Origin of the sequence: Mesorhizobium sp. B2-7-1 (assembly GCF_006440735.1) — a bacterium.
GTDB lineage: Bacteria > Pseudomonadota > Alphaproteobacteria > Rhizobiales > Rhizobiaceae > Mesorhizobium.
In genome coordinates, this window is sequence record NZ_VFUA01000001.1 from 167,869 (window position 1) to 225,539 (window position 57,671).

Consider the following 57,671-nt stretch of genomic DNA (forward strand, 5'->3'; position numbering starts at 1 on the left):
GGCTGGAGGACGATGGCTATATCAAGGGTTACCGCGCCGTGCTCGACCGCGACCGTCTGGGCTTTTCGCTGGTCAACGTCATCTCGGTGACCCTGGCGACACACAACCGGGACAACGCCCGCCGCTTCAGCGAACTGGTGGCGCAGCTACCGGAGGTACAGGAGGCGCACGCGCTGACCGGCGAGATGGACTACATCCTGAAGGTGGTGACGCCCGATCTCAAGTCGCTGTCGGAGTTCGTCAACGGCGTGCTCCTGCCGCACGAATCCGTGCAGCATGTAAAGACGGCGATCGTGCTGGAGACGTTGAAGGAAACCGGCTCTCTGCCTATTTAGCCGCGCTGCTGCTGGATCAGCCCATAAAGATTGGTGCAGCGCGCGCCTGACCGGCAATAGGCGAAGACCGGCCCTTCGAGCTCGTCCAGCGCGGCGGCCTGGTCCTCGACATTGTCCATGGTGATCTGGCCGCTGATGACCGGGATGTAGCGGAAGGAAAGCCCTGCCGCCTCTGCCGCGGCCTGGACGCTCTCGGCCGAAGGCTGGCCGGGTTGCTCATCGTTCGGCCGGTTGCAAATCACGCTTTTGAAGCCGGCGTCCTTGATGGCGGCGATGTCCTGCGGCTGGATCTGGCCGGAGACCGAATAGTCGTCGCTGATCTGGCGGTATTCCATGGTGTCGTCCTCGCGATCTCTTTGGCGCAGTCTTGCCACTCCGGGTGAGGGGCGGCAATCCGCATTGAAGGAATTCTCTGCCAAATAGACATCGCGCGCAGAAAATTCCAACCGGGCCGCTTCGTGCCCGGTTGGATACTCGACCGATCAGCTTCCCAGGATCGCGCCTTTGATCTGCGTGATGTTGTTGTGCATCATGTCGATATAGGTCGAGGCGGGGCCGTCGGGCCCAGACAGCGCGTCCGAATAGAGCGTGCCGCCGACCTTGATGCCGGATTCGCTTGAGATCTGCTCGATGAGCCGCGGATTGGTGATGTTCTCGATGAAGATGGCGGTAGCCTTGTCCTGCTTGACCTGTTTGACGAGCTTTGCGACGTCTGCGGCCGAAGGCTCGGAGTCGGTCGAGACGCCTTGCGGGGCCAGGAAGGTCAGGCCGTATTCGTGCTCGAAATAGCCGAAGGCGTCATGCGAAGTGATGACGACCCGCTTTTCTTCAGGGATCGACTGGATCGCCGCCTTCACTTCGGTCTCCAGCGCATCGAGCTTGGTGGTGTAGGCGGCGGCGTTGGCCTTGTAGCTGTCGCAGCCCTCGCTGTCGGCCGTGCAGAACGCCTCGGCGATGTTCTTCACATAGATCTTGGCGTTGGCGATCGACTGGAAGGCGTGCGGGTCGGTGACAGTCTTGCCGCCGCCAGTGCCAGCGCCTTCGGCGGCATCCGCATCGGCGAATTCCGGTTTGAAGTCGATCGGGGTCACGCCTTTGGTCAGCGTCACGATCGCAGCCTTTGTGGCGCTGGCGTCGACCAGGCGCTGCAGGAAACCTTCGAAATGCAGGCCGTTGACCAGCACCACGTCGGCGCCGGCCATCGCCACGGCGTCGGCCGGGCTCGGCTCATAGACATGCGCGTCGCCATCCGGACCGACGATGGTGGTGATGTTGACCCGGTCGCCGCCGACATTTTTCGCGAAGTCCGCAATCACCGTGAAGCTCGCCACCACTTTCAGCGGTGCCGCGAAGGCCGAAGACGTCGCAAAGGCGCTTAATGTTATAACGCTCAGGGCCAAAGCGGCACGGAAGGATTTCAGCATTGGAGTCTCCTTGCTTGGGTATTGGGATCAGGCGGTGCGGTGTCGGTGATGCATGATGCGGGCGCGCAACACACCACGCGTGCCGAACAGGATCGAGCAGAAATAGACGACGCCGGCCGAGAGGATGATCGCCGGGCCAGAGGGCAGCGAGGCGTGGTAGGACAGAAGCAGTCCTGAAATGCAGGAGGCAAATCCGATCAGCACGGCCAGCACGCACATCGGTTCGACGCGCGCCGTCCAGAAGCGGGCGGCCGCCGCCGGCAGCATCATCAGCCCGACCGAGAGCAGCGTGCCCAGCGCCTGAAAACCGCCGACGAGGTTGAGCACGACCAGGCCGAGGAAGATGAAATGCACCGGGCTTCCCATGCGGCTCACCGAGCGCAGGAACAGAGGATCGAGGCATTCGGCGACCAGCGCGCGCCAGAAGAGGGCGAGGCAGGCGAGCGTCGCCACGACGATGCCACCAATCAGGATCAGCGCCTCATTGTTGAGCGCCAGCACGGTACCGAACAGCACATGCATCAGGTCGACGCTGGAACCGCGGATCGACACCATCAGCACGCCGACGGCGAGCGAGATGAGATAAAAAGCCGCCATCGAGGCGTCCTCGCGCTGGATGGTGAAGCGCGAGACGGCACCCGCGCCGAGCGCCACGATGATGCCGGCGACCAGCCCGCCGATCGTCATCGGCAGGATTTCCAGGCCATAGAGCAGGAAGCCTGCGGCCGCGCCCGGCAGGATGGCATGCGCCATGGCGTCGCCCGACAGGCTCATGCGCCGCAGCATCAGGAAGACGCCGACCGGGCAGGCGCCGAGCGACAGCATCAGCGAGCCGAACAGCGCCCGCTGCATGAAGGCGAAATCGGCAAAGGGCGCGATGAACAGGCCATGGAGAAAATCCATCACGCCGCCCTCGGTCCGGAGCCATGCCGGTGGTCGTGGGTATGATCATGATGGTCGTGGTCATGGCCGTGATCATGGTCATGATCATCCTCGCTCGGCTCGCACCAAGGCGCGTTCTCTTCCCACCCCTCGTGGAAGCGCCTTGCCTTGAGCAGGTTTTCCGGCCTGAGCGTCTCCTTTGTGTCGCCCCAGGCCACCGGCTGGCGCGCGAGCAGCAGCGTCTCCGGGAAATTCTGCCGCACCAGATCGAGATCGTGCACCACGACCATGATCGTGCGCTCCTCGCCATGCCAGCGTTTGATGAGCTGGATCAGGTCGCCGACGGTCTTGGCGTCGACCGCGTTGAACGGCTCGTCGAGTAGAATGAGGTCGGCGTCCTGCAGAAGCACGCGGGCAAACAGCGTGCGCTGCAGCTGGCCGCCGGAGAGCGTGTCGATCGGCCTTTTCTCGAAGCCGCCGAGCCCGACCGCCATCAGCGCTTTGCTGACCGACTCGCGGTCTTCCCTGGTGTAGCGGCCGAGCATGCCCCGCTTCGGCCACAGCCCGAGCGAGACTAGGTCGACGACGCGCGCCGGAAAGGAGCGATCGAGCTCCGACTGCTGCGGCAGATAGGCGGTGCGCACGCCGGGCATGCGGACCACCGCGCCTTCCATCGGCTTCAGCACGCCGACGATGCCCTTCATTAGCGTCGACTTGCCAGAACCATTGGCGCCCACGACGGCCGTCAATGAGCCTTTGCGGACAATGCCGTCGAGATGATGAATGGCGGGGTGGCTGCCATAGCCAAGCGTCAGGTCGCGGAAGGTCAGGCAGGCGGTGGTCATCAAACAGCGGTCCGGGAAATCGGGTAGGTTGTCGATATGTGATGTTATTACATTAGTCAACACGCCAGCCCGGCGGAATTATGTCGCGACCGGTCAACTCGCCGTGTAGGCGGTCCGCTCGGGACCCGGACAATTGGCTCAATTGGTTTCGCGCCCGCCGGCCTTGCCCCGCGCCGGCTCGGACTCTAAAGAGCAGCGACTCCCACAACGAAGGAACCTCCAATGAGCATTCGTCGCATCGATGTCGGCCCGCGCATGAGCCAGATCGTTATTCACGGCAACACCGTCTATCTCGCCGGCCAGGTCGGCGAGCCCGGCGGCAACGTCGCTTCGCAGACCCGTGACATCCTGAAGGCCATCGATGAATTGCTGGCCAAGGCCGGCACCGACAAGACCAAGATCGTGCAGACGATCATCTGGCTGGCGGACATGAGCACCTTCGCCGAGATGAATTCGGAATGGGACAAGTGGGTGCCGCAGGGCCACACCCCAGCGCGCGCCACCGGCGAAGCCAAGCTCGCCGGCCCGGAATATCTGGTCGAGATCATTGTGACGGCGGCGCTCTGAGCCGCCACTCCCCCCATCCGGCCGCTTCGCGGCCACCTTCTCCCCGGTGGGGAGAAGAGATTGCGCCGGCGCTGACTGACTCCTCTCCCCTCGGGGAGAGTCAGCCGAGCGAAGCGGAGGCTGGGTGAGGGGGAGTCACCCCTGCGAAGGCGTGAACCTCGCCACCAGCGTGTGGCTCTCCGCCGGATAGATGAACCGCACATGCGTCACCGGATGCTCGGCGCTCCAGGTGCGGCGCTCGACCACCAGGCAGGGCGCGCCGGGGTCGATGTCGAGCGCATCGGCGATTGTCTCGTCTGCCGCCATGGCGCGGATGCGGTGCTCGGCTTCGCTCCATGGCACGCGGCCGATCAGCCAGGGGCCGGGAGCGATATCGATAAACTGTTCCTCGTCGGCCTCGGCCACAGCTGAGAGATTGATCAGCCGCTGCTCGAGCGCGAACGGCCGTTCGCCGGCAAAATGCAGGCCCTCCAGGGCAAGCACCGGACCCGGCGCGGAAAGCCCGAGCAGCGCGCGATCCTCGGCGCCGCTGCGCCGCTTTAGGCGTTCCAGCCGCTCGTAGCGGTAGGGAAGGCCGAGCGCCTCGACCTCGATCCTGATGTCATGCAGTTCCAGTACAGCGGCCTGCGACTGCGGCTGGCGCACGAAACTGCCGGAGCGGCGGCGGCGCTCGATCAGCCCGGCCTTGGCGAGCTGCGACAGCGCCTTGTTCACCGTCATGCGCGAGCAATTGTATTGAGCCGTCAGCTCGTGCTCAAAGGGGATGCGATGTCCTGGCGCCCAGGCGCCCGACAGGATCTTGTCGCGGATGTCCGACAGGATGCGCTGATGCAGCGAGAGGATCTCGCCGCCCTCGACATCGTCTGTCTCGACAAGGCTCATCGGGTGATCCTGTTCAGCCTTGCGACAATGCGGTCATGACGTCGCGGAACCGCGCGGCGACCGCCTCGCGCTTCGCATGCCTGCCGCCGCTGACCTGCTTCCTGCCATGCACCCAAACGCAATCGACCTTGCTGCCATTGGCAAAGATCCAGGCGTCGAGGACCGCGTCGCCCGCCTTGCCAGCCAGTGATGGATGGTTTTGGTCGAGCGAGACGAGATCGGCAGGACAGCCCGCGGCAATCCGCGAAGGCCCGGCGCCGAGCGCCTGACTGCCCCCATCGAGCGAAGCGTCGAACAGCGCGCGCCCCGTCGATCCGCCTGCGCGGGCCAGCACGTTGCGGGCGCGATGGGCGAGGCGCTGCGAATATTCGAGCTGCCTCAGCTCATCGGGCAGGCCGATCAGCACATTGGAGTCGGAGCCGACGCCGAAACGGCCGCCGTGCTCGATGAACAGCGGTGCCGCAAACGTGCCGTCGCCGAGATTGGCCTCGGTGATCGGACAGAGCCCGGCGATCGCGCCACACTTCGCCATGGCGATCGTTTCGGCCTCGGTCATATGGGTGGCGTGGATGAGGCACCAGCGATTGTCCACCTCAGCATTGGCGAGCAGGAATTCGACCGGACGCTTGCCCGACCAGGCGACGCAATCCTCTACTTCCTTCACCTGTTCCGCGACATGGATATGGATCGGCCCATCCAGCGCCAAGGCTGCGACGGCATTGAGCTCGTCCGGCGTTGCGGCGCGCAAGCTATGCGGCGCGACACCGACGACGGCCTGTTCCAACGGGCGAACGCCCTCGCGGGCTTTCTCAAGCAGACGCCCGAAACGATCGACATCATTGATGAATCGCCGCTGGCCTTCGTTCGGCGCGGCGCCGCCGAAGGCGGAATGGGCATAGAAGACAGGCAACAGCGTCAGGCCTATGCCGGTGTCGGCCGCGGCGGCGGCGATCCGCTGCGCCATCTCGGCGATATTGGCGTAAGGCTGCCCGTCGCGGTCGTGATGCAGATAGTGGAATTCGCCGACGCGCGAAAAACCGGCCTCCAGCATCTCGACATAAAGCTGCGCCGCCACCGCCTCGACCTGGTCTGGCGTCATCGACAGCGCGAAGCGGTACATCACCTCGCGCCAGCTCCAGAAACTGTCGGCCGAAGGACCGCGCAGTTCGGCCAATCCCGCCATGCCGCGCTGGAAGGCGTGGCTGTGCAGATTGGGCATGCCGGGTACGACGATGGCATGGCGCTCGTCGCCTGCCCGAGCGGAAGCGCTGGTCTCGACCGTGGAGATGCGGCCACCGTCGAAGGCGATCCGCACATTGCCCTGCCAACCGCCGGGCAGAAGCGCCTGTTCCGCAAAGATCGCCGTCACGTCCATCTCCAAATCTGAATGCCCAAGCGACATTATCACTTGCGTCGCGTTCCAATATGTATATACATAATCGCCATCCAAGCAACGGAAAAGATGATGGGTGGAGCAAACCGGAAGAGCGGCCATCGGGTCTGGCGCAATGCGCGCCTGGCGACCCTGGCCGATGGCGCGGCCGGTCTCGGCATCGTCGAGAAAGGCGCGGTCGCTGCGCGCGATGGGCTTATTGTCTATGCCGGCCCTGAGGCCGATATGCCGGCTGCGGCCGGGGAGGGCGCCGAGACCGTCGATTGCGCTGGACGCTGGATCACGCCGGGCCTGATCGATTGCCACACGCATCTCGTCTATGCGGGCAACCGGGCCAACGAGTTCGAGATGCGGCTGGCCGGCGCCACTTATGAAGAAGTGGCGCGCGCCGGCGGCGGCATCGTCTCCTCGGTCAAATCGCTGCGCATTGCCAGCGAGGACGAGCTGGTAGCCCAGACGCTGCCGCGCCTCGACGCGTTGATGGCCGAGGGCGTCACCACCGTCGAAGTGAAGTCCGGTTATGGCCTCGATGCCGACAACGAGAAGAAGTCGCTGCGTGCGGCCCGCCGTCTGGGCAAAGAGCGCCCCGTCACCGTCCGCACGACTTGTCTTGCCGCGCATGCCCTGCCGCCGGAAGCCAAGGGCGACAAGGACGCTTTCATCGATCTGGTCGCCGGGACGATCCTGCCGCAAGTCGCCGCCGAAAAGCTCGCCGACGCCGTCGACGGCTTTTGCGAGGGTATCGCCTTCTCGCCGGAGCAGATGGCGCGCGTCTTCGACAAGGCCAAGGCGCTCGGCCTGCCGGTGAAGCTGCATGCCGACCAGCTTTCCAACCTGCATGGTGCAGCGCTTGCCGCCCGCTATGACGCGTTGTCGGCCGACCATCTCGAATATACGGACGAGGAGGGCGCCGCGGCGATGGCCAAGGCCGGCACCGTGGCGGGTATCCTGCCAGGCGCCTACTACTTCATCCGCGAGACCAAGAAGCCGCCGGTCGAACTGTTCCGCCGACGCGGCGTGAAAATGGCTGTCGCCACCGATTCCAATCCCGGCACCTCGCCGCTCACCTCGCTGCTGCTCACCATGAACATGGCCGCGACGCTGTTCGGCATGACTGTCGACGAATGCCTCGCCGGCGTCACCCGCGAAGCCGCGCGCGCCCTTGGCCTGCTTGGCCAGACCGGCACTTTGGAAGCCGGCAAATCGGCCGATCTCGCCATCTGGGACATCGAGCGCCCGGCCGAACTCGTCTACCGCATGGGCTTCAACCCGCTCCATGCCCGTATCTGGAGAGGACAATGACCGAACTGACCCTGACGCCCGGCAACGCGACGCTTGCCGACTGGCGCGCCATCTATCGTGGCGCCGTGCCGAAGCTCGACGCCGCCTGCCGGCCGAAGATCCGGGACAGCGCCGAAGCGGTCGCCCGCATCGTCGCCAAGGGCGAGCCGGTCTATGGTATCAACACCGGCTTCGGCAAGCTCGCCAGCGTCCGCATCCCGGCTGACGATCTCGAAACGCTGCAGCGCAACATCGTGCTCTCGCACGCCGCAGGTGTCGGCGAGCCGATGCCCGTCGCTGTGGTTCGGCTGATGATGGCGCTGAAGCTCGCCAGCTTGGCCCAGGGCGCATCCGGCGTGCGGCCTCAGACCATAGAATTGCTGGAAGCCATGCTCGCCAACGACGTCATTCCGGTGGTGCCGGCGCAAGGCTCGGTCGGCGCCTCGGGCGACCTCGCGCCGCTGTCCCACATGACGGCCGTGATGATCGGCGTCGGCGAATGTTTCACCCCGCACGGCCGCTTCCCGGCCAAGGTCGCCTTCGTTTCGCATGGGTTGGAGCCGGTGACGCTCGGCGCCAAGGAGGGGCTCGCGCTGCTCAACGGCACGCAGTTTTCGACAGCTTTTGCGCTCGCCGGCCTGTTCGAAGCCGAGACGCTTTACCAGTCGGCGCTGGTCGCTGGCGCGCTGTCGACTGACGCGGCACGAGGCTCCGACGCCCCCTTCGACCCGCGCATCCATCTCTTGAGAAAGCATCGCGGCCAGATCGAAACGGCGGATGCGCTGCGCAATCTCATGGCCGGCAGCGCCATCCGTGAATCGCACCGGGTCGGCGACGAGCGCGTTCAGGATCCGTATTGCCTGCGCTGCCAGCCGCAGGTGATGGGCGCCGCGCTCGACGTGCTGCGCAAGGCCGCCGACACGCTTCAGACCGAGGCCAATGGCGTCACCGACAATCCGCTGATCTTCGCCGAGGACGACACCGCGCTTTCAGGCGGCAATTTCCACGCCGAGCCGGTGGCTTTCGCCGCCGACATGATCGCTTTAGCCGTCTGCGAGATCGGCTCGCTGTCGGAGCGGCGCATCGCCATGCTGGTCGATCCGGCGCTTTCCGGCATGCCGGCCTTCCTGACGCCGAAGCCCGGCCTGAATTCCGGCTTCATGATCCCGCAGGTGACGGCCGCGGCGCTCGTTTCGGAAAACAAGCAGAAGGCCTATCCGGCGAGCGTCGATTCCATCCCGACCTCGGCCAACCAGGAAGACCATGTTTCCATGGCCGCGCACGGCGCGCGCCGGCTGCTCGGCATGATCGAGAACGCGACCGCCGTCATCGGCATCGAGTTGCTGGCCGCAGCGCAAGGCTGCGACTTCCACCAGCCGCTTGCGTCCAGCGCGGCGCTGGAAGCGGTGCGCAAGCTGGTCCGGGCCGAAGTCCCGCATCTCGACAACGACCGCCATTTCCACCCCGACATGGAAAAGGCGATCGCCATGGTGCGCAGCGGCGCCACCGTGAAGGCGGCGAGCGCAGTGGCGCTGCCGTCGATCGCCGGAGCGGCGTGATGGCCACGCCATCCTGGCTCACCGTCACCCAGGGCACCGCGCCGCTGCTGGTCTCGATCCCGCATACCGGGATCGACCTTGCCGGCCTCGACTCGCGGCTGGTCTCGACCTGGCTGGGCCGCCGCGACTGCGACTGGTGGATCGACAATCTCTACGATTTCGCCAGGGACCTTGGCGCGACGGTCGTGCACACCGCAATTTCGCGCACGGTCATCGACGTCAACCGCGATCCGTCCGGCGTCTCGCTCTATCCCGGACAGGCGACGACAACCCTTTGCCCGACAGATACCTTTGACGGCGATCCGCTCTACCGCATGGGCGAGGAGCCGACGCCGGCCGAGATCGACCAGCGCCGCGAGACCTATTTCAAGCCTTATCACGCTGCACTGCAGGCCGAGATCGACCGGTTGCGCGGCATGCACGACAAGATCGTGCTCTACGATTGCCATTCGATCCGCTCGGCGCTGCCGCGCCTGTTCGAAGGCACGCTGCCAGTGTTCAACTTAGGCACCAATGAGGGCAAAAGCACCGATCCGGTGCTGCAGGAAAGGGTAGCCGCCATCCTGGCCGCGACCGGCGAGACCTGGGTGGTCAACGGCCGCTTCAAGGGTGGCTGGATCACGCGTAGCTTCGGCCAGCCCCAAAACGGCGTCCACGCGCTGCAGATGGAGCTGTCCAATCGCGGCTATATGCGCGAGCCGTCGCAGAAGGGTTCGCCCGAGAACTGGCCGGTGCCTTACGACGCGACTTACGCCGCGCCGATCCGCGCCACGCTGAAGACCATCCTCGAAACCGCCATTGACTGGGCCGGGCGCTGACGCGCCGCCTTACTCGAAAGGGACAAAGATGAACGATCCCCGCCACAACATCCGCGAAGTGCGCAGCCCCCGCGGCGACAAGCTCAACGCCCGCTATTGGACGACCGAGGCGCCGCTGCGCATGCTGATGAACAATCTCGACCCGGAGGTCGCCGAGAACCCGAATGAGCTCGTGGTCTATGGCGGCATCGGCAGGGCGGCACGCACCTGGAACGACTTCGATCGCATCGTCGCTTCGCTGAAGACGCTTGGCGAGGACGAGACGCTGCTGGTGCAGTCCGGCAAGCCGGTCGGCGTCTTCAAGACCCACGCCAACGCCCCGCGCGTGCTCATCGCCAATTCCAACATCGTGCCGCATTGGGCGAATTGGGAAAAGTTCAACGAGCTCGATAAGAAGGGCCTGATGATGTACGGCCAGATGACGGCCGGCTCCTGGATCTATATCGGCACGCAGGGCATCGTGCAGGGCACCTACGAGACCTTCGTCGAGGCCGGCCGCCAGCACTACAATGGCAACCTCAAGGGCAAGTGGATCCTGACCGGCGGTCTCGGCGGCATGGGCGGTGCCCAGCCTCTGGCCGCGGTCATGGCCGGCGCGTCCTGCCTTGCCATCGAATGCAATCCGGACTCGATCGATTTCCGCCTGCGCACCCGCTATCTCGACGAAAAGGCCGAGACGCTCGACGAAGCGATGGAAATGATCGATCGCTGGACCAAGGCCGGCGAGGCGAAATCGGTCGGCCTGCTCGGCAACGCGGCCGAGATCGTGCCGGAGATGTTCAGGCGCGGCATTCGCCCCGACATGGTCACCGACCAGACCTCGGCGCACGACCCGATCAACGGCTATCTGCCGAAGGGCTGGACGATGGCGCAGTGGCGCGAGAAGCGTACGTCCGATCCCAAGGCCGTCGAGAAGGCGGCGCGTGCGTCGATGCGCGAGCATGTCGAGGCGATGGTGGCGTTCTGGAACGCTGGCGTGCCGACGCTCGACTACGGCAACAACATCCGCCAGGTCGCCAAGGACGAAGGTTTCGAGAACGCCTTCGCCTTCCCGGGCTTCGTGCCGGCCTATATCCGGCCGCTGTTTTGCCGCGGCATCGGCCCGTTCCGCTGGGCAGCGCTCTCGGGCGATCCGGAGGATATCTACAAGACCGACGCCAAGGTGCGCGAGCTCACTCCCGGCAACACGCATCTGCACAACTGGCTCGACATGGCGCGCGAGCGCATCGCGTTCCAGGGCCTGCCGGCGCGCATCTGCTGGGTCGGCCTCGGCGACCGCCACCGGCTTGGCCTCGCCTTCAACGAGATGGTGGCCAAGGGCGAGCTCAAGGCGCCCGTCGTCATCGGTCGCGACCACCTCGATTCCGGTTCGGTCGCCTCGCCCAACCGCGAGACCGAAGCGATGAAGGACGGCTCGGATGCCGTTTCCGACTGGCCGCTGCTCAACGCGCTGCTCAACACCGCGTCGGGCGCTACTTGGGTATCGCTGCACCATGGCGGCGGCGTCGGCATGGGCTTCTCGCAGCACGCCGGCATGGTGATCGTCGCCGACGGCACGCCTGAAGCGGCAAAGCGCCTGGAACGCGTGCTGTGGAACGATCCGGCGACCGGCGTCATGCGCCATGCCGATGCCGGCTACGACATCGCCATCGAGTGCGCCAAGGAGCACCAGCTCAACCTGCCGGGCATCCTGGGCTAGAGCATGATGCCGAAAAGTGTGAAACGGTTTTCGGACAACATCATGCTCCATACCAAGAAGACAGAGGCGGATGATTTCAGGTCGAATCGACTTGAAATCATCCGGCTCTAGGCCATGCGCATCCTTCGTGCCGCCGACTACCGCGTCATGCCGTGGAAGAATGGCGGCGGCACGACGACCGAGATCGCGGTTTCGCCAGACGGCGCCGGGCTCGACGATTTCGACTGGCGCATCTCGATGGCCCGCGTCGAAACCAGCGGGCCGTTCTCGAGTTTCGCCGGCATCGACCGGACGCTGTCGGTGCTGGAAGGCGATGGCGTTGTCCTTGACATCGCCGGCCAGCCGCCGGCGCGGCTGACCACGGCCTCAGCGCCGCTCGCCTTTCCGGGCGACGTGCCGACCAGCGCGGCGCTGATCGGCGGTCCGATCACCGATCTCAACGTCATGACTCGCCGTGGCCGCATGGCGCATAAGGTCGAGCGCCGGCCGTTCGCCGGTGAGAATCGCATCGCGCCGCGCGCCGACACGACGTTGGTTCTAGCCGTCGGCGGAAGCTTCGCGCTCTTCACGAACGAAGCGCCGGACCTCGGCCCGCTCGACACGCTGGTCCTCGACCGCGGCAGTCCTGAATTGCGGCTTCGGCCCAAGGGGCAGGGCCTGCTTTTCGTGATCGAACTCGACCGCCTCGCCGCCAACCATTAACGGCTGTTGCCAAACATGATCGCGGCCCGGGCGAATTATCGCCCGGGCCCTTGCATGTATCACGAAAAAGCCTGAATCCTTGCCCTGATCCAACCGGGGCGGAGAGCGAGGGGCGTTCGCCCACGAGCTGTCGAAAGGGCACGCCCCCTGTCGTGGTGCGCAAAACAAACTTTCGGCCAACCAGTCATGCAACCAATTGCAATTGAACCGGTTTTAGGGGCATTGCCGTGGCGGTGACGCCGCATTGCGCCCCGCCTTACGGAATTTTCAATGAACATTCAGACGAATCCGAACAAGATCGAACAGACAAGCGCCGGCTTCCCGGCGGTGACGGAAGCGCCGATACGCTCCAATTTCCTGCCTGAGGACCGGCTGCGCGCCTTGGGCGTCGCGCTCGCCAAGGGCGAGGTCAAGGAATTGTTCGGCCTCGCTCCGTTCGAGTTCCAGGCCCGCATCCGCGACAGCGCCAAGAAGATCCTCGAAGTCTACCGCTCGACCAACGCCGCCCAGGCCAAGGGCGAGACCATCACGCCGGCCGCGCAATGGCTGCTCGACAACAATTACCTGGTCGAGGAGACCATCTTCCAGGTCAAGCGCGACCTGCCGCGCCGCTTCTATCGGCAGTTGCCGACGCTGACACTCGGCGGCGGCACGGTGCTGCCGCGCGCCTTCGTCGTTGCCTGGAGCTATGTCGAGCATTCCGACAGCTCCGTCTCGGCCACCATGTTCAAGGCGATCGTCGAGGGCTTCCAGTCGATCGAGCCGATGAAGATCGGCGAGCTCTGGGCGCTGCCCTCGCTGCTGCGCTTCGTGCTGATCGAGAACCTGCGCCGCATCGCCGTGCGCGTCGATCGCACCAGGCAGATGCGCCACATCGCCAACGAGGTCGCCGACCGCGTTCTGGCGACCGATGACAATGCCGACCGCACCAGGATCCTGTCCAACTACAGCGCCCATGCGCAGGACACTACTTTCGCCACCCAGTTGCTCTACCGCCTGCGCGACGGGTCGCAGAACGCCGGCCGCGCGCTGGAATGGCTGGAAGGCGAGCTCGAAAAGACCGGCTCCGACGCCGAGGAGATCATCATCTCCGAGCATCAGACGCTCTCCAGCGGCAACGTCACCACCGGCAACATCATTCGCGGCCTGCGCCTCATCAACGACGTCGACTGGACGGTCTGGTTCGAGGGCGTCAGCCGCATCGACACGCTGCTGCGTGAAAAGACCGATTTCGCCGACCTCGATTTCTTCTCGCGCGACCAGTACCGCACCGCGATCGAGCAGTTGGCACGCCGCTCGGACCTCTCCGAATACCGCGTCGCCGAAAAGGCGATCGAGCTTGCCGGCCACACGCCCGGCGTCACCGACGCATCCGGCGTGCCCGAAACCGCCGACCCCGCCGTGCACACCGATGTCGGCTTCTTCCTGGTCGGCCCACGCCGGCAGGAACTGGAAAAGGCGATCGGCTACCGGCCGCCTTTCTATGTGACGTTCAAGCGCGGCTTTGCCGGCGCCGGCTGGCTGGGCATCGTCGTGCCCGTCTTCCTGTTGACGGCGCTGCTCTTGGTGCTGTCGGGCAGGGCGCTCGCCAATCTCGGCCTGTCGGTGGAATCGATCACGCTGATGCTGGCGCTGTTCGCCGTGCCGGCCAGCGAAGGCGCGCTGGCCTTCTTCAACACCGTGGTGGCGCTGTTCCTGAAGCCGACTAGGCTTGTGGGCTATGACTACAACAAGCACGGCATCCCGGCCACGGCGCGCACGCTGGTCGTGGTGCCCTCGCTGATCGGCTCGCGCGACGACGTCGAGGAAAACATCCGCAACATCGAGGTCCATCACCTCGCCAACACGGCGGAGGAGATCCATTTCGCGCTGTTGTCCGATTGGCCGGATTCCAAGACCGAGATCGACGCCGCCGACATCGAGATCCTGCAATATGCCCGCGACGAGATCGCCAGGCTCAATGCCCGCTATCCGTCGGAAGGCTCGCCGCGCTTCTATCTCCTGCATCGCCGCCGGCTCTACAACCAGGCGCAGGGCTGCTGGATGGGCTGGGAGCGCAAGCGCGGCAAGCTGCATGAGCTGAACCTTCTCTTGCGCGGCGACAGCGACACCACCTTCCTGCCGCTCGACGTGCCGCTGCCGGAAAAGGTCGTTTATGTGATGACGCTCGACGCCGACACGCGCACCACACGCGATGCTGTTTCGAGCCTGGTCGGCAAGCTCGCCCATCCGCTCAACCGCCCGCATTTCGATCCGGTGAAGCGCGTCGTCAGCGCCGGCTACACCATCCTGCAGCCGCGCATCACCGCTTCGCTCACCAGCGGCGACGACGCCTCCTTCTTCCAGCGCGTCTTCTCGGCCAATCGTGGCCTCGACCCCTATGTCTTCGCCGTATCCGACGTCTACCAGGACGTCTTCGGCGACGGGTCCTTCACCGGCAAGGGCCTCTACCATGTCGACGCCTTCGAGGCGGCGCTGAAGAACCGCATCGACGAAAACACCATCCTCAGCCACGATCTGCTCGAAGGCGCGCTGGCGCGCGCCGCGCTGGTCACCGACGTCGAGCTGGTCGAGGACTATCCGACCCGCTACTCGGTCGACGCCTCGCGCCACCACCGCTGGGCCCGCGGCGATTGGCAGCTGCTCGGCTACATCTTCGACCCGCGCTCCGGCGTGCCTGCGCTGTCGCGCTGGAAGATGGTCGACAATCTGCGCCGCTCGGTCACGCCGATCTTCTGGGTCATGGCCTGCGTCGCCGGCTGGACGCTGCTGCCCTTCACCCAGGCGGCGCAGTGGCAGGCGCTTCTGATCCTCAGCCTGTTCATGGCGCCGACCTTCGACATTGTGAACGGCATCCTGCCCAAGAGCGGCGACCAGACCCCGCGCGGCCATTTCTCCGCCCTGGCGCGCGACACCGTGTTCGGCACAGCGCTTGTGGCGCTCAAGGTCCTCTTGATGGCGCATCTCGCCTGGATGATGGGCGATGCCATCATCCGCACTATCTATCGGCTCTTCGTCAGCCGCCAGAACCTGCTCGAATGGCGCACCGCCTCGCAGGCCGCCAAGAACAGCGGCAGCGATCTCGGCGCCTATTACGGCATGATGTATGGCGCGGTGATCATCGGCGTCGTCGGTCTGGCGATTCCGGTGCTGGCCGATTCCACCGGCGCCTTCGTCGCCTTCTTCTTCGCCATTTTCTGGATCGCTTCGCCGGCCGTCGCCTGCTGGATCAGCCGCTCGGCCGAGACCGAGGACAGGCTGCGCATCTCGAGCGCCGACATCCACGCGCTGCGCACCTTCGCGCGCCGCACCTGGCACTATTTCGAGACCTTCGTCACGCCCGAGCAGCATCATCTGCCGCCGGACAATTTCCAGGAAAGCCCGGCGCCAGTTGTGGCGCCGCGCACCTCGCCGACCAATATCGGCGTCTATCTGCTCTCGGTGGTGTCGGCGCGCGATTTCGGCTGGATCAGCCTGTCGGACGCCATCACCCGCATCGACGCCACGATGACGACCATCGAGAACATGCCGCGCGATCGCGGCCATCTCTACAACTGGTATGACACGACGACGCTGAAGCCGCTCTATCCGCTCTATATCTCCGCGGTCGACAGCGGCAATCTCGCCGGGCATCTGGTCGCGGTGGCGGCGTCCTGCGCCGAATGGGCCGAAGCGCCGTCCGTGCACCTGCAGGGCGATTTCGAAGGCATTATCGACACCGTCACCATCCTCGACGAAAGCCTGGACGAGCTGCCGGACGACCGCCGGCAGCTGCGGCCGCTGCGCCAGCGTCTCGCCGACCGTCTCGACGGCATGCGCCGTGCGGTTGCGACCATCAAGGCGCAGCCCGAGATGGCATCGATCCGTACCATCAACCTTGCCGTGCTGGCGGGCGAGATCCGCAAGCTTGCAACCGCCGTTCACACCGAGGCGGCGTCGCCGAAGAGCGATGTCATTGCCGACTGGGCGGAGCGGCTGGAGGCGACCTGCGAGGCGCATGTGCATGACTCGCACAATGACGAAAGCGCTGTCGCCGCCTTGCGCGCCAAGCTGCTCGCGTTGCGCGAGCGCTGTCGCCGCTATGCCTTCGAGATGGATTTCTCCTTCCTGATGCGGCAGGAGCGCAAGCTTCTGTCGATCGGCTACCGGGTCGAGGACCGCCAGCTCGACGAGAGCTGCTACGACCTTCTCGCCTCCGAGGCGCGGCTCACCAGCCTGTTCGCCATCGCCAAGGGTGACCTGCCGACCGAGCACTGGTTCCGTCTCGGACGGCCGATCGTCGAGATCGGCTTCCAGGGCGCGCTGATGTCCTGGTCGGGCTCGATGTTCGAGTATCTGATGCCGCCGCTGGTCATGAAGGAGCCGCAGGGCTCGATCCTGAACCAGACCAGCAAGCTTATCATCAAGCGCCAGATCCAGTATGCGCGTTCCAAGAACGTGCCCTGGGGCATTTCGGAAGCGGCCTACAACGCCCGCGACCGCGAGCTCACCTACCAGTACACCAATTTCGGCGTGCCCGGCCTCGGCCTGAAGCGCGGCCTTGGTCAGAACACCGTGATCGCGCCCTATGCGACGATCCTGGCCGCGCAGTTCAGCCCGCGCGAGGCGGTGCAGAACCTGCAGCGGCTGCGCTCGATCGGCGCGCTTGGCCGCCACGGCTTCTACGACGCGGTCGATTTCACGCCGCAGCGCGTGCCGGAGGGCACCGACCACGCCGTGGTGCAGAACTACATGGCGCACCATTCCGGCATGTCGATCGCCGCTGTCGCCGACGCCATCTTCGAGGGCCGGCTGCGCGAGCGGTTCCACAGCGATCCGGTGATCGAGTCGGCCGAGCTTCTGTTGCAGGAGAAGGCGCCGCGCGACATTCCGACCGCAACCGTCAGGACGGAAGCCGACGAGCGCTCCAAGGACGAGACCGAGACGGAGAGCCCGGACAGCCGCGTCATCCTCGATCCCATCAAGGCGCTGCGGGCAACCAACGTCATGTCCAACGGCCGCTATTCGGTCATGGTCAGCGCGACCGGCTCCGGCTACAGCCGCTTCGGCGAGCTTGCCGTCACCCGCTGGCAGCCGGATCCGAGCGAGGATCGCCTCGGCTCCTATATCTTCCTGCGCGACACCGCGACCGGCGACTGGTGGTCCGCTACCGCCGAGCCGAAGCGCGCCGAGGGCGAACGCGTCCAGACGCTGTTCGGCGACGACAAGGCGAGCTTCACCAAGACCGTGGGATCGTTGCGTTCGGAAGTCGAATGCATGGTCATCTCCGAGGGCAATGGCGAAGGTCGCCGCATCACGCTCTACAATGACGGCGCCACCGACCGGCATATCGAGGTGACCTCCTTCGCCGAGCTGGTGCTCGGCAACGAGGCCTCCGACAACGCCCATCCGGCGTTCTCCAAGATGTTCGTCGAGACCGAGATCGCGCCGAACAACGGCGCGATCTTTGCCACGCGGCGCAAGCGAGACAAGAACGACCCCGACCTCACGATGGTGCATTTCGTCACCGACCCGTCGGGTCCGTCGCGCGATGCCGAGGCCGAGACCGACCGGCGCGCCTTCATCGGTCGCGGCCGCACCATCGCCGATGCCGTCGCCTTCGATCCCGGCGTCAGGCTTTCCGGTAGCCAGGGCTTCACGCTCGATCCCGTGGCGGCACTGCGCCGCCAGGTGCGCGTGCCGGCCAACAAGAAGATCTCGCTGACTTTCTGGACCGCCGTCGGCGCCAATCGCGGCGAGCTCGACGAAGCGATCGCCCGCCTCGACCACCAGGAGAGCTTTGCCCGCCAGGCCATGCTTGCCTGGACGCGCAGCCAGGTGCAGACGCGTCATCTGGGGCTCAGCCTCACCGACGCAGCCAATGTGCAGAAGCTGGCGCGCTACCTGATCTATCCCGATCCGTTCCTGCGCCTGCCGGCGGAATCCATCGCGTCGGGCCTCGGCCGCCAGTCGAGCCTGTGGCCGACCAGCATTTCCGGCGATTTCCCGATCTTCCTCGTGCGCATCGGCGACGTCGCCGACCTCGAGATCGTCGCCCAGGCGCTGCGCTTCCAGGAATATATGCGTGCGCGCGGCATGATGATCGACTTCGTCGTCGTCAACGAGCAGGCATCTTCCTACGTGCAGGACCTGCAGCGCGCCGTGGAGACGCTGTGCGAGAACAGCCGCCTGCGCGGCCGCGAACTCGGGCCTCGCCAGCACATCTTCGCGGTGCGTCGCGACCTGATGGATGAGCCGACTTATAAGACCCTGCTGTCGGTGGCGCGCGTCGTGCTGCACACCCGCAACGGCACGATCTTCGATCAGCTCGAACGCGCCGAGACAGCGGCCCTCCAGGCCCGCGACGCCTTGCTTCAGGCGGAAGGCGGCAGCCCGCGAGAGCCCACTCCGCCGCTGCCCTTGCCGGTGCCGGCAAGCCGGGATGGAGGCGACATCGCCGCCGACGGCAACGGCCTCAGCCTGTGGAACGGCTTCGGCGGCTTCGACGGCGACGGCCGCCACTATGTGACGCGGCTTACCGGACGACGTTCGACGCCGCAGCCCTGGATCAACGTCATCTCCAACGCCTCCTTCGGCTTCCACGTCTCGGCGGAAGGCGCCGGCTTCACCTGGAGCCGCAACAGCCGCGACTACCAGCTGACGCCGTGGTCGAACGACCCGGTGTCGAACCGGCCGGGCGAGGGCTTCTATGTCTTCGACCATGCCAGCGGCAAGGCGTTCTCGCCGATGGCAGCATTGGTTCGCGATCCGTCGATGACCTATGAGACCTGGCACGGCCAGGGCTTTTCCACCTTCCGCTCGAAGCGCGGGCCGCTCGCGATGGACCTGACGCAGGTGGTCGACCCCGTCGATCCGGTGAAGATCACCCGGTTGCGCATCCAGAATTCCGGCTCCGCGCCGGCGCGGCTGCGCGTCTATGCCTATGCCGAATGGGTGCTGGGCGGCCACCGCTCGCGCACCGCGGCGACCATCGTGCCGACGCGGGATGCGGCAACGGGCGCGCTTCTGGCGCAGAACCCCTACGGCCTCGACTTCGGCGAGCGGGTCGCTTTCCTGGCGGCTGCCCATACCGTCCATTCGGTGACCGCTGACCGTAGCGAGTTCATCGGCAGGCATGGCACGACCGAGTATCCGCAAGCCGTGCTAGGCGGGCTCGCGCTCTCGGGTCGGATCGAGGCGGGCGACGACCCCTGCGCGGTTGTCGCCAGCGACATCGATATTCCTGCCGGCGGCGACGTCACCCTGTTCTGGCTGCTCGGCGACGCGGCCACGTCCGCCGAGGCCAGCGCGCTGGTGCAGGCCCATCGCGGCAAGGATTTCGACAAGCGCCTGGCCGACAACGAAAAGGCCTGGCGCGGCTTCCTCGACACCATTCAGGTCGAGACGCCCGACGAGGCGATGAACGCCATGGTCAACCACTGGCTGCCTTACCAGGCCGTTGCCTGCCGCATCCGCGCCCGTTCGGCTTTCTACCAGGCGAGCGGCGCTTTCGGCTTCCGCGACCAGTTGCAGGATACGCTCGCCCTTCTGGCGCACGACCCGAAGCTGGCGCGCGACCAGATCCTCAATGCCGCGCGCCGGCAGTTCCCGGAAGGCGACGTGCAGCATTGGTGGCTGCCGCGCACCGATGCCGGCGTGCGCACCATGATCTCGGACGACGTCGTCTGGCTGGCGCATGCCACGGCCCGCTATATCGAGGTGACGGGCGACGCCGCGATCCTCAAGGAGCAGTTGCCCTTCATCGACGGCCAGCAGCTCGGCGAGGGCGAGCACGACGCCTTCTTCACGCCGGAGATCACCAAGACCACCGCGCCGCTCTATGAGCATTGCGCGCGGGCGCTCGATCTCGCGATCAAGCGCAGCAGCCCTGCCGGCCTGCCGCTTATCCTCGGCGGCGACTGGAACGACGGCATGAACCGTGTCGGCGAGGGCGGCAAGGGCGAGAGCGTGTGGCTGGGCTGGTTCCTGTTGAAGACGCTCACCGACTTCGCGCCTGTCGCCAAGGGGCAGGGCGACACCAAGCGGGCGCAGGCCTGGACCAAGCACGCGGACGCGCTGAAGCGGGCCTTGGAAAGCACCGCCTGGGACGGCCAGTGGTATCGGCGCGGCAGCTTCGACGACGGCACGCCGCTCGGCTCGCACAATTCGGACGAGTGCAAGATCGACTCCATCGCCCAGTCCTGGAGCGTGCTGTCGGGCGAGGGCGATCCCGCGCGCTCGACCACGGCCATGGAGCAGGCGACCGAGATGCTGGTCGATGATGAGCTCAAGATCGTCAAGCTGTTCACCCCGCCCTTCTCGAAAAGCGAGAAGGATCCCGGCTACATCAAGAGCTATCCGCCGGGCGTGCGGGAGAATGGCGGCCAGTACACCCATGCCGCCACCTGGTTCGTGATCGCGCTGGCCGAAATGGGCCGCACCGACGAGGCCTATCGCTGCTTCTCGATGCTGAACCCGGTCAACCATGCTTCGGATGAGGCCGCGGCCGAACACTACCGCGTCGAGCCCTATGTCGTGGCCGCCGACATCTATTCCGGCGAAGGCAAGGGCGGCCGCGGCGGCTGGACCTGGTATACGGGCTCGGCCGGCTGGCTTTACCGCGCCGCGGTGGAGGGCATCCTCGGCATCGAGCGGCGCGGCAAAGAGATCACGTTTAGGCCGAAGCTGCCCGGGCACTGGGACGGCTACGCCGCGACGCTCAAGATGTTCGACGCAGAGGTCAAGCTTCGCGTCATCCGCGACAAAAAGACCAAGTCGATCTCGCTAGAAGTCGACGGCTCCAAGAAAAAATCGGCGTCTTTCGAGCCGAAAGCCGGCGACAAGACTGAGGTCGTCGTCAGGATACCTGCGTAAAGTCAAAGGCTTGGCTTGCCGGCCGCGCGTCCGTCTGGATGCGCGGCCAATCGCCGTTTTTTACTTGGCGCGGCTTTTGCGCCCGGTCGCGTGCCTTCCTTTAGGGCAGGCTAAGCAAGCAGCTTGTGATTAAAAATGTGGCAGCGCGGGGCAAGTGCCATTATTTTGCCGCAAGGCTGACATTTCACCTTTTATCTCAAACCGTTAGGTGATCACGCCAGATTTCGTACCGTCGTCATCTTTTGTTCGCTAAATGGGAACGGAAGGGATAGACGACGCATTGTTTCGCGACACATTAACCGGTACGTGTCAAAAAATGGTGCGGTGCACAATACGGGCATTGAGCACTGACAAGAGTTTGGCGGAGTAGCTGAAGTGTCACTTCTGCAGATCTACTTTAGAGCGCTGGGTTATCTGGCGGCCGACAAGAAGCGCGTCGCGCTGATTTGCGGTGCCAACGTCGCGCTCGCGGCGATCGCGATCCTTGAGCCGATCCTGCTGGGTCGGGTGATCGGTGCCATTTCCGAAAAAGGCGCGGTGTTTTCGACGCTCGCCGTCTGGGCAGCCATCGGTGTCTTCAACGTCGTCGCCTTCGTTCTGGTGGCGCGCGGCGCCGATCGCTTCGCCCATGCCCGCCGCTCCGAGGTTCTGTGCCAGTCCTTCGAGCGCGTCATCACCATGCCGCTTGCCTGGCATCACCAGCGCGGCACCTCCAATTCGCTGCACACGCTGCTGCGCGCTGTCGAGACCCTGTTCAGCCTGTGGCTCGAATTCATGCGCGTGCATCTCTCGACCGCCATCGCGCTGGTGCTGCTGGTGCCGACCGCGCTTGCCATGGATATCCGCATGTCCATCGTGCTGCTTGGCCTCGGCGTGCTTTACGTCGGCATCGGCCGTATCGTCATGCGCCACACCAAGTCGGGGCAGACCGCCGTCGAGCGTCACTACCACACCGTCTTTGCCCATGTGACCGATAGCGTCAGCAACGTCGCCGTCCTGCAGAGCTACAACCGCATCGGCCACGAGACCGCGACGCTGAAGCGCTACGTCAAGGACCTGCTCGACGCGCAGAACCCTGTGCTCGACTGGTGGGCGATCGCCAACGCGCTGAACCGCCTGTCCTCGACCATCTCGATGATGATCGTGCTCTCGATCGGTGCTTATCTCGTCACCCGCGGCGAGCTTCGCGTCGGCGATGTCGTCGCCTTCACCGGCTTTGCCGGAATGCTGATCGCCCGTCTCGACCAGATGTCGGCCTTCACCACCCAGATTTCCGAGGCGCGCGCCAAGCTCGAGGATTTCTATCGCCTCGAGGACTCGGCTGCCGAAACCGCCGAGCCGGATGGCCTGCGCGATCTCACCAACGTCACCGGCCATGTCCGCTTCGAGGACGTCAGCTTCGAGTTCGCCAATTCAGGCCACGGTATCGAGCACGTCTCCTTCGAGGTCCAGGCAGGCCAGACGGTCGCCATCGTCGGCCCGACCGGCGCCGGCAAGACGACGCTCATCAACCTATTGCAGCGCGTCTTCACGCCGTCCAGCGGCCGCATCCTGATCGATGGCATCGACACCAAGACGGTGACCCGCAAGTCGCTCCGCCATTCGATCGCCACCGTCTTCCAGGACGCCGGCCTGCTCAACCGCTCGATCGAGGACAACATCCGCGTTGGCCGCGCCGATGCGACCTATGATGAGATCCATGCCGCGGCCGATGCCGCCGCGGCGCAGGACTTCATCCTGTCGAAGAGCGGCGGCTACGACACCGTCGTCGGCGAGCGTGGCGGCCAGCTCTCGGGCGGCGAGCGCCAGCGTATCGCCATTGCCCGCGCCGTGCTGAAGGACGCGCCGATCCTGGTGCTCGACGAGGCGACGAGCGCGCTCGACGTCGAGACCGAGGACCGCGTCAAGGAAGCGATCGACGAGCTGCGCCGGGACCGCACGACCTTCATCATCGCTCACCGCCTGACCACGGTCCGCGACGCCGATCTCGTCGTCTTCATGGACAAGGGCAAGGTGGTCGAGATGGGCGGCTTCACGGAGCTGTCGCTGCGCAATGGCCGCTTCGCCGCCCTGCTGCGCGCCGGCGGTCTGCTCAACGACGAAGAGGTCCGCCGCCTCAGCCGTCCGGTCAACGAAGCGGCTTAAGCTCTTCCCTTCTCCCCTTGTGGGGTGAGAAGCGGTCCGCGCTAGCGGACGAAAAGCCAATTGGTTGGCTTTTCGAGCTTCGAACGCCCTGAGCCTGCGAAGGGCCGGGTGGTGGCCGATCCACCCCGGCCGGGTCCCCGCTGCTCCGCAGCGTCCCGGCGTTCGCCGGCCTTTCATCGTGCCACTGGCACGATGAATTCGCTACGCGAACCGGCTGCTCACCCCACAAGGGGAGAAGGGGAATTGCCCCCGGCACACTGCCGGTCTATTTAGGTCGGCATGAGCGACACCACCTCACGCTTGAGCGCCTGGGCCGATCTCGCCAACCCGACGCGCTTCGTCGGGCTGGCCGACAAGGTCATTCCATGGCTGGCGGCCGTTGCGGCGACCCTTCTTGGCGTCGGCCTCTATATGAGCTTCACCGCGCCGGAGGATTTCCAGCAGGGCATCACGGTGCGCATCATGTATATCCACGTGCCTTTCGCCTGGCTCGCCATGATGTGCTACACGATCATGGCGATCGCGGCGCTCGGCACGCTGGTCTGGCGCCATCCTCTGGCCGATGTGGCGCTGAAATCGGCGGCCCCGATCGGCGCCACCTTCACGGCGCTGGCGCTGATCACCGGCTCCATCTGGGGCAAGCCGATGTGGGGCACCTGGTGGGTATGGGACGCCCGGCTGACCTCGGTCTTCGTGCTATTCCTGATGTATCTCGGCATCATCGCGCTGACCCGCGCGCTGGACGATGCCGGCCGCGCCGCCTGGGCCGCCGCCATCATCACGCTGGTCGGCTTCATCAACATCCCGATCATCAAATTCTCGGTCGACTGGTGGAACACGCTGCACCAGCCGGCCTCGGTCTTCCGCCTCGGCGGCCCGACCATCGACCCATCGATGCTGTGGCCGCTGGCCGTGATGGCGCTGGGCTTCACGTTGCTGTTCTTCGCGCTGCACCTGATGGCGATGCGCACGGAGATTTTCCGGCGCCGGGTGACGGCGATGCGCCGGGTTGCGGCACGGCAGGCGGAGCGGGTTTAGCCTTCTCCCACAAGGGGAGAAGGGAAATGCGCTGCTCACCCCATCCGCCCCCTTGCCGCCACCGGCAGCGTTTCCAGCACCTTGTCGCCTTCGATCAGATGCACCTGGTCGAACAAATTCGTCACCACGCAGCAATGATCGGGCACGACGCGTACGCGCTCGCCGATGCGTAGCTTGGCGCCGTCGGCAAGCGTGACGTTGCCGTGCTCTTCGCTCAAGCCCGTGACCCGCGCACCGGGCACGCCGAGCAACTCGCCGAACTCCGGCAGGCCGAGCGTATCGGAGGACAGCGCCTTGCTGCCGCTGTCGAGGATGGCGCGGGTCGCCGTCGGGTGGCTGACCACCGTGGCGAGCACCGTCAGCGCGCAGTCGTCCAGCGTGCCGACGCCTTTGGCGACCTGGTAGCGGTCGAGATAGATATAGGTACCGGGCCGGTATTCGGTGACGATGCTGTCCTCGCCGGAGCGCCACATGTCTGGCGTGCCGCCGCTGGAGACGCGTTCGCATTCGAGCCCCGCCGCCGCAAGCGCCCCGCGCGCGGTCTTCAGCCAGGCGTCCGCTTCGGCGGCGCGCCCGGCCGCCGGATAGGTCATCAATCCGCCGAAGGCGAGACCCTTGGCTTTGTCGATCACTTTGGCCAGCGCCAGCGCTTCGTCTGCGCTCTGCACGCCGCAGCGGCCCATGCCGGTGTCGCACTCGATCAACACCTGCAGCGGATGGCCGGCGTCGGTGAAGGTGGCGGCCAGCCCTTCCAGCGTCTCATAGCTGTCCGCCGTCACCGATAGCGTGACGCGCCCGTGCAGCGCCTTCAGCCGCTCCAGCTTGGCGCGGCCAAGGATGTTGTAGGGGAGAAAAATGTCGGTCAGCCCGGCATCGGTCATCACCTCGGCCTCGCCGATCTTCTGGCAGGTGATGCCGACGGCGCCGGCGGCGACCTGCTTCTTTGCCCAGTAGGGCAGCTTGTGCGTCTTGATGTGCGGCCTGAGCTTCAACCCATGCGCGTCGGCATGTGCCTGCGCCTTCTTGATGTTGGCTTCGGCGCGGGCCGCATCGATCAGGATCGCCGGCGTGTCGAGGTCGTCTATGCTTGGCATGGGATCACCGTCCAAAGCATGCCAGCCGATTCCGGCACAAGGACATGCGTTTCAAAAACTGACTGGGTTTATGGCCCCGATCCGGGCGGATGTCACGGTCCAGAGCCGCCGGTTTGCGTCGACAGCGGACCGGCATTGGGCTATTCGGAGGGACAGATTTGAGCAGGCAGCGGCCGGAAGGAAGGGAACCATGAAGCGCTCCAAGATCAACGACATCATCCGCGAAGCCGACGCCTTCATCCGCTCCTTCGGCTATATCATGCCGCCCTTCGCCTATTGGTCGCCCGAAGAGATGAAGGCGCACAAGGCCGACTCCTCCGCCGTCTTCACCTCGCGCCTCGGCTGGGACATCACCGATTACGGCCAGGAGAAGTTCGACGAGCTCGGCCTGTTCCTGTTCACCGTGCGCAACGGCCGCTACGAGGACATGAAGCTCGGCATGGGCATGCTCTATGCCGAGAAGATCATGATCTCGCGCAAGGACCAGCTCTCGCCCATGCACCGACACAACATCAAGGCCGAGGACATCATCAACCGCGGCGGCGGCAAGCTGGTGCTGGAACTGTTCATGCACGACCGTGACGGCGGCATCGACCCGAAGGCCGAAGTCTCGGTGCCGGTCGACGGCACCATCACCAGATTGCCGGCGGGCGGGCTGCTGAAGCTCGATCCAGGCCAGAGCGTGACGCTGCTGCCCGGCGTCTGGCATGCCTTCTGGGCCGAAGGCAAGGATGTGCTGATCGGCGAGGTCTCGACGGTCAATGACGATCTCACGGACAACGTCTTCCGCGAGCCGATCGGCCGCTTCTCCAACATCGATGAGGACGTCGCGCCGCTGCATCTGCTGGTGTCGGACTATGAGAAGTGGGTGGGATAGGCGGGGACGCTTCGTTACCGCGCATACTTGTCCGCCTTGCGGTTCCCGAGCAGCAGCTTGCGTTCCAGATGCGCGCGAAGCTCGCCATAATAAGCGGTGAGAAAAGCCTTTGAATCGATCGGCTCGACTCTGGCGCCGATCTTGCGGGCGATGGTTTCCGCCACTGCCCTGAGCGCGGAATAATCGTCGCGGCGCAGCACTTCCTCGAGCTTCTGCAGCTCAGCGATGCCGTAGGCGTCGAGCTGCGCCGGGCTGAACTGGAACCGCGCCGCGACCGGATCCTTGCGCAACGAAAGATCCTCGACCAGCGCCACTTTCGGCGCTTCGACCACCCAGGTGCCGGCGAGCAGGTCGCCGATCCTCAACCGGTCGCGGTTGAACAGCGGGAACAGCGAGAACAGCAGCGCCCAGACAAGGCCGAAGATGGTCGTCAGCGTGTCGGCGACATCGGCGCTGGCGCGGGCGGCGAGGATCGACAGCGGGAGAAAGACTTCGATCTCGCGCATCAGGTTGCGCGCGATGACCTGGTCGAGCGTGAGGCCGGCGCCGCTGCGCGACGCGACCCTTATGCCAACCATGCGCTTGCCTGGCGTGGCTGCCCGCCGTCCCGCTTCGTAGGCGATGAAATAGACGTTGCGCAGGAAGAAGATGAAGATGACCCAGACGATGAAAAGCGGCTGCGCGTCCTGGAAGCCGAGGCCGGCCAGGCCGAAGATTATCACCAGCGAGACGACCACGGCCGCAGTGACGATGATCACCACGTCGAGCAGGAAGCCCGAGGCGCGGGTACCGGCATCGGCCAGCTTGACCCTGATGTCGATGCCTTCCGGCGTGACCAGCGGACGGATCAGCGCTGCCGGGTCCTTGACCTTCGCTGTCCTAGCGGTCGCCATGCCGCACCATCCGGAACAGGTAGAAATAACAGAGCCACAAGGCCAGCATGCCGCCGCCGATCGAATAGCGGGCGATGTCGCTGGTGATCGTCTGCCGACCGATGCCTTCGAGCAGCCCGGCGAAAAGCAGCATCACCGTGACGCCGATCATGGCGGTCGCCGCGACGCGTCCGGCCCGGGCCGCGGCGGCCATGCGGGTCAGCTCGCCGGGAAAGGCGATGCTGGTGCCGATGCGCATGCCGGCGGCACCCGCAATCGCAATGGCGAAGAGTTCCGTCGTGCCATGGATCGAAAGCCAGCCGCCGAGCTCGAAGCCCAGGCCCTTGGCGGCATAGATCTGGAAGATGGCGCCGAGCATGCAGCCATTCATCAAGATGATCAGCACGCTTGGCACGGCAAAGGCGAACCCCAGCGCGAAGGCCAGGATCGAGACCTGCGTGTTGTGGGTGAAGAGATAGGCGGCAAATCCCGACAGAAAATGATCGCCACCGCCGTAGAGCACGCTGCGCAGCGTCTCGGCCGACGAATCCGGATTGCGCCCGCCCGCCAGGCTGGGCGTAATGATGGCGTCGTACCAGCGCTTGTCGGAAGCGACCAGCCAGTAGCCGGCAATCGCGCCGATCACCGTCAACCCGACCGATGTCCACACCTCGCGCCAAAGGTCGCGGATCGCCGCGGGCCAGTCGTGCAGGAAGAAGTCGCCGATGCGCGTTCTCAAGCTCCGCCGCGCGCCGTAGAGATAGAAATGGCCGCGCAGGCACAGCGCCTCGAGATAGGCGATCAGCGCGCTGTCGAGCGAGGTCGCGCGCGCCACCGACAGCGAGGACAGCGCCGAGCGGTAGAGCAGCGGCAGCGATAGTAGCTCATCTTCCGACAGCGCGCGCGGCGCGCGCTTTTCAACGCGCGCCAGCAGTGCCTCGAACGCTTTCCAGTCGGCCTCGCGTTCCTGGCGGAAGCTTGCCAGCGACTGGCGAACCGCGTCGGTGCCGGCGGACAGCGTCATAAGAGGTTCTCCTCCTTGAGCTGGATATAGCGCTCGACCAGCGCCGGGCCGAGCCGCTGATGGTCGGCCTCGATGACATGCGCGCCGAGCAGCCTGAGCCTGCCGATCACCACCTGCCGTTGCCGCAGGAGGTCGCCGGCGGTGACGGAGCGGGCGACATCCTCGGGCGCCGCCGGCGCCATGTCGGCGAGCGTTTCAAGCTCCACATCCTTCATCAGCATGAACAGCACCAGGTGCCGCTCGGTCAGCCGGCCGACGGTGCGCAGCATCAGCTCGGCGCTGATCGGGTCGACGAAATCGGTGAAGACGATGACCAGCGAGCGCCGGTCGAGCCTGGCCGAAAGCGTGGTCAGCGCGAGAGTAAAATTGGTCTCCTCGGTCGAATAGTCGATCTCGGCGGCGCGCTTCTGGATCATGGTGAAGCTCGCCGAGCCGCGCACCGCGCCGCTGGAGACGCGCGGCCTCGCGTCGAAGGAAAACAGGCTGACGAGATCGCCGCCCTTGAGCGCGATGAAGGCCGACAGAAGGGCGGCCGTCACCGCGCGGTCGACTTTCGGCACGCCGTCGACCGGCTCGCACATCAGGCGGCCGCTATCGATGGCCAGAACGATGTTGTTGTTCTCCTCGATGCGGAATTCCCGCGCCAGAAGCTTGCCGTGGCGGGCGCTGCGCTTCCAGTCGATCATGCGCCGGCCCATGCCGGGCTGGTAGTCCTTCAGCGCCTCGAACTCGCGGCCCTGTCCGGCGCGCTTCTGCGCATGGCCGTCGGCAAGAGCCGAGCGCTGCAGAAGCGTGATCGCCTCGTCGCGCGCGCTGTTGACGTTGGGCAGCACCGCAACCTTGCGGTCGACCGGCAATATGACCTGGTTCCACACCAGGCCGAACGGGCCTTGCCAGCGCAGCCACAGCCGGTCGAAGCTGGCGATGCCACGGCGGATCGCCTCGAATTCGAGGTCGAGCGTGCCGCCATTGGCCGGCAGCGCGCCGCCGGTGCCGGCGACCGGCTGCAGCCGCTGGTCGTGCCCGACACGCGCCTGCAGGCGCCGCAGCCTCGCGCCGAGGCCGGCTGCGATGTGCAGCGTGAAGCGTCCGCCGACGCCCACCTGCGGCGGCGCCGTCAGCGTGGCATTGAGCGAGGCGCGGCCTCTGCCCGCGGCCGCGTCCACCGCCAGGAAGGCGAGAACCACGCAGATCCACAACAGGCCGAGATACCAGACATGCGGAAGCGCGAGCGCGATCAGGAAGGCGGGGATCGCCCCCGCCGCCGCTGCCCAGACCGCTCGCCCGCTCGGATAGATCAACGCGGCGCTTCCGTGTGGTCGACAAGGTCGGAGACGATCTGCTCGACCAGCCGCCCGTCGATCTGCGCCGCCGGCGAAAGCACGACGCGGTGGCGCAGCGCAGGCACGGCCAAAGCCTTGACGTCGTCCGGGATGACGTAGTTGCGGCCGTCGAGCGCCGCCCTGGCGCGCGCGGCCCTCGCCAGCATGGCGCCCGCGCGCGGACTGGCGCCGACTTCGAGGTCGGGGCTCTCGCGCGTGCCGCGAACAAGGGCCGCGATATAGCCGACGACATCGTCGACCAGCGTGACGTCGCCGACCGTGGCGACAGCCGCTTCGAGCGTCTTGCGGTCGGTCCGCGCCTTGATGCCGTATTGCTCGATGTCGTGCGAGGCCGAGCCGCCGCCGTGATGGACGATGATGGCGCGCTCTTCCGCGGGATCCGGATAGCTCACCCGATGCTTGAACAGGAAGCGGTCGAGTTGCGCCTCGGGCAGGGGGTAGACGCCCTGATGCTCGATCGGGTTCTGCGTTGCCACCACCATGAAGTTCCGGCCGAGCGAATGCGTGGTGCCGTCGAAGGTGACGGCGTGCTCCTGCATGGCCTCGAGCAGGGCGGCTTGCGTCTTCGGCGGTGTGCGGTTGATTTCGTCGGCGAGCAAAAGATCGCAGAAGATCGGACCGCGCGTCAGCGTGAACTGCCCGGTCTGGAAGTTGTAGATGTTGGAGCCGACGATATCGCCGGGCATCAGGTCGGGCGTGAACTGGATACGGCCATAGGCGACGCCCAGCGCCTGCGCGAAGCAGCGCGCCGTCATCGTCTTGGCTGTGCCGGGCGGGCCTTCGAGCAGGATATGCCCGCCGGCGAACAACGCCGTCAGCATCAGGTCGACCGTGTCGCGCTGTCCGGTGATCGCTTTCGCGACTTCTTCCCTGATCGCGTTCGCCAGGGCCTTCACTTCATCGACGTTCACCGAGCCTCCTTGCCGTCCAGTCATGCAGCTGTTCGGCTGCTTCATGCATTGCGGCCAGATTGTTGGATTCGTTCGCAGCCGTGAAGCGCCGGGTGAAGCCCTGCGCTTCGCTCTTGTCGCGGGAATCGAGCCAGCGGTCGAGCGCTTCGCCCTGCAATCCATGCGGGGCGCCAAGCAGCGCGGCGGCGCGCTGCCGCACCAGCGCCGCGTATCGGTCGCCGAGCCCCTGCAGCCGCCCGGCGCGCCTCAACAGCATCGCCGTGGTGTCGACCAGCGCCCGCTTGCCCAAGGCGATGGCACGGCCCTCCGCCCGTGGCGGCCCGAACCGGCCGAGCCCATGCAGGAAGGCGAGCGCGGCCGCCACCAGCACCGACAGCGTCAGCGCCAGGAAGGGCGGCTCGATCAGAAGCTTGGCGAGGTCATAGTTCTGGCCGATGCCGTGCAGCGTCAGGTCGAACATGACGGCGCCCTTGGCGGGCTCGATCATGGCGATCATGTCGAGGGCGGCGACCGCCATCCGCTCGTCGTTCAGCGCGAAGTTGTTGATGAAATCGGGGTCGGTGAGGATGTAGAAGGGTTCGTTGTCGAGCTCGGTCAGGATAGCCCTGCCGTCGCCCGCCGCGATCAGCGGATGGTCATCCGCCACCCATTGCAGCTCGCCCGGCGCGGTCACCATGCGGCCGGCAATATTGATCTGCGAGAGTGTGTTCTTTGCCTCGCCGAGCTTTGCCTTGGCGATGCGGCCGAGCCAGTCGTTGACGACCGCATTGGGCAGCCGCTCCACCTTTGTCTCCCAGCCTTGATGGTCCAGCAAGGGAAACGTCCGCCATTTCGGCAGGACGAAAAGCGTGTCCTTGCCCGAGCGCAGCTTGATGAGGCGATCGAGCGCGGCCGGATCGCTGTCGGGCGCGATGGTGACGACGAGCAGGAAAGTCGATGCCAGCGGGGACGCAAGGTCCTTCTCGCCACGCTCCATCGGCGGCGCCTGTCCGTTGGTCAGCTTCAGCCATTCCACAAGCCCGGCATAGCCGGTGCCGCCTTTCGAAAGCGGCGTGGCGCCGCCTTCGGGCGCGCGGAAATCCGGGGCATAGGTGGACAGCAGGAAAAACCCGGCTGCCGCCAGCAGACTGGCGAAAATGCCCCAGAACAGGGTTTTGCGGCTGAACGGGGCCTCGTCTGCCTCGGCTGGTTGCTCGCTCATGCCCAGGCATCCTGGAAAGCGAAACGCTCATAGGCGCCGCGCGCCTGCCGCCAGCCTTCGGCACCGACGGGTCGGCGGGCAAACAAGGCTGCCTCGACGATCCGGGCGATCTCGCTGAAGGCGGTGCGGGGCCGGGTGGGGATCGAGCCCGCGGCCGCGATATCGCGAGCGGTGAGCGATGGGCGCAGGAAGTCCGGCAGCCGCGTGGCGATGTCGGCGACGCTGCGGCGCAACAGAAGATGCACCGCCTCGTCATATTCGCCGCGCGCGGCAAGCGCATCGGCCTCGGAGAGCAGGACCTGGGCCGCGCCGGCATCCGGGCGCCATTCCTCCTTCGCCTCTGCCTCATGGCGCTTGCGCCACAAGGGCAGCCGCCAGGCGACACCCTTCGCTTCAAGGAGGATCAGGAAGAGGATGATCGCGACGCCGATGAAAACCGCGCCCCAGAACATATAGACCATGTAGGGGACGAACTTGGCCAGGAATTCCAGCAGCGGCCTCAACCACTCCGGTGGTTCCGTGCGCACATAGGTCGGCAGTCCGAACTGGATCGAATCGTCGGCCAGCAGCTGCTTGTGCAACTGCGCCAGCCGTCCGGCTTCTTCCGTCCCTGCGGCTGTCACCCGCTCGTTCCCCCTGCAACCTGCGGTTCGGGGCCGACACTGGCAATCCGCCATGACAATTGCAAGCGCACTGGACGTAACCCCTCAATCTTGGCAAATTTACTTTGAAGTCACCGATTGGCTGCGGCGGTGACTCGGGGGAAATTATCATGACCACTGCGACAATGGGACGACCCGGCAGGTTCGAGATCGGCAGGGTGTTCAGCAACACCTTCGGCGTGATTGGCCGAAACATCGGACTTTGCGTGGGGTTGGCGGCTTTATTTGCGGGCCTGCCGGCATTGCTCGTCAGGCTGTGGACCCAGCCGCAGATCGACGCCATGATGCACCGCGACCCCGCCGCCATGGCCGACCCAGGCGCCATGTTTCGCAATTCCTATATCACCATCATCGCCGGGCTGATCTCGTTCGTATGCGCGCTGCTGCTCCAGTCGGCGCTCGTGCGGGCGACCATCGAGGACCTCAACGGCAAGCGGCCGTCCTTCGGCGACTGTATCCAGATTGCGATCCGCTTTCTGCTGCCGACGCTGGCCATCGGCCTTCTTGTCGGCCTCGGCGCGGGCATCGGTCTTGTCCTGTTGATCGTGCCCGGCATCATCCTCTGGCTCGGCTGGTCGATGTCGGTGCCGGTCCTCATCCAGGAGCGGCGGGGCGTGTTCGGCTCGATGTCGCGCAGCCGGGCCCTGACCAAGGGCAGCCGCTGGGCACTTTTCGGTCTGTTCCTCATTCTCATCATCATCGCGATGATCATCCAGTGGGGGATATTGCTGGTTCTCGTGCTGTTCGGTGGCATCATCGCCGAGATCGGAGCCGCGCTGGTGCAGACCGTGGTGTCGATGGTGCTGTCGATCGCCACGGCGGTGAGCTATGTCGAGCTGCGCCAGGCGAAGGAAGGTGCAAGCATCGACGAACTGGCGGAGATCTTCTCGTAGACCGTAAGGATCGACTTCAAGGCACGGGCAGTCCTGGCGCAGCCGGAGAATTCCGGCTGGGCAGGGTGGTCAGCGATACGCCTTCTTTCATTGGCCGCAATCTTGCCCTCACGCTGGCGGTCGCCGCATTCTTTTTCGGTTTGCCGTCGGTTTTAAGCAGCCTGTTGACCTTCGCTTATCGGGAGAGGGCGGCATATCTGGTCGGCGGCGGCGACGCCGAACCCTTGTCCGTTGCGGTGTATGTGGGCTTCTTGCTGATTGCCGGGCTCCTGGGCGCGCTGCCGAGCTTCCTGGGCCACGCAGTGCTGTCGATAGCCGTCATGGACGGCAGCAACGGCCGTCGCCCGTCGATCGGCAGCAGTATAGGAGCGGCCTTCCGCCGAGCCGCTCCCGTGCTCGGAATAGGCTTCACGATCTATCTGGTGTGGTTCTTCGCGCAACAAGCGATGATCGGCGCCGAATTGCTCTTTCCGTCTTTCGGTGGCGGCGCGGCGTTCGTGCTGTTGGTCTTGCCCTGCGTCGCGTGGGTGCTGACTGCCCTCACGGCTATCCCCGCAGCGATGCGCGAAGGACTTGGAGCAATGGCTTCGATGGCGCGCAGCCGTGCCCTAACCAAAGGATACCGCTGGCCGATATTCGGCCTGTTCCTGATAGTCCTGGCGCTGATGTTCTTGATGCGGGTGGCCATGGCTTTTGGAGTTAGATTTGCCGCTAACGCTGTTCCTTCGGCCTCTGTCTTGATCATCGGCACAATTCCAAGCTTCATTGACTCGGCGATTGTTTGGACAGTGGCGTCAATCGCCATGACGACCGCCTACGTCGAGCTTCGGCGAGTCAAGGAAGGCACCGGCGTCGACGAACTGGCGGAGATATTCTCGTAAGGAACGCCGCGCCGCTGCGCTCGATCGAGGGCGCTGACCCCCTGCCTCAGTGGCAACAGCAGTGGTCCGGCTCCACGCTCGTCCGGCATAAGCACGACGAGGTGATCGCCACATCAGCCTTGGCCACCGCCGCAGTTAACTTCGCCCGCAACTCCGGCAGCTCTTCTCTCTCATCGCGTCGCTTCAGGCATTCGACCAGCCCATGCAGCGCCCAGACATTGTCCGGATGCTGGGCGCAGCGCTGCACGGCGCCGCTCAAGCCCAGATCGTCGCGATAGACCTGCTCGGCCTCGTCCGCGTGGCCCCGGTCGAGCAGAAGCGCGGCCAGCGCGTGGCGCGGCGGGTGCATCCAGGCCCATGGCTCGGTGTAGGAGAGATTGTCATCGAGCTCGACCGCGCGACGCAGATGCTCGTAGGCCTCATCATGCCGGCCTTGGTGGTAGGCGATCTCGCCATCGAGCAGCGCCGCGCCCACGGCGAGCGAGGCTTTTGTCGGGTTGCTGAGGAATCGGCGTTCGGGCGGAATGCTTTCGATTTGCCGGCTAAACAAATCGCGTTCGCGCTCAGCGGAGCCGAAGTCGCGCAGCGTCGCATGCGCCACGCCCTTGGCGTAATGCTGCAGCGCGGTGGTCAGCACATAGAGGCCCGGCTCGCCATTCATCGGCTCGTCGACGATCTCGCGCCAGCGCCCGAAGCGCACCTGCACGTGCGATTTCATCGCGTGATAGCCCTCGACCGTCTGCGTCAGCTTGGGCCGTTCGGGGATGCTGACGACATCGCGTGTCACCAGGCTGCGCACCTTGTCCGCCGCCCACAGCGCCGGACGATACTGGCCGAGCAACATGCAGGTGAACATCATCAGGTGCAGGTCGTGGCAGCAGCCGAGCAGGTAATAGGTCGGCTCGCCGGCATAGGCGAGGTAGAGGTCGTTGGCGCGCACCGCCTTCTCGCTGGCGATCTTCGCCTTCTCATACTCGCCGCAGAGCACGTAGATGTGCCCAGGCATGTGGTTCATATGGCCGGCATCCGGGCACATCGTACCCAGCCGCTCCGCCGAGCGCATGCCGCGCTCGGGCTGCGTCGACATTTCGAGCAGATGGATGTGGAGATGCAACGCCGCCGGGTGCGGTTCGGTGCCTGCCTCGTCCGAGAGCCGGATCGAGCGCTCGCAGATATCCAGTGCCTCGATCACATCGGAATTCGGCGCCGGCGCACCGTTCCGGAGGTTCCATAGGCGCCGCACCGTGCGCATCATCAGCGCCTCGACGGTCAGCGCCATCACATCATGGTCGTCGGGGAAATCGCGATAAACCTGGCGCATCGCGGCGGCATAGGCGTCGTCCCATTTCTCGAATTCCGCGGCGCTCACGCCATGCGGCTGCTGGAAGCGGGCGGCCAGCGCCTCGATCAGCCGCTGCTCGACAGGGCTCGCGCTCGCCGCATTGGCTTGCGCCAGCCGCACATGCTCGAAGCAGCGCCTGGCGACATGGTCGGCCTCGGCCTTGCCATGTTCCTTCCAGGTCAAATTGTAGAAAGGCCCGGCGGCATAGGCGATGCCCCAATGCACGAAGGCGCAAGCTGGATCGGTCCCCAGCGCCTTCTCGAAGCACTTTATCCCTTCCTCGTGGTTGAAGCCGTAGCACCAGTTCAGCCCGATATCGAACCAGCGCTGCGTCTCGGCCGATGAAGTGGAGATGGGGCGGCGATAGGTGCCGAGGTCGAAATGGTCCATGCCTTGCTGTCTTCTCGCATTCCGGGCCGGCAGCAAGCCGGTCGAGCACAATCTGTGCCGAAATGCGATTGCTTGGCAAATGGAGACAGTCAGCGCGTCCCGCAGAGCCGCGCCGACTGTCTAAAGCGTGTCTCCCGAAAGTGGGAACCGGTTTCGGGATAAAGACATGCGTAAAATCAAAGACCTAAAGCGCATGGAGCGAATCCGAAGGATCGCGACGCGCTTTAGGTCCCGGGAGGATCAGCTCTCCAGCCAGACGGTCTCGAAATGCTGCTCGAGCGCCTGGTGCTGTTCGCAGCCCTGCACGCCCTTGCGATAGGTGCGGTAGACCGAGCGCCAGTAGGGCTGGATGATGACGCCGGAGTCGCGCAAATTGGTCTCGATCTTGGTCATGATCTCCTTGCGCTTGGCGGCGTCCGGCGTTGCCAGAGCCTTGTCGAGAAGCTCGTCGAACTCCTTGTTCGAATAGGCGCTTTCGTTCCAGGCGCCACCCGATTTGTAGGCCAGCGCCAGCACCTGCACGCCGAGCGGGCGGCCGAGCCACTCGGTGCACGAATAGGGGAACTTGCTCCAGTCGTTCCAGAAGGTCGCGGCCGGCAGCACGGTGCGCTTGATCTTGAAGCCCGCCTCGCGGATCTGCGCCGCGATCGCGTCGGCGGTGTTCTTTTGCCATTCGATGTCGACCGAGATCAGCTCGTATTCGTGATCGGCCTTGCCGGCTTCCGAAATCAGCTTCTTCGCCTGATCGACGTCGCGCTTGGCTGGGCCTATATCGGCAAATTCCGGATGCATTGGTCCGACATGGTGGTTGTCGGCGGGTTTTCCGCGCCCGTCGAGGCCGAGCTTCAGCACGGCCGCATTGTCGACGGCGAGCTGGGCCGCGCGGCGCACCTTGACGTCGTCATAGGGCGCGTTGGAGACATTGAAGCGCGCGACGATGGTCGAGCCGGTCGCGATCTCTGAGTTCTGCAAGCCCATCTGCTCGGTCTGCGACACCGCATCCGAGGTGGTCTCATGGTCGGTGTCGATCTCGCCGGATTCGAAGGCCGACAGCATGGCGTTGGGGTCGGAGCCGTAATCGACCCATTTGATGCCGTCGAGATAGAACTCGCCCTTCCACCACGGCTTGTCCTTGCGCTTCACCTCCGCACCCGTCTCGGCATCCCAGCTCACCAGCTCGCAAGGGCCGGTGGTGATCGCCAAAGCCTTCTTCGGATCGGCATCGCCCTCATAGGAGCGGTGCATGATCAGCGCCGGATAGTCGGCCATGCCGGCGATCAGCGAGATGTCGGGTTTGGGCAGGTTGATCTTGACGGTGTAGTCGTCGACCTTCTGGATGCCGCCGTCGACCGGCTTCTTGGTGTCGGCATTGACCAGCGCGCCCATACGCGCCGCGACCGAATTGCCGGCGACCGAGGCGTCGCACCAGCGGTTGAGGTTGTGGATCACGTCGTCGGCGTTGAAAATGTCGCCGTTCGACCAGGTGATGCCCTTGCGCACGTGAAGCGTGATCGTCTTGGCGTCGTCGCTGGTTTCCCAGCTTTCCAGCAGCCAGGGTTCGAAAGAGAAGTCGGTCTTCCAGCGCACCAGATATTCGTTGCACTGGCGCGCGACATTCGACATCTCGACGCCGTCGAAGGTGCGCGGGTCTTTAAAACCCTTGACGTTCATCGCCACACGCAGCACGCCGCCCTTTTCCGGTTCTGCGGCGCGTGCAGGCGAGGGGGCAATCCCGCCCAGCGCCATCGCGCCGGCGGCGCTGACGCCAAAGCCGGCCATCAGCGCCAGATATTCGCGCCGGCTGATCGCGCCCTTCTTGAAATCGTCGGCGATCGGCCTGGCGCGCGGGTGCAGTTTTCTGTCGGTCAGCATGAATTTCATCGTCGTTCCCTCTGTTGTTGGGCGCCCCGGGATCGCCAGGCGCGGGGGCGGATGCGACCGCCGGGGCACCGTTGCCTGCTGAGGGATGATAGGTCCGCTTATCGTAGCGAAGTGGTCGGGTTTCCGCAGTTCTTGTGCGCTGTTCCGCAGGGTGTCGATACAGCCGATCTCCCCCCTCGTGGGGGAGATGCCCGGCAGGGCAGAGGGGGGCGCTGTCCCGCCAGCGTCTCAATTACTCAGCCCCGCTGCGATCACGAATGGTTTGAGCTGCTCAAGCTTCCGAAGGGTTGCGATCCTTCGCCCCCTCTGCCCTGCCGGCCATCTCCCCCACGAGGGGGGGAGATTAGCGCTCCACCACCAGCGCCCAGCCTTGCGATATCCGCAACAATCCGCCCAAACGCCTCCGCCGCGCGCGGCACCGTCGGGCGTGCCCGAAGAAAACTGTGTACCAGCCGCTTCTCCTCGCGCCACCACGCTTGCCCGCCGGCGGCAACAATCCGTTCGCGATAGGCCTCGCCATCCGACGACAGCGGATCGCATTCGGCGGTGACGATGATCGTCGGCGGCAGGCCTGAAAAGTCACGATCCTTGAGCGGCGAGAAGGTTGGGTCGTCCGCTGACTGTCCAGGCGCGGACCGGACACGCCGATAGAAGTCGATGTCGGCGAGCGTCAGCAGCGGCGCCTCGGCATGCTCGACATAGGAGCGGCCGTTTTCGTCTCCTCCCAGGCCGGGATAGATCAGCACCTGGCCGATCGCATGTCGGGGGTGATGCCGCGTCCCCTGCGCCACCGCGGCTGCGAGATTGCCGCCGGCGCTCTCGCCGCAAAGCACGATCGGCAGCGTGCAGGTCGCGGCGACCCATTCGAACACGGCAAAAGCATCGTCGAAAGAGGCCGGATGGAGATGCTCCGGCGCCAGCCGATAGTCGGCCGAGACCACCTCGAAACCGGTGCCGGCGCAGATTTCCGCGCAGATATCGTCGTGGCTGTCGAGGTCACCGAGCACAAAGCCGCCGCCGTGACAATAAACGACAACCGCCGCCGCGATCCCGTTTGCCATGCGGTAGCGTCGGACCGGGATCGCATGGGCGGCGGTGGCGACGACGCCATCGCTGGTCGTAACGCCTTCCGGATGGCCTTGATGAAACGCGACGCACATTTTGTCGTACACGGCGCGCTGCTCGGCGATTGGGGCAGCGACGATCTGTGGCGGGTACCAGCTGTTGACCTTGTCGATATAGTCCCAGAGCTCCGGATCGAGCCGGTCGGCGTATTTGCCGCGGCCTGCCGGATCGGTCGGATTGCTGGCCACTGCCGTCAGAGCTCTGCGTAGAGCCGCGCCGCGTTCTCGAAGGTGAAGCGCAACGACACCGAGCCCTCGACCTGCCAGACACTGACCGTATCGCCGGCCATCAGCCGGCAGGCGTCGAGCGTGTTGGTGACGGCGCCGCCATAGAGGCGGTTGGCAAGGTTGAGGATGCCGGTCTGGTGCATGGCGGCACTCGCGCTGCCGCAGGCGTCCTTGACCAGCAGCACGCGAAAACCACGCGCCACCGCGTCCTTCACCGTGGCGTCGATGCAGGCCTCGGTCCAGACGCCGGCGATGACCAGCCATTCGATGCCGGCCGCCTTGAGCTTGTCGCCGAAATCGTTCTTGCCGAAGGCGCTGGCTTCCTGCTTGACCAGCGTGGCCTCCCCGTTTTGCGGCGCGACCTCATGGCAGATCGCGGTCAGCGGATCGTCCTTGTCGGAAAAGGCCGACTTGCCGCTTTCGTCCACCGGGTGGAACGGCCGCGCCGCGGCGAGATCGACGATGTAGGCCCAGTGATGGAGCGGCACGAAATTGCGCCGCGCCGCCTCCTGCAGGCGCTGGACGTTGGCGAGGATGTCGGCAAACCCCTCGACCAGATAGCGTTTGTCCTTGCGATGCTCCTCCTGGAGATCGATGAACACCGTGGCGACAGTGCCGCGTCGGATGGAGATGGGCGTTTTCATGTAGATATTGCTGTCGATGCGTAGGCGCTACTTGTCAAGAAACTCGTCCTCATATGGAAAACGCGAGAGCAATTCGGTGCCGGTCTCGGTAATGAGGATCTCGTCCTCCAGCTTGACGCCTTCGCGGCCGCCCTTCTCGCCGATATAGCTTTCCACACTCACCACCATGCCTGGCACGATGATGCCGTCGCGGCCATAGGTCTCATAGTCCATCGCATGCGCGATGAACGGCGTCTCGCCATGCATGCCGACGCCGTGCATGACCGACGTGTAGCGCTGGTCGACGAAGCGGTCCGGGATCTTCCACGCCTTCTCGGCGATCTCGCGGAAGGCCATGCCGGGCTTCACGATGCCGATATTGTGCTGCACCTGGTCATGCGCCATGCGGTAGAGTGATTTCTGGTAGGGCGTCGGCTTGCCCGGGCCGCAGCGGAAGGTGCGCGAGAAGTCGGAATAATAGCCGTAGCAGCCGATTGTGTCGGTATCGAGCGCCAGCAATTCGCCCGGCCGGATCTTGCGGCCGCTCGCCTCGTTGAACCAGGGATTGGTGCGCTGTCCCGACGTCAGCAGACGCGTCTCAATGAACTCGCCGCCCTGGCGGATGACCTCGCCATACATGATGGCGAACAGCTCGTTCTCGGAAACGCCGGGCTTGATCGCCTCGCGCACCGCCGCCACCGCGGCTTCTGCGCCCGCCATCGACGCCAGCAGGCATTTCACCTCCTCATGCGTCTTCACCGCGCGCACCGCCAGGATTTCGCCCTGGCAATCGCGAACCTCGCAGCCGCGCTTTTCCAAGGCCAGCGCCTGCAGGTGGCTGCAGCGGTCGAGGCCGAGCTTCATCGAGCCGCCGCCATGCTTCTTGAGAAGCTCGGCAATCTCGTCGGCGAACGGTCCGGCCGTCTCGTCGTCGCGGCCCGAGACCGACGACCAGACCAGCTTCGATGGCCGCGCCTCGTCGATCGTGTCGAGCACCATCGAGACATGGTAGCTCTGCGGATATTCGAACAGCACGATCGGCCCGTCGGTCGGGATGAAGAAGTAGCGGGTCGAGTTGCGCAGGAAATAGCCGAACATGTTGCGCGAGCCGGTGGCGTAGCGCTGGTTGTATGGATCGAACAGCACGATGCCGCCATAGCCCGCCTCGCGCATCCAGGCGCGCAGCTTGGCCAGCCGCCCCTTGCGCAACGCGTCGGCGTCGATGAAGGACGGTTCGGTGTCGGAGAGCCACATGCCGCCGGCAGGGTCGGCCGCGGCCGGGTGGCGCATGCGGTCCTTGAAGTCCACATCCTCGGTGCTGTCGGGGTCGAATACGACGATGCTCATGGGAAAGTCTCCTGTTCTCGCGAACATAGCCGGGCAGGGTTTTGAGCTTGTGCGGCATTCCGCAAATGTCGTGCCAGATGCCGCAGAGATTTCGGCGGGACAGCACCCCTCTCTGTCCTGCCGGACATTTCCCCCGCAAGGGGGGAGATTGGATGTCGTCGTCGCTTTCGCCAATCGCAGACTTTGCAGAAAGAACGCCGTCGGCGGAACTGCTGATCTTCCCCTTTGCGGGGCAGATGGCCGGCAGGCCAGAGGGGGGTGTGAAGGAACTCGGCGTATTAGTGATAGGCGCACTAATGCCTACGCATCGCCTTCGGCGCGTGCCCATGCTCCTCGCGAAACGCCCTTGCGAAACTCGACATCGAGGCAAACCCGCAAGCCAAAGCCACATCGCGCACCATCAGCGTCGAATGCGCCAGCAAATCGGCGGCGCGCTTCAACCTGAGCCGCCGGTAATAGCCATTGGGCGAGGTATCCAGCTCGGCGCGGAAACTGCGCTCGAGCTTGTCGGCCGACACGCCGAGCCGTCCCGCCAGCTCGGCCATGCCAAGCCTTTCCTCGACCGCATCCTCCATGATGGCGATGGCCGACAGCACCAGCTCGTTCTGGACGCCGGTGCGCAGCCTGAGCGGCATCAGCTTGCGGTCGACGCTGGACCGCAAGGGAGAGTGCACGAACCATTCGGCGACACTCGCCGCGATCTCGGCGCCACAGTCCTGCGTGATGATTTCCAGCATCATGTCGAGGCTGCCGACGCCGCCGGCCGAAGTGAAACGCTTGCGGTCGATGACGAAGAGATCGCGCCGAAGCTCGATATCCGGAAAAGCCTCGGTGAAGGCGGCTTGGCTCGTCCAGTGCAAGGTGCAGGCATGCCCGTCGAGCAACCCCGCGCGGGCGAGGAAAAAGGCGGCGTCGGCGACCGCGCCGATATGCGCGCCGCCGCGCAGGCTTTTGCGGATCCAGTTCATCGCCTCGTCGGCCACGACATGGTCGGCATCGCCGCCCGAGCAGACGACGATGCGGTCGACCTTCGGCGCGTCCGCTGCGGAAAAGCCGGGCTGGATGACGACGCCGTTCGAAGCTTCGACCGTGCCGGGATCGGCGCCGACGATCACCCAGCGATAGCAATCGCGCTTGGCGAGAATATTGACGGCGCGCAGCGGCTCGATGACGGAAGAGAAAGCCATCATCGGAAAGCAGGGAAAAACCAGCACCGCGAAGGTGAGGGGGGCGCCGCTCGCTGCCTGTTTTGCCTGGCTGCGCGAACTCATGGCCGGCGGCCGTAGCGCGGTAGCACGATATCGGCGGTGAGCGGCGCCAGCTCCATGCCGCTTGCCAGTTCCGGGTTCAACCAGATCAACTCCTCGATCTCGGCCGCCGGGACCGGCTCGCCGGTGATGGAGAGTTCGAACAACTCGGCCTCGACGCGGGCATCCGGCTCATTGGCGGCTGGCGCCGAGAAGGAGCCGAGATGGAAGGCTGTGGCCGGATCGACGGCAACGCCCAGTTCCTCGCGCAATTCGCGCGCAAGAGCGGCGGCCGGCAACTCACCCGGCTCGATCTTGCCGCCCGCCTGCATGAAGGTGCTGGTGCCGCGCTTGCGCACCAGAAGCAGCCTGCCGCCGTCGTCGCGGATGACGGCTGCGGCGATGCGGATCGTCCTCGCCCTTGGCGTTCCGGAATGACTGGAGGTCACGATAGGCTGTTTCCCGGCGGCGGTTTTGGTGGCAGAGAGAGGTGAACTGTAGCTGGCCGCGCGGCCGGCTTGCAACGGAGAGATCAAGCGATGTTCGCTGCAACGGCAATCGACACAAGCAACAAGCCGGCCTTCTACAAGGAGTTGGCCACGCAATTGAAAGCGCTGCTGGAAGGCGAGGGCGATTCCATCGCCAATGCGGCCAACACGGCGGCGCTGATCTACCAGATGGTGCCCGACCTCAACTGGGCCGGCTTCTATTTCCTCGCCTCCGAGGACGAGCTGGTGCTCGGACCCTTCCAGGGCAAGCCGGCCTGCGTTCGCATTGCCGTCGGCAAGGGCGTCTGCGGCAAGGCCATCGAGCTCGACATGTCTATGCTGGTCAAGGACGTCAACGACTTTCCCGGCCACATCGCCTGCGACGCCGATTCGCGTTCGGAGCTGGTCGTGCTTCTGCGCGATGCCGAGGGCGCGTTCGGCGTGCTCGACCTTGACAGTCCGCTGCCCGGCCGCTTCGACAAGGAAGACCAGGCAGGCATCGAGAAGCTCGCCGCGATCTATGTCGCGGCGTGCGAGTTCGAGGATGATGGCGAGGACTGAGAGGTGAGGCCGGTCTCGGCCTGCCTCAGACGAGCTTCACCAGTGTCAGGCTGAAAGCCGCGATGAAGACGAAGGCCGAGAAGGCAAGCATCAGCGGGCGCAGGCCGCGCGAGCGCAGCTGTGAGATGTCGGCGTGAAGGCCCATGGCGGCGAGCCCCATGGTCAGCATGATCTGTGCTGCGAGGGCAATCGCCGAATGGATCTGCACCGGGATATCGACCAGGCTGTTCACCGCCACGACCGCGACGAAAGCCGCGACGAACCAGGGCATCGGCGGCTTTGCGCCGGAAGCGTCGGTGCTGCCGCGCCGCGCCATGACGCCGAGCGCGATGACCATGGGCGCCAGCATCGCGACGCGTGTCAGCTTGGCGACGGTCGCCGTCTCGCCGGCAAAAGTGCCGTTCTGGAAGCCGGCGCCGATGACCTGCGCCACCTCGTGGATCGAGGCTCCCGCCCAGAGACCGAACCCGTGCTGGTCGAGCCCCAGGACGGGCGCCAGCAGCGGGAAGCCGAGCATGGCGACGGTGCCGAACAGCGTGATCGCGGCAACGGCATAGGTGACATCCTCGTCGCGCGCGTCGGTGACGATGTTGGTGGCGACGATTGCCGAAGCGCCGCAGATGGAGGTGCCGGCGGCGATCAGCTGCGCGAGCTTGCGGTCGACGCCGATCAGCCGGCCGAGCGTGACGGTGAACAGGAAGGTGGCGCCGAGCGTGGCCGCGACGATGCCTACCCCGCCAAGACCGATGCCCGCCACCTGGCCGAGCGTCAGCTGGAAGCCGAGCAGCACGATGGCGAAGCGCAGCAGGCGCTTTTGCGAAAAGGCGATGCCGGCCTTGGCATGGGCGGGCAGGCCGAGCACGTTGGAATAAATCATGCCGGCGACGACGGCCAGAATCATCGGGCTGAACAGAGTGAGGCCGGAGAAGCCGCGCGCAGAATAGGCGACGCTGGTGATCATCGCCACGAGCACCAGTCCCGGCAAAATGCCGGCCGAGATAGCAGTTAGGGCGGGGCCTTTGCGCCCGGTCGTGGCCGGGGTCAGGCCATTTGGAAGATCGTTCGCGGTGGCGGGCAGGAAGGACAATTCAATTCTCCAGGCGCTTTCGCCGCCGGAATGCCATTCCAGAACCAATCCTTCCAACGAATTATTCGAGTTACAATGATCGATTTTTACGAACGATTGATCTTGAACCGATCAGATGTTCGAGCTTACGCCTCGATGCCGGGTATCTGCAGGCAGACATAGCGCCAGCAGATCCTGCGTGCCCGTTCCAGGTCCTCTTCCTCATACTCGCCCGCATTCTGCCAGAAGAAGCCGTCGATGAGGGCCGCGATGCCGTCGACGATATCGTCGACCTGATCCGCCGGAACCAGCCTCCTGACGGCATAGCGGATGTTGGAGACGAAGCGCGCGCCGGTCAGGTGGTAAAGGTGCTTGATGCGCGGTTCAGTCTGAGCGGCGATCATGAATTGCATCCACATCGCTGCCCGCTTGGGCGCTCCGAGATGTCGCGGCGCGAACGATCCGTCGACAATCGCCCTCAGCCGCTGGGCGGGCGTCGGATTGGCAGGCGCCAATCGCATGATGTCCTGGCGAAACAGGTTCGACAGGCTGCGCATGGCGAGCGCGATAAGCTCTTCCTTGCTGTCGAAATAGTGGTTGACCAATCCTGCCGACATGCCGGCACGCCGGGCGATCACGGCCATCGTGGCGCCGGGCATGCCTTCCTCGGAGATGACGGCGATCGCGGCGTCCATCAGCTCGTCGCGCCGCATCGCCTTGATGGATCGTTTTGCCATTGCATTGCCTCTGCGTTGGTATATTGATTGGCTATTCAATATATTATATCGTCATTTAATCCAAGCCGGAGTCCTCATGCCCAGCGTCGCCATTTCCGGGGTCAGAACGGTCGAAACCCATTGGATTCCGCTAAGCGACGGCCGCAAGCTGGCCGCCCGCCTGTTTCTGCCGGAAGACGCCGAGAAAAACCCCGTCCCGGTAATCCTCGAATACATACCGTATCGCCGCCGCGACGGCACGCGCACCGGCGACGAGGAGATGCATCTTTTCTTTGCCGGTCATGGTTACGCCAGCGCCCGCGTCGACATCGCCGGCATGGGCGATTCCGACGGTTTGCTGGACGACGAATACGTCCGGCGCGAGCAGGACGATGCGCTGGAGATCCTCGACAACCTGTGTTCCCAGCCTTGGTGCAGCGGCGTCGCCGGCATGATCGGCAACAGCTGGGGCGGCTTCAGCGGCCTGCAGGTCGCGGCGCGCCGTCCGCCGCAATTGAAGGCGATCGTCACGTCCTGCTCCACCGACGACCGATACGCCTGCGACGCCCACTACAATGGCGGCCTGCTGATCAACGACAATTTCGGCTGGGGCGGAGCGCTGTTCGGCTATTCGGCGCTGCCGCCCGATCCCGCCGTCGTCGGCGAGGATCGCTGGCGCGAAATGTGGAAGAGCCGGCTCGACGACCACAAGAACCACGCTGCCGAATGGCTGAAGCACCAGCGTCGCGACGCGTTCTGGAAACAGGGTTCTGTCTGCGAGGATTTCTCCGCCATCGAATGCGCCGTGCTCGCGGTCGGCGGCTATCTCGACGGCTACACCCAGACGATCTTCAACCTGGTCGAAAATCTCGAGGCGCCCGCCAAGGGCCTATGCGGCCCCTGGGGCCATAAGGAGCCGAACTACGGCGTTCCGGGGCCTGCCGTCGGCTATCTGCAGGAATGCCTCCGCTGGTACGATCACTGGCTGAAAGGCATCGACAACGGTGTCGACAGCGATCCCGACATGCGGCTCTACCTGATGGACTACGCCAGGCCACATTCGCATATGGATTTCCGGTCGGGCGGTGGCTGGGCCTGCCGCAATGGCCGGCGAAGCAGATCGGCGTCCGGACTTTCTGGCTGAACGGCGACGGCAGGCTCGCCGAGGCGCCTGATGCCGGCGGCATCAAGCCGGTGATCTCGTCGCCGCTGACGACGGGCGTGCAGGGGCAAGAATGGTGCCCTTACGGCCAGGGTCGCATCTCCGCTGAAGGTGCGCGCGACCAGCGCGCCGACGATGGCGGTTCGCTTTGCTTCGACAGCGCCATGATGGACACCGATCTGCCGCTGACCGGCGTCTCGAAGATCAGGCTGCGCGTTGCCGCCGACAAGCCACAGGCGCAGGTCTGCGTCCGGCTGACCGATCTGGCGCCCGACGGAACTTCGTCCTTCGTCACCTTCGCGCTGCTCAACCTCACGCATCGCGACAGCCACGAATTCCCGGTGCCGCTGACGCCCGGTCGCTTCGAAGAGCTCGAACTGTCCCTCAAACCGGTGGCGCAGGTTATTCCCGCCGGTCACAGGCTGCGCGTGGCGATCTCTTCGTCCTATTGGCCGATGGCATGGCCGTCGCCGGAGCGCACCATCCTGACCTTCGATCCGTCAGGCTGTCGGCTCGACCTCGCGGTGCTGGCCAGCGAGGAGGGACTGGTCCCGGTGGCCTTCGCGGAGCCGCTTTGGGCCGAGCCCGGACCGGTGACGGTCAAGGAGCCGGCGCGCCAGTTGCGCTCGCTGACCACCGATCTGCCGACAGAACGCACCGAACTGACCGCGATGTCGGATGACGGGCGTTTCATCCTGGAGGATACCGGCACCGAGATCACGTCATGGCGCCGCAAGGTGTACGGTGTCTCCGGCGACGATCCGGCGAGCTGCGCCACCACCGTGACGTGCCACGAGGAATTCACCCGGCCTGACTGGAACGCGCGCGTCGATTGCGAAATCAGCTTCAGCTGCGACCGCGACAATTTCTATGCTCGCGGCTGGGTCAAAGCCTATGAACGGGGAGCGATCTTCGCCGAACGGAACTATGACGAGGTCATTCCACGCGACTGCATGTGATCGACAGGCATATAACCAACAAAAAAGGGGAATGAAATGCGCATGAAACTCGACCGCAGAACCTTCCTGGCGGGCTCATCGGCATTGGCGATCCTGCCTTACGCCCGCTTCGCCTTTGCCGCCGCCAGAACCAATCCGATCATCGCGCTCGACACGGATATCGGCAATCTCGACCCGGGCAACCGCGTCGGCACCACCGAAGGCAACATCATCCGCTCGGTCTGCCAGACGCTGGTTCGTTTCGAGCCGGGCAAGCTCACCTGGACGAACGACGCGGCCAAGGAGATCAAGCAGATTTCCGATACCGAGTTCGATTTCGAGCTCAATCCGGGTCAAATGTTCACCGGCGGCTATGGCGAGATGACGGCGGACGACGTCAAATTCTCCTTCGACCGCTACATCAATGGCGACAAGAACGGCAAGAAACTGACCTATGCCGATGACATGGAAGCGCTGAAGTCGGTCGAGGTCACCGGCAAATACACGGGCAAGCTCACCCTCAAGCATCCATCGGCGGCGCTGTGGCTGATCGGTATCTGCGACGCCTCGGGCGCAATTCTGTCGAAAAAGGCGACCGAAGAGCTCGGCGACAAGATCGCCACGACGCTGATCGGATCCGGTCCGATGGTGCTCAGGGAATGGCGGCCGAAGGAACAGTTCGTGCTTGCCGCGAACCCCGACTACAAGGGCCCGTACAAGGCGCATTTCGAGGAGATCACCGGCAAGATCATCCCGGAACACAAGACCTCGTTCCTGTCCTACCAGGCCAAGGAACTCGATTTCACCGCCTTCGATGCCGATCAGCTCGACACCGCCAAGGGGCTGGCGGACACCAAGGTCATCGATATCCCGGGCATCGACTACACCTGGATCGGCATCAACGTCGAAAAGGGTGATCTGGCTGACCTGAAGGTGCGCCAGGCGATCCGCTGGGCGATCGATATCGACGCCATCATCCAGGGCGCCTATTCCGGCGCCACCTCGCGCGCCAAGACGCTGCTGGCGCCTGGCCTGCTCGGCAACTGGGCCGACGCGCCGCTCTACAACCGTGACGTCGCCAAGGCCCAGCAACTGCTGAGCGAGGCTGGCAAGTCCAACCTGACTTTCACCTTCACTTGCCTCAACGACGCCACGTCGCTGGCCGTCGCTCAGATCGTCCAGGCCAATCTTGCCGAGGTCGGCATCACCATCAACATCAACGCCATGGATTCAGGCGCCTACTGGGCGCTCGGCGCCGATAATGCCAGCAAGGACCTCGAGCTGACGCTCATCCCCTATACGTCCAAATTCGATCCGAGCTTCCAGACACAGTGGTTCCTGGCCAGCCAGATCGGCCTGTGGAACTGGCAACGCTGGAACAGCCCGGAATTCGACAAGCTGCATCAGGAAGGGTTGGAAACGCTGGATAAAGCCAAGCGCGAGGAAATCTATATCAAGATGCAGAAACTGCTCGATGAATCGGTCTCGTGCATCTGGATCACCCATGGCCGCAACTTCTTTGTCGATGCGACCTGGCTGAAGCCGATGTTCCTTCCCAACGGCAAGGATTGGCAGTTCGAGTTCTTCGACAAGGCGTGAGGGCGACCGAGCAATCCAGGAAAAGTGTGAAACGACTTTCTGCCCGGAAACGGTCGGGCTCGGCGCCTTCGCCGTAGCCTTCCGTCCGGGACAACGTCGGACAAGAGAAAAGCGATGGACCTGGAAGGGCCAGCCGGATGACCAGATGGCAACGGACCGCCGCCTTCATCGCGACGCGGTTTGCTTCGGTGATGCTGACCATCGTCGGCGCCACGCTGCTCCTGTTCCTGATGGTGCGCCTGGTTCCGGGCGACTTCGCCTCGGTGATGCTCGGCCCACGCGCCACGCCGGATTTGCGCGCGCAGATCGTGCATGACATGGGCCTCGACCGTAGCCTGGCCGAACAACTCTGGCTCTTCGTCAGCCACGCGGCGACGGGCAATTTCGGCGAGGATGTCGTCTCGCACCGGCCAATCCTCGATCTGGTGCTCGAGGTCATCCCCAACACGCTGGCGCTGGCCTTCAGCGCGCTGGCGCTGGCGCTTGTCGTCGGCATCCCGATCGGCGTCATCGCCGCGCTGAAGCCCGGCTCGTGGCTGGACAGCGGCCTGGCGCTGCTGTCGATTTCCTTTATCACCACGCCGACGCTGGTGGTCTCGGTCGTGCTCTTCCTCGTCTTCGCCATCGGCTTGCACTGGCTGCCGGTGGCCGGCGCCGGCAATCCCGGCGACATCGTCGACCGCCTGCAGCATCTGGTGCTGCCCAGCGTGGCGCTGGCGCTGGGCTGGGTCGGCTATATTTCGCGGCTGGTGCGGGCAGCGCTGCTCGACACGCTGGCCGAGCTTCATGTGCGCACGCTGCGCGCCTATGGCGTTTCCGAATACCGCATCGTCGGCCTCTTCGCGCTGAAGCTCGCGCTGGTGCCGGTGGTGTCGATCCTGGGCATCGGGCTTGGCGACCTGATCGGCAGTTCGGTCGTGGTCGAGATCATCTTCGCGCGGCCGGGCATCGGCAGCCTGATCTTCAACTCGATCGCGCAGCGCAACTATCCAGTGGTCCAGGCCTGCGTGGTCTTCATCGTCGCCTTCTACATCCTCGCCAATCTCGTGGTCGACATGATCAACGCGCTGCTTGATCCCCGTATTGCCGCGGGGCGCGGATGAGCGAGGCGATTTGGGCGCTGAAGCGCATCTGCTCGGAACGCGACGGCCGCCTCGGCCTCGCCTTCACCATTGCCATCCTGGCGTTCGCGCTGCTCGGGCCATTGGTCAGTCCCGATCCCAATGTCCTCGACATCAAGGCGCGTTTCGCGGCGCCGGGCGTGGCGCATCTGCTCGGCACCGACAATCTCGGCCGCGACCTCCTGGCGCGCACCTCGGTCGGCACGCGCTATGCGCTGACGCTGGCGGTACTGATCGTCGTCATCTCGTCGGTGATCGGCTCGCTGATCGGCATTGTCGCAGGTGTTGCCGGCGGCTGGGTCGATCGCGCCGTGACGGCGGTCTTCGATATCGTCAACGCCTTTCCGCCGCTGATCCTGGCCTTTGCGCTGATCGCGCTTTACGGCAAGGGCTCGGCCACCTTCGTGTTTCTTGTCACGGTCGTCTTCATCCCGCAATTCGGGCGCATGGCCCGGGCGCGGGCCCGCACCTTGCGCAATCTGAGCTTCATCGAGGCCGAGCGCATGCTGGCGGTGCATCCCGTGACGATTGTCGTCAGGCACTATTTGCCCAACGTCGCCGGACCGATCATCGTTCTCGCCAGCATGAACCTGCCGGTCGTTATCGCCTTCGAGGCGTCCCTGTCCTTCCTCGGCTTTGGCGTGCAGCCGCCGAAATCCTCGCTCGGCACGCTGATCAAGGATGGTTTCGTGTCGATCAACCAATCCTGGTGGCCGACCATCACCGCAGCGCTGGTGCTGGCGGTCGCGACGCTCGGCGCCACCTTGCTTGGCGAAGCGTTGCGCCGTGTCATCGATCCCAAGTCGGCGGGGGCGCGCTGATGGCGATTTCGCTGCGCAATCTCTCGGTCGACTACAGCCTGCCGATCGGCACGGCGCATGCCTTGCGCGACGTGTCGCTGGACATCCAGAAGGGCGAGATGCTCGGCCTTGTCGGCGAATCCGGCAGCGGCAAATCGACGGTCGCCTTCGCGCTGATGGGACTGCTCGCCAACAATGCCAGGGTGACCTCGGGCACCGCCACCATCGAAGGCAGGCGGTTCGACCTGACTAGGCCAAATGCGACGGCACCCTTGCGCGGCCGCGGCATGGCGATGATCTTCCAGGATCCGATGCTGTCGCTCAATCCAGTCTTCACCATCGGCACGCAGCTGATCGAGGTGCTGCGCCGGCGCTCGCCCGCCAGCGACCGCAAGACCCGGATGGCCCAGGCCGAGGATGCGCTTGCGAAGGTGAAGCTCGGCAATCCGAAGCAGCGGATGGAACAGTATCCGCATGAACTCTCCGGCGGCATGCGCCAACGCGTGGTGATCGCCATGGCGCTGCTGTCGGAGCCGGCATTGCTGATCGCCGACGAACCGACCACGGCCCTCGACGTCACCGTCGAGGCGCAGATCATGCGCGAAATCATCGGTCTGCGTGATCGCATCGGCTGCGCCGTGCTGCTGATCACGCACAGCCTGGGTCTGGTCACCGAGCATTGCGACCGCATTGCGGTGCTCTACGCCGGCGAGCGGCTGGAAAGCGGTTCGGTGCGGGACGTCCAGCGCCAGCCCGGCCATCCCTATACGCGCATGCTGTTCGACTGCGAGGTCCCGATCGACCGCGAGCGCCATGCCGACGCCGCTCAGAATCGCTTCACCGTCATCGCCGGGGAATTGCCCGATCCACGCAGGCGGCCGCCCGGCTGCATCTTCAACGGCCGCTGCGACGTCTCGTTCGAGGATTGCGCGAAGGTGGTCCCCGGCGACTATCCCGTTGCCGGAAACGCGGCGCATGCCGCCCGCTGCCTTCGGCTGGTGACGCCATGACCGATGCGATCGCTGTTCATGACGCGCAACTGCGCTTTGGCCAGACCGTGGCGCTGGAGGGCGTCTCGGTGTCGGTCCCTCAGGGCACATGCTTCGGCATCGTCGGCGAATCCGGATCCGGCAAGACGACGCTGATGCGCGCCATGCTCGGCCTGCAGCGGCTGGACGCGGGCGAGATACGCATCCTCGGCACCCCTTTGCAGCAAGGGCGCGCCGCGCTCACGCGGCGCGCCCGCATTGTCCAGCCGATCTTCCAGGACCCAGCCGCCTCGTTGTCGCCGCGCAGCCGCATCCGCACGCTGATGAACGAAGTCGGCACGGTGCTGAAAGAGCCGCATGCGGCGACGCATGAGCGTCTGCTGGTCATCCTGAAACGGCTCGGCCTGCCCGACAGTGTCATCGACAAATACCCGCATGAGATCAGCGGCGGGCAGGCGCGGCGGGTGGCGATCGCGCGCGCGCTCTTGATGAAGCCCTCCATCCTGATCGCGGACGAACCGACCGCCGGCCTCGACGTCTCCGTCCAGGGCGACCTGCTCAATCTGCTGCAGGACATCAGGCGCGCGCAGAACATCACGCTTGTCGTCATCAGCCACAATCTGGCGGTGGTGCGGTTGATCGCCGAGAACGCCGTCGTGATGCGCGCGGGCAAGGTGGTGGAGATCGGCGAGGTGGGGGCGCTCTTCGGTGCGCCGCGCGAGGCCTATACGAAGGAATTGCTGGCGGCCTGGCCGAGCGTGACGCACGCCGCATCGGTTTGAGGACATCCGCTCTGGATAATGTCCGGCCGCCTTGCCGACGGTTGGCCCAATGGCCGGACCGGGCGATGTCTTGACGCTCGCCGGTTCCTGCTCCAACCATGCCGCCATGTTTGCCGCTGTGCCTGCCGACACCAAGCGACGCTGCCTCCGCACAATGCGAAGCGGCAGGCTGATCGCGCGACGACAAAACCCGACGACATAGTCCGGTTCGTTCGTTTCCCGCGCCACCCGCCCGCCGGCGGGTTTTTCATATCTGGAGCCTCTGATGGCCAACAATTCCTCCATCCGGTTTCGGCCGGCCGAGGCGGCGGATGCCGCCGCTATCCGCGACATCGTGCGCGAAGCCTATGCCAGATGGGTGCCGGTGATCGGCCGCGAGCCCTTGCCGATGCGCGCCGATTACGACAAGGCGCTTCAGGAGCACCAATTCGATCTCGCCATCGAGAACGGCCGCATCGTCGGCCTGATCGAAACCATCACGCATGACGACCATATCTGGATCGAGAACGTCGCCGTGGCCTCCGAGGCGCAGGGCAGGGGTATCGGGCGCAAGCTACTTGAAAGCGCCGAGCGCACGGCCGATGAAGCAGGCTTGCGCGAACTTCGCCTGCTGACCAACGGCGCCTTCGAGGCGAATGTGTCGCTGTCCAAAAGGCTCGGCTATGCGATCGACCGTGAGGAGCCGTTCATGAACGGCACGACGGTCTATATGAGCAAGAACCTTCCGTGACCGCGTAAACCAGAGACGGAGTCCAACGAATGGCTGCCCGGATCAGATTGAAGCAACTCCCCGGTGTTTATGCGATTTCGAGGCTTGAGGCTGGAGACGGCATTCCCGCTTGGGCGGACGGCCCGGGCTTCGTCAGCATCAGCAGGACGGAGAATGAACTGTCGATCGCCTGTTTGCAGGAGCGTGTACCGGCTGCCGTCAGGCAGGACAACGACTGGGTCGCCTTCAAATTCGAAGGCCCCTTCGCCTTCGGCGAAACGGGCATCGTGCTGTCGGTCGTCAGGCCGCTGTCGGAAAATGGTCTGGGCGTCTTCGTCGTCTCTACCTTCGACGGCGACCACTTGTTGGTGAAGGCCTCGGACCGGGCCGCGGCGATACGTTTGCTGGGCGCGGCGGGCCATACGCTGCTCTAGCCCATCCCATCAGGGTACCGGCTCTCTGGCGCAACACCCGACGTGCTGGCTCAAGCACTTCAAGCTTGCATTTGACAGAGTGCATGCCGCATCGTTATTTCTGACGATATACGACGATCACCTCACCACAATCGAGCAAAACCGGCCCGCAAGGAGCGAAACCATGTCACACGATCTGCAGTTCTATATCGACGGCGCCTGGGTCGATCCCGTGGTGCCGAACACTCTCGACGTGATCGATCCTTCGAACGAAGACGCTTTCGCGCAGATATCACTCGGCTCCAAGGCCGATGTCGACAAGGCGGTGGCCGCCGCCAAGCGCGCTTTCGCCACGTTCGGCTTCACCTCGGTCGAGGAGCGGCTCGATATCCTCAACCGCGTCATCGAAATCTACAAGAAGCGCAGCAGGGACCTGGCGCTTGCCGTCTCGCGCGAGATGGGCGCGCCGCGCCAGATGGCGCTGGACAGCCAGGTCGGCGTCGGTCAGGCGCATCTGGAAAAGATGGCCGAGGTGCTGAAGAGCTTCCAGTTCCGCCACGTCAAAGGTTCGTCGCTCATCGTCAAGGAGCCGATCGGCGTCGTCGGCCTGATCACGCCGTGGAACTGGCCGCTCAACCAGATCACCTGCAAGGTCGGTCCGGCGCTCGCCGCCGGCTGCACGATGGTGCTCAAGCCGTCCGAGATCGCGCCGCTCGACGCCATCATCTTCGCCGAGATCATCGACGAGGCCGGCGTGCCGAAGGGTGTGTTCAACCTCGTCAACGGCGACGGCCCGACCGTCGGCCAGGCGCTGGCCAGCCATCCGGATGTCGACATGATGTCCTTCACCGGTTCGACCCGCGCCGGCATCCTGGTCGCCAAGGCGGCCGCCGATACGGTCAAGCGCGTGCATCAGGAACTGGGTGGCAAATCGGCCAACATCCTGTTCCCCGATGTCGACCTGGAGCGGGCCGTCACCAAGGGCGTCGCCGGCTGCTTCGGCAACAGCGGCCAGTCCTGCAACGCGCCGACCCGCATGTTCGTGCCGCGCGACCGTCTCGACGAGGCGACCGGCTATGCGAAGAAGGCGGCGGAAAAATTCACCGTCGGCCCGGCTGACGCGCCCGCGTCCAAGCTTGGCCCGGTGGTGAGCCAGATCCAGTTCGACAAGATCCAGGATCTGATCCAGAGCGGCATCGACGAGGGCGCCACCCTGGTCGCCGGTGGGCCCGGCCGCCCGGCCGAGCTCAATCGCGGCTACTATGTCCGCCCGACCGTCTTCGCCAACGTCACGCATGACATGCGCATCTCCAAGGAGGAGATCTTCGGGCCGGTGCTGTCGATCATGCCTTACGATACGGTCGAGCAGGCGGTCGAGCAGGCCAACGACACCGTCTACGGCCTTGCCTCCTACATCCAGGCCAAGGACATCGAGAAGGCGCGCGACGTGGCTGCCCGCATGCGCTCCGGCAATGTCTACATCAACTATCCGACCTGGGACGCTGGCCTGCCCTTCGGCGGCTACAAACAGTCCGGCAACGGCCGCGAATATGCCGAATACGGCCTGGAGGATTTCCTCGAGGTCAAAGGCATCGCCGGCTACGAGGCGGCGGAATAAAGCTCACGGGTTAGGAGCCGGAGAGCCAAGGCTCTTCGAAGCGACTTGAGAAGGGCGCGGTTTCGGCCGCGCCTTTTTCATTCGGTTGATGTCGCACGTCAGACATGACCGTAGAAATCCCGGTGCACGGCGGCGGAATAGGCGTAGTCCAGCAAGGTCGACCAGCTGAACAAGGGCATGTCGATTTCGCGCTGTATCGCCCGGCCGAAGGGCTGAAACCCGGTGCATTCGAGCACCATGGCTCCCATGTCGGGATGAGCGGCGGCAAAATCCTTCGCGACCTTGACGATGTCGCGCTCCGCCAGGCCGTAATCCGCGGTCGGGATTTCGGGCCGGATCTCCTTCGTCCAGAGCGTGTCGAACTGGGGCGTCTTGCCGTCGTCCTTTGCGCCGTGAACGACGTAGTTCGTGCCAAGCGTCACGCCCACCGAAGTCAGGTGCCGGTCACTGAGCCGATCGCCCTCGGCGACAAGAATGCCGACGACCTTTTCGGGACCGATCGTCATCTGGGCGAGAGGCACCTGCAGCAGGCTCGACGCGAAGACCGGCACGTCGACGCTGGCCGCGATCTCCTTCTGGAACCAGGCGAAGTAGCCGCATTCGGCGGCGATTGCCCGACATCCCATGCGTTCCAGTTTCCGCGCGGCCCTGACGATCGGCTCCAGCAGGGCTTTCTTGTCGTCGCCGCGCACGAGGTTCTGGATGTCGACGCCTTCGGCGATTTCATACTGGATCGGAAAGGGATAGGCGCTGGCGTTCCGCACATCGCCCGGGAAGCCTGGATACACCTCGTCGAGGATGATGATGCCCAGGCCCATTCCGTAGCAGGAATGATTCCTGCGGGCTTGAATTCGTTGAACACCTGAATCCCGAACCGTCATCCCAAGTCTCCGCACATCGTTGCGGCGGACGCTAGTTGCTTATGAATAAGCAAGGAAATAGCGTTTCGTTATGGTCGCCAGAAGACGCTTATGAAGGTGCCGTCATGCTTTCCCGACGCGATGAGATATCCGTGCGCCGCGTGCGCAGCCTGCTGACGGTGCTGGAGCTGAACTCGTTCACCCAGGCCGCGGAAGAGCTGGGCCTCACCCAGCCGGCCATCTCGCAGCATGTCACGCAGCTGGAAAGGCAATTGGGCTTCACGCTGCTGGTGCGCGACCGCGAAGGGCTCCGGCTCAGCCCCGCCGGCAGTTCGCTGCTGCCGGGGCTGCGTCGGCTCGTTGCGGGCAATGAGGCGATCGTGGATCAGCTCGCCTCGCTCAGCCTCGGCACCGAGCAGATCCTGCGCGTTGCGAGCGTGGCGTCTTTCGCCGCGATGTTCATCGGCCCGGCCTTCCACGCGCTGCGGCCCCGGTTCCCCAACCACGTGCTCGACATCGTGGAGATCGACAGCGAGGAGACGTTTCAGCTCGTCCGGTCGAACGAGATCGATTTCGGCATCAGCAGCGTCTTTGTTCCGTCGCCCGGCCTGCTGTTCGAACCGCTTTGCCAGGACGGCGCCTGCGTCGTCATGGCGGCGTCGCATCCGCTTGCGGCGCGGTCCGAGCTTGCCGACGAATTGGTGCTCGCCGAACCCTTCATCCGCTTCCCCTCGGGAACGACTTCGGGCAACTGGCTCGCCATGATGTCCGAACGGTCCGGCCTGCAGCCAAAAACCGTCGTCGAGGTGCGCCAGCTGATGACCGGCTGTCAGCTCGCGCGGGAGAATATCGGCCTGACCGTCGTCCCCGAGATCGCAGCGAGATCGTGCCCGCTGCCCGGCTTGGCCGTTGTTCCCTTGCGGGATGGTCTGCCGCCGAGAAAGCTGGGCGTGGTCACCAGCGAGTTTCACCAGCCGTCGGACTTCGAGAACGCCGTTCTCGCGGAGCTTCGAGCGATGACCTGGCCAAGAGCATCGAGTGCGGTTTGAAGAGCGAAGGAACATCCCCTCAATACCTCGGGCTGTAATCAAGCCTGCAAACGCTTCTGCACATTAGAAAATGCTATAGTTTCAGTTGTTGCGCTCAAAGAATAACCGCCGCGAAGAACTCAGTAAAACTCGAACAATCGGTTTGCGCCGGCGTTAACGGCGCACGCTGCATTCTTGCCGCATGAAAACCGGTGGGAACGGCATGCGTCTCTTGGCTGTTAAGACGTGGATTGCGTCTTTCCTGGCATCCGCTCTGATGCTGGGCGCCCAGTTGGGTGTCGCTTGGGCGGGGCAGCCATGGCTGGATAAGCTCGGCGAGCCGGACCGGCAGAAGTTCACGCAGCTGATCGATACGGTCGATGGCTGGACAGCCGACAAGGCCGACAAGATCAAGGCCGACCTCAAGGCATTCGTGGATGCACATCCGGATTTCGTTC

The 57,671-nt window shown here is 64.8% G+C and carries 49 protein-coding genes (2 of these 49 only partly in view); 26 read left to right on the forward strand and 23 right to left on the reverse strand.

The genetic code is table 11. The features are described 5' to 3' along the window. Positions 1-335, forward strand: partial view of an Lrp/AsnC family transcriptional regulator gene (locus FJ471_RS00795; protein ID WP_140801265.1) — the 3' portion only. It extends 133 nt beyond the left edge of the window; 335 of the gene's 468 nt are visible here — the last part of the coding sequence; its start codon lies beyond the left edge, outside the window; the stop codon is at positions 333-335. On the opposite strand, the gene FJ471_RS00800 is transcribed toward FJ471_RS00795, so the two are convergent. The 4 genes from FJ471_RS00800 to aztA all read right to left on the reverse strand — a co-directional run bounded on the left by FJ471_RS00800 (position 332) and on the right by aztA (position 3,486). Next, positions 332-670 (reverse strand): TIGR01244 family sulfur transferase, encoded by a 339-nt coding sequence (locus FJ471_RS00800; protein ID WP_140801266.1) that lies wholly within the window; start codon positions 668-670, stop codon positions 332-334. The genes FJ471_RS00795 and FJ471_RS00800 overlap by 4 nt on opposite strands. Before the next feature lie 147 nt (positions 671-817). Further along, entirely contained in the window at positions 818-1,759 is a 942-nt protein-coding gene (aztC, locus tag FJ471_RS00805; protein ID WP_140801267.1) for a zinc ABC transporter substrate-binding protein AztC, read from the reverse strand. A 27-nt stretch (positions 1,760-1,786) separates the two neighbouring features. Then, the gene (gene aztB / locus FJ471_RS00810) at positions 1,787-2,662 is read right to left on the reverse strand and encodes a zinc ABC transporter permease AztB (RefSeq protein WP_140801268.1); all 876 of its coding nucleotides are present in this window, start codon (positions 2,660-2,662) and stop codon (positions 1,787-1,789) included. Next, positions 2,662-3,486, reverse strand: a complete 825-nt coding sequence (gene aztA / locus FJ471_RS00815) for a zinc ABC transporter ATP-binding protein AztA (protein ID WP_140801269.1) — start codon at positions 3,484-3,486, stop codon at positions 2,662-2,664. The genes aztB and aztA overlap by 1 nt, the downstream gene beginning before the upstream one ends. A 222-nt stretch (positions 3,487-3,708) precedes the next feature. On the opposite strand from aztA, the gene FJ471_RS00820 reads away from it, so the two are divergent. Then, complete coding sequence (locus tag FJ471_RS00820; protein ID WP_140801270.1) at positions 3,709-4,053, forward strand: RidA family protein; 345 nt, start codon at positions 3,709-3,711, stop codon at positions 4,051-4,053. Between the two features lie 135 nt (positions 4,054-4,188). Here the strand turns inward: FJ471_RS00820 and hutC are convergent, their stop codons facing one another. Together hutC and FJ471_RS00830 are read right to left on the reverse strand one after the other, a co-directional pair. After that, on the reverse strand, positions 4,189-4,935 hold the full coding sequence (hutC, locus tag FJ471_RS00825) for a histidine utilization repressor (RefSeq protein ID WP_140801271.1): 747 nt from the start codon (positions 4,933-4,935) through the stop codon (positions 4,189-4,191). Between the two features lie 13 nt (positions 4,936-4,948). After that, positions 4,949-6,304 carry a formimidoylglutamate deiminase gene (locus FJ471_RS00830; RefSeq protein WP_140801272.1) on the reverse strand — a complete coding sequence of 452 codons (1,356 nt, stop codon included), beginning with the start codon at positions 6,302-6,304 and terminating at the stop codon, positions 4,949-4,951. 96 nt (positions 6,305-6,400) lie between these two features. Between FJ471_RS00830 and hutI the strand changes: the two genes are divergently transcribed. The 8 genes from hutI to FJ471_RS00870 all read left to right on the forward strand — a co-directional run bounded on the left by hutI (position 6,401) and on the right by FJ471_RS00870 (position 24,423). After that, the gene (hutI, locus tag FJ471_RS00835) at positions 6,401-7,630 is read left to right on the forward strand and encodes an imidazolonepropionase (protein WP_181179040.1); all 1,230 of its coding nucleotides are present in this window, start codon (positions 6,401-6,403) and stop codon (positions 7,628-7,630) included. Continuing rightward, complete coding sequence (gene hutH / locus FJ471_RS00840; protein WP_140801274.1) at positions 7,627-9,168, forward strand: histidine ammonia-lyase; 1,542 nt, start codon at positions 7,627-7,629, stop codon at positions 9,166-9,168. The genes hutI and hutH overlap by 4 nt, the downstream gene beginning before the upstream one ends. Beyond that, a complete protein-coding gene (hutG, locus tag FJ471_RS00845) occupies positions 9,168-9,986 on the forward strand; it encodes an N-formylglutamate deformylase (RefSeq protein WP_140801275.1) in 819 nt (272 codons plus the stop codon). The genes hutH and hutG overlap by 1 nt, the downstream gene beginning before the upstream one ends. Before the next feature lie 28 nt (positions 9,987-10,014). Next, positions 10,015-11,685, forward strand: coding sequence for a urocanate hydratase (gene hutU / locus FJ471_RS00850; RefSeq protein WP_140801276.1), 1,671 nt, complete (start codon positions 10,015-10,017; stop codon positions 11,683-11,685). 114 nt (positions 11,686-11,799) lie between these two features. After that, complete coding sequence (locus FJ471_RS00855; RefSeq protein ID WP_140801277.1) at positions 11,800-12,387, forward strand: HutD family protein; 588 nt, start codon at positions 11,800-11,802, stop codon at positions 12,385-12,387. A gap of 270 nt (positions 12,388-12,657) precedes the next feature. Next, positions 12,658-21,240, forward strand: coding sequence for a glucoamylase family protein (locus FJ471_RS00860; protein WP_140801278.1), 8,583 nt, complete (start codon positions 12,658-12,660; stop codon positions 21,238-21,240). A 375-nt stretch (positions 21,241-21,615) separates the two neighbouring features. Beyond that, positions 21,616-23,385: a glucan ABC transporter ATP-binding protein/ permease gene (locus FJ471_RS00865; protein ID WP_140801279.1), complete on the forward strand. Its 1,770-nt coding sequence runs from the start codon at positions 21,616-21,618 to the stop codon at positions 23,383-23,385. Positions 23,386-23,664: 279 nt separating this feature from the next. Continuing rightward, complete coding sequence (locus FJ471_RS00870; protein WP_140801280.1) at positions 23,665-24,423, forward strand: heme ABC transporter permease; 759 nt, start codon at positions 23,665-23,667, stop codon at positions 24,421-24,423. 35 nt (positions 24,424-24,458) lie between these two features. On the opposite strand, the gene FJ471_RS00875 is transcribed toward FJ471_RS00870, so the two are convergent. Next, complete coding sequence (locus FJ471_RS00875; protein ID WP_140801281.1) at positions 24,459-25,517, reverse strand: D-TA family PLP-dependent enzyme; 1,059 nt, start codon at positions 25,515-25,517, stop codon at positions 24,459-24,461. 190 nt (positions 25,518-25,707) lie between these two features. Here FJ471_RS00875 and FJ471_RS00880 point away from each other — a divergent pair, with 190 nt between their 5' ends. After that, positions 25,708-26,394, forward strand: coding sequence for a D-lyxose/D-mannose family sugar isomerase (locus FJ471_RS00880; protein ID WP_140801282.1), 687 nt, complete (start codon positions 25,708-25,710; stop codon positions 26,392-26,394). Between the two features lie 14 nt (positions 26,395-26,408). Here the strand turns inward: FJ471_RS00880 and FJ471_RS00885 are convergent, their stop codons facing one another. Genes FJ471_RS00885 through FJ471_RS00910 form a run of 6 tightly spaced genes read right to left on the reverse strand, consistent with a single transcriptional unit; the run spans position 26,409 to position 32,368 of the window. Continuing rightward, entirely contained in the window at positions 26,409-27,287 is an 879-nt protein-coding gene (locus FJ471_RS00885; protein WP_140801283.1) for an RDD family protein, read from the reverse strand. Further along, positions 27,274-28,290 carry a stage II sporulation protein M gene (locus FJ471_RS00890; protein WP_140801284.1) on the reverse strand — a complete coding sequence of 339 codons (1,017 nt, stop codon included), beginning with the start codon at positions 28,288-28,290 and terminating at the stop codon, positions 27,274-27,276. The genes FJ471_RS00885 and FJ471_RS00890 overlap by 14 nt, the downstream gene beginning before the upstream one ends. Next, a complete protein-coding gene (locus FJ471_RS00895) occupies positions 28,287-29,591 on the reverse strand; it encodes a DUF58 domain-containing protein (protein ID WP_140801285.1) in 1,305 nt (434 codons plus the stop codon). Before FJ471_RS00895 ends, FJ471_RS00890 begins: the two co-directional genes overlap by 4 nt. Continuing rightward, a complete protein-coding gene (locus FJ471_RS00900) occupies positions 29,588-30,544 on the reverse strand; it encodes a MoxR family ATPase (protein WP_140801286.1) in 957 nt (318 codons plus the stop codon). Before FJ471_RS00900 ends, FJ471_RS00895 begins: the two co-directional genes overlap by 4 nt. After that, the gene (locus FJ471_RS00905; RefSeq protein WP_140801287.1) at positions 30,531-31,745 is read right to left on the reverse strand and encodes a DUF4350 domain-containing protein; all 1,215 of its coding nucleotides are present in this window, start codon (positions 31,743-31,745) and stop codon (positions 30,531-30,533) included. The genes FJ471_RS00900 and FJ471_RS00905 overlap by 14 nt, the downstream gene beginning before the upstream one ends. Next, complete coding sequence (locus FJ471_RS00910; protein WP_140801288.1) at positions 31,742-32,368, reverse strand: DUF4129 domain-containing protein; 627 nt, start codon at positions 32,366-32,368, stop codon at positions 31,742-31,744. The genes FJ471_RS00905 and FJ471_RS00910 overlap by 4 nt, the downstream gene beginning before the upstream one ends. Positions 32,369-32,517: 149 nt before the next feature. Between FJ471_RS00910 and FJ471_RS00915 the strand changes: the two genes are divergently transcribed. Both FJ471_RS00915 and FJ471_RS00920 read left to right on the forward strand, forming a co-directional pair. Beyond that, a complete protein-coding gene (locus tag FJ471_RS00915; protein ID WP_140801289.1) occupies positions 32,518-33,300 on the forward strand; it encodes a hypothetical protein in 783 nt (260 codons plus the stop codon). Positions 33,301-33,365: 65 nt separating this feature from the next. After that, positions 33,366-34,181, forward strand: coding sequence for a hypothetical protein (locus FJ471_RS00920; RefSeq protein WP_140801290.1), 816 nt, complete (start codon positions 33,366-33,368; stop codon positions 34,179-34,181). Between the two features lie 46 nt (positions 34,182-34,227). Here FJ471_RS00920 and FJ471_RS00925 read toward each other — a convergent pair whose 3' ends face one another. The 7 genes from FJ471_RS00925 to FJ471_RS00960 form a co-directional block, all read right to left on the reverse strand. Further along, a complete protein-coding gene (locus FJ471_RS00925) occupies positions 34,228-35,913 on the reverse strand; it encodes a tetratricopeptide repeat protein (RefSeq protein WP_140801291.1) in 1,686 nt (561 codons plus the stop codon). Between the two features lie 240 nt (positions 35,914-36,153). Beyond that, entirely contained in the window at positions 36,154-37,794 is a 1,641-nt protein-coding gene (locus FJ471_RS00930; protein ID WP_140801292.1) for an ABC transporter substrate-binding protein, read from the reverse strand. Between the two features lie 251 nt (positions 37,795-38,045). After that, positions 38,046-39,107, reverse strand: a complete 1,062-nt coding sequence (locus FJ471_RS00935) for an alpha/beta hydrolase (RefSeq protein ID WP_246684560.1) — start codon at positions 39,105-39,107, stop codon at positions 38,046-38,048. A 5-nt stretch (positions 39,108-39,112) separates the two neighbouring features. Continuing rightward, complete coding sequence (locus FJ471_RS00940) at positions 39,113-39,790, reverse strand: isochorismatase family protein (protein ID WP_140801293.1); 678 nt, start codon at positions 39,788-39,790, stop codon at positions 39,113-39,115. A 27-nt stretch (positions 39,791-39,817) separates the two neighbouring features. Continuing rightward, on the reverse strand, positions 39,818-41,116 hold the full coding sequence (locus FJ471_RS00945; protein ID WP_140801294.1) for a Xaa-Pro peptidase family protein: 1,299 nt from the start codon (positions 41,114-41,116) through the stop codon (positions 39,818-39,820). A 293-nt stretch (positions 41,117-41,409) separates the two neighbouring features. Further along, on the reverse strand, positions 41,410-42,387 hold the full coding sequence (locus FJ471_RS00955) for a GlxA family transcriptional regulator (protein WP_140801295.1): 978 nt from the start codon (positions 42,385-42,387) through the stop codon (positions 41,410-41,412). After that, on the reverse strand, positions 42,384-42,812 hold the full coding sequence (locus FJ471_RS00960) for an NUDIX domain-containing protein (protein ID WP_140801296.1): 429 nt from the start codon (positions 42,810-42,812) through the stop codon (positions 42,384-42,386). Before FJ471_RS00960 ends, FJ471_RS00955 begins: the two co-directional genes overlap by 4 nt. A 90-nt stretch (positions 42,813-42,902) precedes the next feature. Here FJ471_RS00960 and FJ471_RS00965 point away from each other — a divergent pair, with 90 nt between their 5' ends. Continuing rightward, entirely contained in the window at positions 42,903-43,412 is a 510-nt protein-coding gene (locus tag FJ471_RS00965; protein WP_140801297.1) for a GAF domain-containing protein, read from the forward strand. Between the two features lie 25 nt (positions 43,413-43,437). Here the strand turns inward: FJ471_RS00965 and FJ471_RS00970 are convergent, their stop codons facing one another. Next, positions 43,438-44,457, reverse strand: coding sequence for a YeiH family protein (locus FJ471_RS00970; RefSeq protein WP_246684563.1), 1,020 nt, complete (start codon positions 44,455-44,457; stop codon positions 43,438-43,440). Between the two features lie 167 nt (positions 44,458-44,624). Further along, complete coding sequence (gene betI / locus FJ471_RS00975) at positions 44,625-45,215, reverse strand: transcriptional regulator BetI (protein ID WP_140801298.1); 591 nt, start codon at positions 45,213-45,215, stop codon at positions 44,625-44,627. A 76-nt stretch (positions 45,216-45,291) separates the two neighbouring features. On the opposite strand from betI, the gene FJ471_RS00980 reads away from it, so the two are divergent. From FJ471_RS00980 to FJ471_RS01025, 10 genes are all read left to right on the forward strand, one after another. After that, entirely contained in the window at positions 45,292-46,338 is a 1,047-nt protein-coding gene (locus FJ471_RS00980; protein ID WP_181179042.1) for a CocE/NonD family hydrolase, read from the forward strand. Then, entirely contained in the window at positions 46,314-47,315 is a 1,002-nt protein-coding gene (locus FJ471_RS00985) for a CocE/NonD family hydrolase C-terminal non-catalytic domain-containing protein (RefSeq protein ID WP_246684564.1), read from the forward strand. Before FJ471_RS00980 ends, FJ471_RS00985 begins: the two co-directional genes overlap by 25 nt. A gap of 36 nt (positions 47,316-47,351) precedes the next feature. After that, the gene (locus tag FJ471_RS00990; protein ID WP_140801301.1) at positions 47,352-48,893 is read left to right on the forward strand and encodes an ABC transporter substrate-binding protein; all 1,542 of its coding nucleotides are present in this window, start codon (positions 47,352-47,354) and stop codon (positions 48,891-48,893) included. Positions 48,894-49,030: 137 nt separating this feature from the next. Continuing rightward, positions 49,031-49,996, forward strand: coding sequence for an ABC transporter permease (locus FJ471_RS00995; RefSeq protein WP_140801302.1), 966 nt, complete (start codon positions 49,031-49,033; stop codon positions 49,994-49,996). Continuing rightward, a complete protein-coding gene (locus FJ471_RS01000; RefSeq protein WP_140801303.1) occupies positions 49,993-50,835 on the forward strand; it encodes an ABC transporter permease in 843 nt (280 codons plus the stop codon). Before FJ471_RS00995 ends, FJ471_RS01000 begins: the two co-directional genes overlap by 4 nt. After that, on the forward strand, positions 50,835-51,824 hold the full coding sequence (locus FJ471_RS01005; protein ID WP_140801304.1) for an ABC transporter ATP-binding protein: 990 nt from the start codon (positions 50,835-50,837) through the stop codon (positions 51,822-51,824). Before FJ471_RS01000 ends, FJ471_RS01005 begins: the two co-directional genes overlap by 1 nt. Next, a complete protein-coding gene (locus FJ471_RS01010) occupies positions 51,821-52,585 on the forward strand; it encodes an ATP-binding cassette domain-containing protein (RefSeq protein WP_140801305.1) in 765 nt (254 codons plus the stop codon). Before FJ471_RS01005 ends, FJ471_RS01010 begins: the two co-directional genes overlap by 4 nt. A gap of 265 nt (positions 52,586-52,850) precedes the next feature. After that, positions 52,851-53,315 carry a GNAT family N-acetyltransferase gene (locus tag FJ471_RS01015; protein WP_140801306.1) on the forward strand — a complete coding sequence of 155 codons (465 nt, stop codon included), beginning with the start codon at positions 52,851-52,853 and terminating at the stop codon, positions 53,313-53,315. A gap of 29 nt (positions 53,316-53,344) precedes the next feature. Continuing rightward, on the forward strand, positions 53,345-53,728 hold the full coding sequence (locus FJ471_RS01020; RefSeq protein ID WP_140801307.1) for an ACT domain-containing protein: 384 nt from the start codon (positions 53,345-53,347) through the stop codon (positions 53,726-53,728). 163 nt (positions 53,729-53,891) lie between these two features. Further along, a complete protein-coding gene (locus FJ471_RS01025; protein WP_140801308.1) occupies positions 53,892-55,325 on the forward strand; it encodes an aldehyde dehydrogenase family protein in 1,434 nt (477 codons plus the stop codon). Positions 55,326-55,423: 98 nt separating this feature from the next. On the opposite strand, the gene FJ471_RS01030 is transcribed toward FJ471_RS01025, so the two are convergent. Further along, positions 55,424-56,206 carry an aspartate/glutamate racemase family protein gene (locus FJ471_RS01030; RefSeq protein ID WP_140801309.1) on the reverse strand — a complete coding sequence of 261 codons (783 nt, stop codon included), beginning with the start codon at positions 56,204-56,206 and terminating at the stop codon, positions 55,424-55,426. 131 nt (positions 56,207-56,337) lie between these two features. On the opposite strand from FJ471_RS01030, the gene FJ471_RS01035 reads away from it, so the two are divergent. Beyond that, positions 56,338-57,234, forward strand: coding sequence for a LysR family transcriptional regulator (locus FJ471_RS01035; protein WP_181179044.1), 897 nt, complete (start codon positions 56,338-56,340; stop codon positions 57,232-57,234). 256 nt (positions 57,235-57,490) lie between these two features. Beyond that, positions 57,491-57,671, forward strand: partial view of a hypothetical protein gene (locus FJ471_RS01040; protein WP_140801311.1) — the 5' portion only. It continues 1,277 nt past the right edge of the window; only the first 181 of its 1,458 coding nucleotides appear in the window; its start codon is at positions 57,491-57,493; its stop codon lies beyond the right edge, outside the window.

Excerpts from the sequence above, each read along its gene's own strand:
- FJ471_RS00800 (WP_140801266.1), bottom strand. The coding sequence starts at position 670 with ATGGAATACCGCCAGATCAGCGACGACTATTCGGTCTCCGGCCAGATC.
- aztC (WP_140801267.1), bottom strand. The coding sequence starts at position 1,759 with ATGCTGAAATCCTTCCGTGCCGCTTTGGCCCTGAGCGTTATAACATTA.
- aztB (WP_140801268.1), bottom strand. The coding sequence starts at position 2,662 with ATGGATTTTCTCCATGGCCTGTTCATCGCGCCCTTTGCCGATTTCGCC.
- aztA (WP_140801269.1), bottom strand. The coding sequence starts at position 3,486 with ATGACCACCGCCTGCCTGACCTTCCGCGACCTGACGCTTGGCTATGGC.
- FJ471_RS00820 (WP_140801270.1), top strand. The coding sequence starts at position 3,709 with ATGAGCATTCGTCGCATCGATGTCGGCCCGCGCATGAGCCAGATCGTT.
- hutC (WP_140801271.1), bottom strand. The coding sequence starts at position 4,935 with ATGAGCCTTGTCGAGACAGACGATGTCGAGGGCGGCGAGATCCTCTCG.
- hutI (WP_181179040.1), top strand. The coding sequence starts at position 6,401 with ATGGGTGGAGCAAACCGGAAGAGCGGCCATCGGGTCTGGCGCAATGCG.
- hutH (WP_140801274.1), top strand. The coding sequence starts at position 7,627 with ATGACCGAACTGACCCTGACGCCCGGCAACGCGACGCTTGCCGACTGG.
- hutG (WP_140801275.1), top strand. The coding sequence starts at position 9,168 with ATGGCCACGCCATCCTGGCTCACCGTCACCCAGGGCACCGCGCCGCTG.
- hutU (WP_140801276.1), top strand. The coding sequence starts at position 10,015 with ATGAACGATCCCCGCCACAACATCCGCGAAGTGCGCAGCCCCCGCGGC.
- FJ471_RS00855 (WP_140801277.1), top strand. The coding sequence starts at position 11,800 with ATGCGCATCCTTCGTGCCGCCGACTACCGCGTCATGCCGTGGAAGAAT.
- FJ471_RS00860 (WP_140801278.1), top strand. The coding sequence starts at position 12,658 with ATGAACATTCAGACGAATCCGAACAAGATCGAACAGACAAGCGCCGGC.
- FJ471_RS00870 (WP_140801280.1), top strand. The coding sequence starts at position 23,665 with ATGAGCGACACCACCTCACGCTTGAGCGCCTGGGCCGATCTCGCCAAC.
- FJ471_RS00875 (WP_140801281.1), bottom strand. The coding sequence starts at position 25,517 with ATGCCAAGCATAGACGACCTCGACACGCCGGCGATCCTGATCGATGCG.
- FJ471_RS00880 (WP_140801282.1), top strand. The coding sequence starts at position 25,708 with ATGAAGCGCTCCAAGATCAACGACATCATCCGCGAAGCCGACGCCTTC.
- FJ471_RS00885 (WP_140801283.1), bottom strand. The coding sequence starts at position 27,287 with ATGGCGACCGCTAGGACAGCGAAGGTCAAGGACCCGGCAGCGCTGATC.
- FJ471_RS00890 (WP_140801284.1), bottom strand. The coding sequence starts at position 28,290 with ATGACGCTGTCCGCCGGCACCGACGCGGTTCGCCAGTCGCTGGCAAGC.
- FJ471_RS00905 (WP_140801287.1), bottom strand. The coding sequence starts at position 31,745 with ATGAGCGAGCAACCAGCCGAGGCAGACGAGGCCCCGTTCAGCCGCAAA.
- FJ471_RS00915 (WP_140801289.1), top strand. The coding sequence starts at position 32,518 with ATGACCACTGCGACAATGGGACGACCCGGCAGGTTCGAGATCGGCAGG.
- FJ471_RS00925 (WP_140801291.1), bottom strand. The coding sequence starts at position 35,913 with ATGGACCATTTCGACCTCGGCACCTATCGCCGCCCCATCTCCACTTCA.
- FJ471_RS00930 (WP_140801292.1), bottom strand. The coding sequence starts at position 37,794 with ATGAAATTCATGCTGACCGACAGAAAACTGCACCCGCGCGCCAGGCCG.
- FJ471_RS00940 (WP_140801293.1), bottom strand. The coding sequence starts at position 39,790 with ATGAAAACGCCCATCTCCATCCGACGCGGCACTGTCGCCACGGTGTTC.
- FJ471_RS00945 (WP_140801294.1), bottom strand. The coding sequence starts at position 41,116 with ATGAGCATCGTCGTATTCGACCCCGACAGCACCGAGGATGTGGACTTC.
- FJ471_RS00955 (WP_140801295.1), bottom strand. The coding sequence starts at position 42,387 with ATGAGTTCGCGCAGCCAGGCAAAACAGGCAGCGAGCGGCGCCCCCCTC.
- FJ471_RS00965 (WP_140801297.1), top strand. The coding sequence starts at position 42,903 with ATGTTCGCTGCAACGGCAATCGACACAAGCAACAAGCCGGCCTTCTAC.
- betI (WP_140801298.1), bottom strand. The coding sequence starts at position 45,215 with ATGGCAAAACGATCCATCAAGGCGATGCGGCGCGACGAGCTGATGGAC.
- FJ471_RS00980 (WP_181179042.1), top strand. The coding sequence starts at position 45,292 with ATGCCCAGCGTCGCCATTTCCGGGGTCAGAACGGTCGAAACCCATTGG.
- FJ471_RS00990 (WP_140801301.1), top strand. The coding sequence starts at position 47,352 with ATGCGCATGAAACTCGACCGCAGAACCTTCCTGGCGGGCTCATCGGCA.
- FJ471_RS00995 (WP_140801302.1), top strand. The coding sequence starts at position 49,031 with ATGACCAGATGGCAACGGACCGCCGCCTTCATCGCGACGCGGTTTGCT.
- FJ471_RS01000 (WP_140801303.1), top strand. The coding sequence starts at position 49,993 with ATGAGCGAGGCGATTTGGGCGCTGAAGCGCATCTGCTCGGAACGCGAC.
- FJ471_RS01005 (WP_140801304.1), top strand. The coding sequence starts at position 50,835 with ATGGCGATTTCGCTGCGCAATCTCTCGGTCGACTACAGCCTGCCGATC.
- FJ471_RS01010 (WP_140801305.1), top strand. The coding sequence starts at position 51,821 with ATGACCGATGCGATCGCTGTTCATGACGCGCAACTGCGCTTTGGCCAG.
- FJ471_RS01015 (WP_140801306.1), top strand. The coding sequence starts at position 52,851 with ATGGCCAACAATTCCTCCATCCGGTTTCGGCCGGCCGAGGCGGCGGAT.
- FJ471_RS01020 (WP_140801307.1), top strand. The coding sequence starts at position 53,345 with ATGGCTGCCCGGATCAGATTGAAGCAACTCCCCGGTGTTTATGCGATT.
- FJ471_RS01025 (WP_140801308.1), top strand. The coding sequence starts at position 53,892 with ATGTCACACGATCTGCAGTTCTATATCGACGGCGCCTGGGTCGATCCC.
- FJ471_RS01030 (WP_140801309.1), bottom strand. The coding sequence starts at position 56,206 with ATGACGGTTCGGGATTCAGGTGTTCAACGAATTCAAGCCCGCAGGAAT.